The sequence below is a fragment of the Ruegeria sp. CL5 genome, assembly GCF_056536485.1.
In genome coordinates this window covers 1-55,850 of record NZ_JBQFPS010000017.1, presented here as the reverse complement: position 1 = coordinate 55,850, position 55,850 = coordinate 1, and the positions used below count along the sequence as shown (strand labels likewise).

Genomic DNA, 55,850 nt, shown 5'->3' with positions numbered 1-55,850 from the left:
GGGCCTATTTGTGGGTCACCACATTGCAGCCTTGCAGATCGACAAAGCAGCGGGAACCAAGATGGCCTACATCCCGACCAAAGGCGGTGGGGCTGCAGCCATGAAAGCCGTGATCGCAGGTGAAGTGTTGGGCGGTATCAACAACCTGTCGGATGCGTTCCGCGCGCAGGAAGCGGGCAACGTCAAAATTCTGGGTGTTGCTGACCTCGAGCGTAACGCATTCCTGCCCGACGTGCCGACGATGATGGAACAGGGATTGGACGTCGACAACTCGTCGGTCAATTTCCGAGGCGTGATGGTGCCCAAAGGCACGCCACCCGAGGTTATCGAGAAACTCTCAGCAACAGTGCCCGAGATGTTTGCCAATTCCCGCGTTGCCAAAAAGATGGAGGCCGGCGGTTCACCTATGCACATCATGACACGTGACGAAGTGATCGAGATGTGGGCGCAGCGTCAGCAGACACTGAACGAGTTGCTGGCCGGCCTCTAATCCGGACGGACGCAGCGGGGCGGAGCTGTTCCGCCCCGAACAACATATCGAGGACCAAAATGAACGCTCAGGACGGGATTTCGCCGGAAATAGCCGAAGTAGATCGTATCGTAGATCGTATCGTTGCTCAGGCGCGCAAGGCACAGAGGGATTTCGAAGCTGGTGGAAGTCAGTTGCTTTACGACAAAGCGGCACTTGCTGCGGGATGGGCCATCATGGAACCAACGCGCAATCGAACGCTGGCGGAAACTGCGGTTGAAACCACCGGTCTGGGCAACGTGCCGGACAAGATCACCAAGAACCATCGGAAGACACTCGGCCTGCTGCGCGATATTGCCGACGTGAAAACCCACGGCGTCATCAGTGACGACCCGAAATCAGGTATTACCGAAATTGCGCGCCCAATCGGCGTGATCGGCGCGGTTGTACCCTCGACCAACCCTGCCGCAACGCCCGCGAACAACATCATCAATGCGCTCAAAGGCGGTAATTCTATCGTGGTGGCTCCGTCGCCCAAAGGCGTGGCGTCCTGCGAAATGTTGGTTGACTACATCCATTCCGAATTCGACAAGCTGGGGCTGGATCGCAATTTGGTTCAGATGATCCCCGCGCCCGGATCCAAGGCCAAGACACAACGGTTGATGGAAACTGTTGATCGCGTGATTTGCACTGGCAGCCAGAACAATGTCCACCGCGCGCAGTCCTGTGGCACGCCGGCTGTGGCCGTTGGCGCAGGCAATGTGACCGTGATTGTGGACGAGACCGCTGATTTGCAGGCAGCGGCAGCCAAAATCACGGCTTCAAAATGTTTCGACAACGCGACGTCTTGTTCTTCTGAGAACGCGCTGGTCGTAGTGGACGCAGTCTATGACGCGTTCGTGGCCGCAATGGCTGCCGAGGGCGGCGCTTTGGTGCCGTCCTCTGAGGCAAGTGATATCGTGGCGCGACTTTGGCCCGATGGCCATCTCAACCGATCGGCTATAGCGCAGGACGCCGACAAAATGCTCGAAGCCTTGGGGATGGCGGGCAAAGTACCTGAGTGGACTAGATATCTGGCGGTGGAGACTGACGGAATCGGCCCGGATCATCCTTTGTCAGGCGAAAAGCTCAGTCGGGTTCTGGCTCTCTATCGTGCTAAAGATTTTGAGGCGGCCAAGGCCATTGCGTCGCGCATTTTGGCACATCAGGGGGCCGGGCATTCGGTTGGTATACATACTGGCGACGACAAGCGTGCGATTGGACTGGGGCATGATTTGCCGACCTGTCGGGTCATCGTAAATCAGCCGCACACCTTTGCCACTGGCGGCAGTTTCACCAATGGAATGCCTTTTTCCCTTTCGATGGGCTGCGGTAGCTGGGGTGGCAATTCCATCGACACCAACCTGCATTGGCGGCATTTCGTGCAGACTACCAAGATCGTTCGGGAAACATCCCCGCGTGAACCCGAGCTGGAAGAGATCTTCGGTGACTACTGGTCGGAGACCGGACAATGATGGATCCGCCCAAGGGAACTGTTCGCGACTGGTTAGACTACAGGGCAAGCCAGGGAGGAACCGGTTTTGTTTTCCCGGATGGAGCACCGGAGCTGAGTTGGAGTGAGTTGCGCGAAACGGCCCACCGCATCGCAGTTATGTTAACCGGCATGGGTGTGGAGAAAGGAGAAAGCGTCGCGATCCTGTACCCTAACTGCCGTGAAGCGCTAGAGATCCTTTTCGGCGTCCTGTATGGCGGGTTCCGGGCGACGATGATTAACCTTGTCGCTGGTAACAGCGCCGTGGCCTATGCGCTGGAACACAGCGGCGCGCGTTATGGCTTCGTCCATCCCGGACAGATGGATTTGTTCGCGCGCACGGCCAATCCTGATGAGGTCACCGCGCTGCGGGTTGAAGATGCCCAGAGTTCCGATGGCAACTTGCATGACATCTCATCCGGCGACCACGCGCTTTTGATGTACACATCCGGCACGACCGGGCGTCCAAAGGGCGTGGTCCACACGCATTCCAGCCTGCTCGCCGGAGGCTGGACAACCACCGTGGCGCATGATTTGACCGAAGCCGACCGTGGGTTCTGCGTTCTGCCGATCTATCACATCAACGGTCTTTGTGTGACGGTCATGGGAACACTGGTCTCGGGCGGATCGCTGGCCATGTGCGATCGGTTTTCGGCCAGTCGGTTCTGGGGCAATATTGGAAAGTCCCAAGCGACATGGTTCTCTGTGGTTCCAACCATCATTTCCCACCTGCTGCACTCGGATACCTGCCCGGACACCCAAACACGCCAGAATGTGCGTTTCGGTCGTTCTGCGTCGTCAGCATTGGCCCCGGATGTGCAGCGCGCCTTTGAGGACCGCTTCAAAATCCCCATCGTGGAAACTATGGGTCTCACCGAAACAGCAGCGCAAATTCTATCCAACCCATTGCCTCCAGCCGTTCGCAAGATCGGCTCTCCCGGCATCCCATACGGGAACGAGGCGGCAATCGTTGATGCCGACCTGCGACCTGTTCCACACGGATCAGAAGGCGAACTGGTTATTCGCGGACCAAATGTAATGCTGGAGTACCTCAACGACCAAGACGCAACCAGGGGCACGTTTACGTCTGACGGATGGTTGCGAACCGGTGATCTTGCCCGCATGGATAAGGATGGTTACGTTTTTGTGACTGGCCGGCTTAAGGAGCTGATCATCAAGGGTGGCGAAAACATTGCACCGCGCGAGATTGACGAAGCACTTTATTCGCATCCCGATGTTGTTGAAGCCGCCGCATTTGCGCGTCCCTGCAAAAGCTATGGCGAAACCGTCGAGGCAGCGGTCAAAATTCGTGAAGGGTCCCAGGTGACGTCGCTGGGCCTTTCGAAACTTTGTGAAGCTCAATTGGGTCGTTTTAAGTCCCCCGACGAAGTTCATATCTTGCCGGAACTTCCAAAAGGGCCGTCGGGAAAGATTCAAAGAAACAGAATACTCGAGATCGTTGGCGAGAAGGCCAACGACTTGAAGAAATAAACATCTGTGATGCTGTGTGTTTGAATAGGCGCTGAAAAGTGTCGATACAGTACTGCTCCCCGGTGTCGACATAAAGCCCATTGCGGCAAATGCTGCGGTCGCCCTAGATGACAGCAATGATTCGTATTGCGGACCGGGTGAATATTGAAGGCGGCCTGAGTTGATTACCCCTACCAATGCGTCAGCTTCGTAGCGGTTTTTTTGGTATAGTCACTGTTCCATGCCTAAGGTTCTACAGATTTACACATCTAACTCGTGCGCGTCCTAACCCATCTCAAGTACTTTACGCGCAATGCGGAAGCACTCCAACGCCTGCGGTACGCCACAATAAACCCCGATCACATGAATGATCGCGCGGATCTCGTCTTTGGTGACGCCATTGTTGATGGCCCCGCGGCAGTGGATTTCCCATTCATGCATCTTGCCCAAAGCACCAATCATCGACAGGTTCATCATTGATCGGGTCTTGGCGTCGATTACCTCATCGCCCCAACCAAACCCCCAGCACCACGCGGTCATGGCTTCCTGAAACGGGCGGGTAAGATCGTCTGCGGCGGCCAGATTCTTTTCCACATATTCCGCGCCCAGCGTGGATTTACGCTGTTCCAATCCTTTGAGAAACAGATCTTCGTCGAATGCGCTCATCCCTTACTCCCATAACTTGATTGCTTCATTTTTCGTCTACACATATTTTAAAGCGCTTCGCGCCCCTTCTCGCGGCCATAACCGGAATTGTCATATCCGCCAACGGGCGCCTCAATCCTATCTGCGTAACATTTATCGACCAACACCTGACCCGCGCATTTGGTCACGCTAACTGCTTCGGCCTTAACGGCGCGGTCCACTTCACCTGTGTCGGCCAGCGCTTGTTCAGTGGGGTTCTGGTCGATTCCAGTGTTGATCACTTTGATCGCCCCCGCATCGTCGTCATAAGGGCCGACAGCGTAGTTTTGCCAATAGCTCTTGATCATCAATTATTTCGCATGTTCGCGCATCGCGCTTTAATCATAAGGGCCATCCACAGCCGCGCGCATCCAGCGGTGCAGTGCGGCGATTGAGTGCTCAGAACTGACACCACAGGCCGGATCCAACACCAGCGGGCCGGGACGATAGCCGCGCGATTTAAGCCCGCGCTGCACACTTTCCACTAGCCGGATATCCTCTTCAACCGTGGTTTCGCGATCTTGCAGCGCAAGCCCGCAGATCACGTCACTTTCCGCGCCTTCCGGCGTGAACCAGCCGCGCCAGACCGTGCAGGTCTCGGGTCCATCAGCGCGCCAGTGATAGGTGTTCAGGATGTTGCCAGGATAGCATTGGAATGAGAACATGGGCCATAGGAACCAGCTCTGATAATCCCCTGCATGGGGCACCGACATGTCCACGGGATAGGTCATCTTTTCCATTGGCTGACATTCGGTCGTATGGCGCAGAACATATCCGCCGTCCGCATCCGGTTGGATGTCATAGGTTTCCGGCTTAATGACACCCTCGGCGAAGGTCGCATGGTTAATGGGACAGTGGTAGCACTCTGAGTAATTCTCGACCGAGACCTTCCAGTTGCAGTTCTCAGGCACCTCGACCCATTCCAGAGGGGCAAGCCTGACGACATTGGGAACGAATTCGGCGATCTCTTTACGGACACCGGGGAACCAATCGTCCATCGGCGCCGCATCGTCATCGAGGTTGACGAAAAGAAAGCCATGGAAATCTTCGGTCCGGACTTCGGTCAGGCAGATCTCAGAGCGGTCAAAGCCCGGAACGGATTTGATGTTTGGACCCGCGCGCAAATGTCCAGTCAGTTCGTAGGTCCAGGCGTGATAGGGGCAGACCACCACACGAGTGTTACCAGTCCCGGTGACCATTTCGTGGGCACGGTGTTGGCAGACGTTATAGAAGGTGCGGATCACCTCGTCCCGGCCACGGATCGAGAACAGGCTTTGGCCCGCAATTTCAAAAGTGAAATAGTCACCGACATTGGGAAGCTGGCTGACATGGCCCGCGAATTGCCATGTCCGGGCAAGCAGGCCGGACATTTCTTGCGCATAAATATCGGGATCGGTGTAATAACGCGCGGCCAAAGACCTGATGGGTTCGGTCATGTCTTCTCCTCGTGATACAGTCCCAGCTGGTGGCGACGGTTGTGGAATTTCTCGACCCGTTCGACGATCTCGTCGCTGGCAACGGCGATGACGAATGACAAAAGCGTCTCGAGCAGCGCGATGATGCTGACCGAGGACGGGAAGAATTGCGGTGTATCGACCGATACCACGAAGTCATGATCGGCCAGACGCAGGATCGGGCTGGCGGGACTGTCGGACAGAGCGACGATGATCATGCCCTGTTCGCGCGCTATCTCGACGGCTTTGACCACCTCAGACCGGTAGGGTTTGCAGGTGATCGCGATCAGCACGTCACTTTCATCTGCCCACGCCAGATCATCTACAGGGGTCGAGCCCGGACGCGGGATGGCGTGAAACTCCTTCATACCGGTCGAGGCCAGATAGGTGAAATTGCGCGCGATCGAGTTGTTGACGCCCACGCCAAGGGTAAACACATTGCGCGAGGCCCAGATCGCCTCGGCCGCCGTCTTCAGGTCGTCGGTCAAGATACCCGCAAAGGTCTCTTCGACGTTGCGCAGCACGTCCTGCACTATGTCGGCATACAGCCCGCCCAGATCGTCCGATTTGCGAATGTCCTGAAGCCAGCGCGCGCGGTCCGGGAAGTCGGCGGCGCCGCGTCGGATGGCATCGCGGAAGGGCGCGCGGAAATCTTCGTAGCCTTCGAACCCGACCTGACGGGCCATGCGCACGACGGTGTTGGGTTTGACATTCGCAGCCTCTGCGATTTCGCGCACCGTCGACACCCCCACATCACGGGGGTTTTCCAAGACATAGGTTGCTGCCTTGCGTGCCTCGGGCGTCAGCTCGGAAAGCTCATCGGCCAGACGCTCGAGAATCGTATTTGATACATTTGTCCCATTCATGATTGACGATGGTATTTTTGTTTGCTTAGCCTGTCGAGAGGAAAACGACTCGAAAAGGATGTTGTCGTGGCAAGTGAGTTTCCATCCCACGCACGCGTGGTCATCGTCGGCGGAGGCATCATGGGCGTCGGGCTGGCCTATCATCTTGGGCATGAAGGCTGGGGTGAGGAAACGGTGTTGCTTGAAAAGGCGGAGCTGACCTCGGGCAGCACATGGCACGCCGCCGGACAGATCACACATTCGACCTCGTCCTTTGGGTTGGGGAAGTGCGTGGACTACAATATCGGCCTCTATTCCGGTGGATTGGAAGCGGAAACAGGCCAGCCGGTGACATGGCACGGCTGCGGGTCGTTTCGCCTAGCCTATACGGAAGACGAAATGGACTGGTTGCGCCATACGCTATCGGTGGGTCGTTCGCTGGGTTTCAACATCGAACTGGTTGGGCCGGAAAAGGTGGCCGAGTTGCACCCGTTCTATAACCTCAGTGGTGTTCTGGGCGCACTTCACACGCCGGATGACGGTCACGTGGACCCGACGAATGTCACGATGGCGATGGCCGCCGGGGCCCGTCAAAAGGGCGTGCGGATCATCCGCCAATGCCGGGCCACCAACATCACGCAAGCTGACAATGGCGAATGGGTGGTTGAGACCGGGAAGGGCACATTCACCTGCGAGCATGTCGTCAATGCCGGCGGCACCTATGCGCGGCAGATGGGCGAATGGTCGGGGCTGCAATTGCCCATGACCTCGATGACGCACCATTACTTCGTGACCGACGAGGTGCCCGAATTCCAGGGTCTCGACGCAGAACTGCCCGTCATTCGCGACGACAAGAAAGTTTCGGGCTATATCCGGATGGAGCAAAAGAAGGGCCTGATCGGTATTTACGAGAAAGAAAACCCGAACTCGGTCTGGCACGATGAATGCCCATGGCATTACGAGAATTGGCTGTTTGACGCGGATTATGACCGTGTCATGCCGTATTTGGAAGAAAGCCTGAACCGGATGCCGATCTTTGCCGATCTGGGCATTCAACGCGTGGTGCACGGCGCGATCAGCCATCCCCCAGACGGCAACCCGCTGATCGGCCCGGCACCCGGTGTGCGCAATTACTGGTGCTGCTGCGGCACTCAGATCGGCATTGGATGGGGGCCCGGCCTGACCCGCGAGCTGGCGCGCTGGATGGTGCATGGGGCAGCTGACATCTCGATGCGCGAATTCGACCCGCGCCGGTTTGGCAGTTATGCCAAGAAGGACTGGCAGGTAGTGAAGGCCGAAGAGGATTACTGTCTGCGCCACGAAATCCCCTTCCCACATTTCAATCGTCTGGCCGGACGCCCGATCAAGCCGTCCCCTTTGCACGATCTGCTGAAAAGCAAAGGTGCCGTGCATGAAGAGGTCTATGGCTTTGAACGCCCACGCTTTTTCGCCAAGGGGATCGAACAGTGCGACCACTATTCCTTCAACCGTTCCCCCGTCGACGATATGGTCGCGGCCGAGGTGAAAGCGGTGCGCACCGGCGTTGGTATCATGGATGTGACCGCCTTCGCAAAGGTGCTGGTCGAAGGGCCGGATGCATACGCATTGCTGGACCGGCTGACCGCCAACCGAATGCCGCAGAAGATCGGCTCGATCACCCTGACCCACATGCTGAACCGCGCTGGCCGGATCGAGCTGGAAACGACGATTGTGCGGATGGCTGAAGACAGCTTCTATCTGGTCTGCGCCGCTTTCTTCGAACAACGCCTGCTGGACCACTTGAACTGTCAACGTGCGGAGGAAGATGTGACGATAACGGCACTGTCGTCCGAGTGGAGTGCCCTGTCCCTGAACGGTCCCAAGTCGCGTGACGTATTGGCCGCCTGCACTGACGCCGACTTGTCCAACGCCGGGTTCCGCTGGCTGTCTGCGCGGGAAATCACGGTTGCAGGTCACAATATCTGGGCATTCCGTATGTCTTACGCGGGCGAGCTCGGTTGGGAATTCCACATGCCCAATGACGCCAGCCTTGATGTCTATACTACGCTGTGGGCTGCGGGTGAGATACACGGCATTGCCGATTGCGGCAGCTTCGCGATGAATGCGATGCGTATGGAGAAGGGCTTCAAGGGCGCTGGCGAATTGACCAACGAGGTCACACTGGCCGAGGCCGACGTGCTGCGCTTTGCCCAGACGGACAAGGAATTTCTGGGCCGGGACAAGACGCTGAACACAGACTTGCCGTGGGTCTGCGCCTATCTGGAAATCGAGCCCGACGGTAATGCGGACGGCCACGGCGGTGAGGCGGTGGTTTTGAACGGGCAGGTGGTCGGATCCACAGCGTCCGTGGCCTTTGGCCCAACAGTCGGGAAGATTTTGGCCTTTGCCTATGTCAAACCTCACGCCGCTACTCCCGGCACGGCGCTTGAAGTGGTGATCCACGGCATCCGCCGCGCAGCCCGCGTGCTGGGCGATCCCGCCTACGATCCCAAATCCGAAAAGCCCAGAACCGACGCAAGGGAGATCGCGTGACACAAGCACAGGTCTGGACGCACGCAGCAGCCGAGCTTGTCCGCTGCTTTCGTACCCACCCCTCTCTTGCGGAGTTCAGTTCATTTCCGACTGATCTTGTGCCACAAAAGGTCACGGCGCGGGCCTTGCCTCCGCTTGATTTGCTGGCAACTGACCAAGCGTTGCGGTCTGGGACAGTCTCGACCTTGCGTGACGCTGTGCTTGCGCTTGCCTGCGATGCGCACTGGCTCGAGCATTATCGAAATAGCGGGATAGGCGATCATTTCATGGATCGGTTTGGCTGCTTCTGTCTGGTCGGCGATCAGGGCGGCTTTGCATCAGACCAACTCCGTGTCTGGCTGGTTTATATGCCGCCACATCTGCACTATCCGTGGCATCATCACCCCGCGGAAGAGCTTTATCTAGTGCTTGCCGGGCAGGCAGAGTTCCTTCGCGCCGGACAAGCTAGGCGCTGGCTGAGCTCTGGCGACACTGCGTTCCACGCCTCTAACCAGCCTCACGCGATGACGACGGGCGCAGACTCGGTTCTATGTCTGGTATTCTGGCGCAATCAGTTCGAGTCCGGGCCGCAACTGACTGATGGAAATGACATATCATGAAAATCTCTCGCATTTCGTTGTGGTCTGTCGATCTGACCAGCCATGAGACCTACTACATGGCCGAGGGCAAGACCTGCGACACGGTCAAAAGCCATGTCCTGTGTCTGGAGACCGATAACGGAAAGAAAGGCTGGGGCGAGGTCTGCCCCATCCCGCATTACCTGCCCGCCTTCGCCAATGGTGTCCCCGGTGCGATCGAGGAAATGGCACCCGAAATCCTCGGAGTCGAACCGTTCGGCATTGATGCCCCAATGCGCAAACTGGATGCGTTCCTGCAAGGACATTTCTATGCGAAATCTATCGTCGACATGGCGTTGTGGGATCTGTTCGGCAGAGCGAGCGGGCAGCCCCTTTACGCGCTGCTTGGTGGCCGCACCCAAGCTGACATGCCGCTCTATCACTCGATCACCTGCATCGCGCCCGACGACATGGCGCGGATCGCGCGTCATGCTTATGCGACGGGTATCCGACAGATTCAGGTCAAGCTTGGGGCCGACGCCGACTGGCAAGCAGATGCCGAACGGTTGGCCAAGGTACGCGAGGCCGTGGGCGACGGCCCACTGGTCTATGGCGACTGGAACTGCGGGGCGACAAAACTTCAGGCCACGCGGACGGGACGCGCTGTGGCACATCTGGATGTTATGCTGGAGCAGCCCTGCAAAACGCTGGAAGATTGTGCAGCTGTCAGACAGGCAACTGGCCTGCCTATGAAAATCGACGAAAATGCCTATGATCAGGCGTCGCTCATGCACGCGCATGAACTGGGCGTGCTGGACGCAGTCGCCTTGAAACTGTCGAAATTCGGCGGGCTGTCCGCGATGCGCCGCGCGCGTGATCTGACTGTTCATCTGGGGGCCGAGATCTGCGCGGAATGCACTTGGGGATCAGACATAGTCACCGCCGCATCGCTGCATTTCGCCGCCTCGACACCGCGAGATGCCCTACTGAACACCTGCGATCTGTCGTCCTATGTAGGGCCACGCATTGCGCCGGATTGTCCGTCCCGCAAGGATGGGCGTATTGCACCACCAGAAGGCCCCGGGCTTGGGGTGAGGCCCGATCCGGACATCCTTGGTACCCCAATTCTTGAACTGGACTGACCTATGCATAAACTGACCTCTCAAGCCGATTGGATCGCCCGTGCCCGCACCGTGTTGCCTGCCGGAGGCTTCGGCAATTTCGATCCCGGCATAGTCATCGCGCGCGGTGAAGGCAGCCGTGTCTGGGACGAGGATGGGAACGAATATATCGACTATCTGATCGGCTCTGGCCCGATGCTTCTGGGGCATGGCCATCCTGAAGTCATAGAGGCCGTTCTTGAGCAACTCCCCAAGGGCATGACCTTCTTTGCTAACAATGCCAAGGGCATCGAACTGGCCGAGGCGATTGTTGAGGCGGTGCCGTGCTGCGAACAGGTCCGGTTTGTGGCCTCGGGTGGCGAGGCCGACATGTACGCCATCCGTCTTGCCCGCGCCTATACCGGCCGCGACAAGGTCCTGAAGTTTGAAGGCGGATACCACGGGATGAGCGCCGAAGCACAGATGAGCCTTGCGCCCGAAGTCCGCATCAACTTCCCCCAAGCTATTCCCGACAGCGCGGGCATCCCGCAAGGGGTCGCTGATCAGATGCTGATCGCCCCGTTTAACGATCTGACCGCGGTCGAGGCGCTGCTGGCCGAAAACAAGGACGTTGCCGCGATTATCGTAGAGCCCCTGCAGCGGATAATTCCCGCCTTGCCCGGCTATTTGCAAGGGCTGCGCGACCTGTGTGACAAATACAGTGTCCTCTTGATCTTTGACGAAATCGTCACGGGATTCCGGCTGGCCTATGGCGGCGCACAGGAACGCTATGGAGTGACTCCAGACATCTGCACCTTGGGCAAGATCATCGGCGGCGGTTTTCCTCTCGCTGCCATTGGGGCCAATACCGAGATCATGCAGCATTTCGACAAATCTATTGTCGGCGCGAACAAATGGCTAATGCAGCTTGGCACACTGTCAGGCAATCCGATCGCTGCCGCAGCCGGCCTTAAGACGATGGACATCCTACGCCGCGAGGGCAGCTATGACCGCCTGCGCGCCATCGGAAAAGAGCTGCAAGACATGCAAAGTGAGGAGTTGAGCAAGGCTGATATTCCCCATCTAATCTGTGGTGATGAGACCTTGTTTGACATTTTTTTTACAGCCAGTGTTTGCAGAGACTATCGGACCGCCAAGCATGACGACCCAAAGCGTAACGAAGCCTATAATGCGACGCTGCGACACCACGGCATCTTCAAGTCGCCCGGTAAGCTTTATCCGTCACTGGCGATATCCGAGATGGACCTTGAGCTGACAAAAAGAGCGGTCTATGCGGCGGTGCGATCCATTAACGCCAAGTAGCATTATCTTTGATAGACCTTTTTTGAACGGTGATCAGATGTAGCGGCCCAACAGCTGATTGGCTATTCTGTCCGCGGACTGTGAGTTCGAACTACACCAGATTTTGCGGCTGCAGCGAATAGCATGTGTGAATGGCTCCTGCATAGCAAGATGTTTTGATCTGAATTGTGCACCAATCAGAAGCAGTCATGTGTCCGACCTGTTTGCGCGGTTTTGACCGCTGGCCCTGATGAGTTCCGCAAACCAAGTTCCTGTCAGCAATGCAAGCTATTATGCCCGCGCCATTTGGCGGGGAGTCCAGGTTTTGGCGGCTGACTTATGCACCATCATCTCGCAGGTCTTAGCAGGAACAGGTAGCTTCGCTGTCTAACCTGCAAATCACTCCTGATTTTCCGAAGAGGAAGTCAGAGCAAATGAAACTGTCTGCGGGAGTATGAAATGGGAGAATTGGGTCAGTTTCTGACGCAAACGTCAAATTCAACTGATTTCCAACATCGGGGGTGCCTTCCAACGTCGAACGTTCACTGCTTTATGTCCCAACTGTGACGGTTGGGTCAGGTTCGTGTGACGTTCAACAATCTGTGGAACGTCGCAAACCTTTGACTCAACCGGCAGCTAAAACCTCAGCAAATGAGTGAATCCCATCATTCAATTTTGACCCAAACGTCAAGCATTTCTGGCCCAAGGCGATTAATGGCATTTCATCGATGCTGAAGTTGATGTCTCATTTCTTGCCTGCTCCACCCAGCGACTGACAAACGCGGATTTCACCATCAAGGAGTTGAGAAGTTTGCTAAGTTCGAGGAAACTACGTCACGACTGAACGCCCGCGTTAGGTGTCTTAGCCGGTGTCTCCAAGCCTTGCCGATGTATCCTCCTTGGCATTGCCATCAGCCATTCGGCTAAAAGCTTGTCGCCAACCTTCAGCAAGTTCTTCCATCTGAGACAAAACCTCGGCATCTTCCGGCAGGATGCGACGAGTCAGCCGTGCGCGTGTAACAGCCAATACAGACCAATTGGGATTTGGCCTTTCAGCCAAGGTGATCCGATCACCGGCGCCGACTTCGCCAGGTTCGAGCACGCGGTAATACCATCCGGTCCGGCCCGTCTTCTGGAACTGGTAAGGCATTTCCTTTCGCCCCGTATGGAGCCCAAGTTTCCAGCACGGCTGCCGCCCCTGGCTAATTTGAACTACCGCCGTCCCGAGTAACAGGATGTCGCCGATGCAGAGGTTTTCCTCGTTCAGTCCCGTGGTAGAAATGTTCTCGCCAAACGCCGCGGGCATCGTGCCGGGTGCCACTAGGTCCTCTGCTTGCCAAGCCGAATAGTGACCAAAATCATAATGATGGATGGCTTTGTCTTTGCCGCCATGCACGGTCAGGTCCGCCTGAGCGTCCCCGGAAAATCCAAGCGAGGTAATGGCTTGCCGCCCGTCCACCCGGTCTTTCTGAATGGCAGATGGCGGCTTTCCTTCCCAGCGATCTCTGATGGCTCCAAAGAAGAGGCCGTCGATGATTGCCGACAGTTCTGGACGGTTCATTTAGCTTCCTCGTGCTCAATGCAAATCTTGTCTTTTTCGCCGGGCTCCAATGCAACACTCAACAACTTGCAAAAACCGTTTTCCGTCGTGGCATCATGGTGAGAGCAGGATTTACATTGGCCGAATGATCGACCTCCATTTGCGGCTAAAGCCAGACTGAGGCTTTGCATCAACCCCTGCTCAAGCAAGGCTTGGTTTTCTAAGGGCATATACCCAATCGCCTGAGCAACAGGGTTTGGCTGCCGTGCGATCTCGCCCCCTTCTGCGGTGAGTTCGTAGGAAATCGACCGCTGATCATGTTCCTTGCGATGCTCTTCTACATAGCCTTTGCGCGCCAAAGCTTTGAGCGTCTGTGACATCGTTCCACGGGTTGTTCCGATGTATTCTGCGACATGCGACGGCGAGCGCGAGAACATGTTCGCCTCAGCGAGGTACTCGAGCGCCATCCTCTGAGTTGGGTTCAAATCCCCCGTCCATCCTTCGGAAGCATCAATCCGTGCCAGACGGTTGATCAGTGTGCGTATGCGGTGATCTGTGTTCATAACGCTTTTAGTAGCGACTCGAAATTATAGTTGCAATATATTTCTCTCTATAGTAGCGACTCGCTATCTTATATTTGGAGGCAACCATGAAACTCTCAATACTCACTTCCACTCTGGCCTTGTTCATCGGCAACACAGCACTTGCTGATGGGAACCATGCCATTCATCAAGGGGGCGCCATCATATCTTCGGCAGACGCCAGCAAAGTCGCGGACTTTGACATTCTGGCTGCGCACGCGCACCGCAATGGAAACACCGTCACTTTTCACATGACAACGAATGGAGCGGCTGGCGCCTCGGTTCCGGTGGCAACCGGAGAGGTCGGTGGATCAGACGTCTGGTCATATGTCTGGCCTACGTCTTTGGACCCTTCGGCCGTTGGGTTCGAAGGCGGCACAGGCATCCTTGCAATGGCCGCGACCAGTCATCCAGATTTCGATGACACACCGCTTTTTGACGAAAACGGCGACGGCGATCCGTCAAATGACGGCATCGAATGGCACAGCCACTGGGTTGTGTTGACCCCGACCGAAGCGTGCGGACCCGACGCACTTGCCGTTCGTGATATCCCCGAAGGTTCCACTCCCAAGCTACCTGCGACATGGCCTGGGTTCCCGATCTTTCTGGACAGCCCTGGGTTTACGCCACTGTTTGACGGCCCGGAAATTTCAGTGAATGTCGGTTTTGCAAGCGACGTAAAACTGGATGCTATCGCTTACGATGGCGTCACTTCAGCCTTACGCGTGAACGCGAATATCCATGCGCCCTTGCTATGCGTCACAGATGTTTTCGACGTCGCATCTGGCGATCTGAGCCTGCCGGGCAAGCTTCACTGAATTGCGAAAGTGCAGCCGCCGATCCCAAGGCGGCTGCCTGCTAAATAGGACGAGGAAAATGCAATCGCCAGAACTAGACGTATCGGAATGGTTTAACACAGACACACCCCTGACTTTAGACGGCTTAAAAGGACGGGTTGTCCTTATTGAGGCATTTCAAATGTTGTGCCCAGGATGCGTCCTGCACGGCATTCCCTTGGCACAGTCGGTTCAGAGGACCTTTCCCGAAGAGAAGGTAACCGTAATTGGCCTGCACACTGTGTTCGAGCATCACAGTGCTATGACACCGGTATCTCTGAAGGCTTTCTTACATGAATATCGCATCACTTTCCCTGTTGGCGTGGACAAACAGGGCGCAGGACCATTGCCAAACACAATGTCTCGCTTCGGCATGCGCGGAACACCAAGCCTTCTCCTGATCGATCAGGCAGGACGGATCGTTGTGCATCACCTTGGACAGGTTTCTGAGCTGCAATTGGGGTCTGAGATTGGAAGTCTTCTGACACAGCGGGCCGTGTCGGCCAAAGGCGGCCCCGTCTCTGTCGGTCAACGTGAAGATACAGCAGGTCGCTGCAATGTGTGAACGGGCCGTGGCGCCCGGACACGGAAAGAAAAGTTGCCATTGGCGATCACAAGAACCCGATTTTACCGACCACAGCGACAGGAAACCCAATTCCGCGCTACGTTGCTCGTCCTCGAACGCCACACGGCATCGCGCAAGTTCCCGAAGGTCGGGAACTTGCCAATTGATTTCACTCAGGAGGGTCACGCTCGATGCTCATACCAAGAGCCTTTGCGACGCCGGCGCCATACGCGGGATCTGCCTCGAGGCAATTCGATATGTGGCGGATCTGGATTTCCTTCCTTGCAGCTCCAATCGCGCGCGCGGTGTTTTCGAACAGCACTTTTTGCTGCTCCGGTGTCATCAGGCGGAACAAATCACCGGGCTGCGAGAAATAGTCATCATCCTCGCGGTGGTTCCAGTGATCCGCAGCACCTTCGATGGACAAAGGTGGTTCAGAGAAATCCGTTTGCTCGGACCATTCTCCATGCATGTTGGGTTCATAGCCAATCCGAGATCCGGCATTGCCGTCGACCCTCATCGCGCCATCACGGTGGTAGGAATGATACGGGCATCGCGGCGCATTCACCGGGATCTGGGAATGGTTGACACCCAACCGATACCGCTGAGTGTCGCCATAGGAAAACAGACGTCCCTGCAACATCTTGTCCGGCGAAAAGCTGATACCAGGAACAATTGTGGAAGGCGCGAAGGCAGCCTGTTCCACCTCGGCAAAGTAGTTCTCGGGGTTCCGGTTCAATGCCAGTTCGCCAACCTCAATCAGCGGATAGTCCCCATGCGGCCAAACCTTGGTCAGATCAAACGGGTTGAGGTGATACGTACTCGCATCCTTCTCTGGCATGACTTGGACATAGAGCGTCCATTTGGGAAAATCACCGTTTTCGATAGCGTCGTAAAGATCACGCTGATGGCTTTCGCGATCGCTGGAAATGATCTGCGCAGCTTCCTCGTCGGTAAGGTTTTTGACCCCCTGCTGGGTTATAAAATGGAACTTGACCCAGAAACGCTCGTTATCCGAATTGATAAAGCTGAATGTGTGGCTGCCAAAGCCGTGCATGTGCCGGTAGGTTGCGGGAATCCCGCGATCAGACATGACAATCGTCACTTGAAGCAAAGCTTCGGGAAGGCTGGTCCAGAAGTCCCAGTTGTTATCCGCACTGCGCATGTTGGTCCGCGGATCGCGTTTGACGGCGTGGTTAAGATCGGGAAACTTCAGCGGATCGCGAAGGAAAAACACTGGGGTGTTGTTGCCCACCAGATCCCAGTTGCCTTCCTCGGTGTAAAACTTGATCGCAAAGCCTCGGATATCCCGTTCCGCATCCGCTGCGCCACGTTCTCCTGCAACGGTCGAGAAGCGCAGGAAGAGATCAGTTTTCTTGCCAACATCAGAGAACAATTTGGCGCGTGTATAGCGGGTGATGTCGTGAGTCACTGTGAATGTACCGTAAGCACCGGACCCTTTGGCATGCATCCGGCGTTCGGGGATCACTTCGCGATCGAAATGAGCCATCTTCTCGAGAAACCAAACATCCTGAAGCAGCGCAGGGCCGCGCGGCCCCGCAGTCAGAGTGTTTTGATTGTTGGGTACTGGCGCGCCAAATGCGGTGGTCAGCCTCGGTTTGCTCGTCATGTCAATCTCCTGAGTTGGTATTGGCAGGACAAAACCGAAAACCGCCAAATTACTCCAACTTATATAAATTATCCGATCGATAATCAGAGGTGATGCATGGTCAGAAGAACCTCTGTAGCCGGTCTTTCACTCAGAGATCTTGAGTACATTCAAAGCATTGCCGAAGAAGGCCATTTTGGCCGGGCGGCTGATATCTGTGGGGTTTCACAACCTGCAATCAGCCAACAGGTATTGAAGCTGGAGGCCCGACTTGGGTTCTCAATTTTCGAACGACAGGGACGGCATATCTCTTTGACGCAAAATGGCCGGATAGTTCTGCAAAAAGCAGAAACCCTTCTGACAGAGGCCCGTGAACTGTTGGAATTGTCACTGAGCCTAAGTGACAATCTGGAAGGTGAGTTAAAATTCGGAGTGCTTCCAACGCTTGGACCATACCTGCTCCCGCTCATCCTGAAGTCTCTCAAATCGGCTTATCCCAAGTTAAGGTTGTCACTGTTCGAAGAACCCACCCATGTTCTTGAAGAGATGCTCGCCAAACGAGCGCTGGACGCTGCGCTGATCGCAACCGACCCGAAACAGCCTGCACTAAGTGCACTTGAGCTGTTTCATGAACCATTTGTTTTTGCCTGTCCCAAGGATCTGGATCTCCAACCCAATGAGAAGGTTCGCTGGTCCAAGGTTTTATCCTCACAGCTCATTCTGCTTTCTCAGGAACACTGTCTACGGGATCAGACCGTTGCGTTTTGCGACCGGATTGACCGACCAAGACAAAGAGTGGCCAGCAGTCTTGAGATGCTCCGACAAATGGTCGCGTTGGGAGAGGGTTGCGCGCTTTTTCCAGCATTGTCGGTCAGTGGCCCCGACCGTTTCGGCGGCCTGGCAACAACACATCCCATTGCGGATGGGGTATTTGGCCGTTCCATCAGACTGGCATGGCGCGACAGTGATCCGCGCTCGGGGTCGCTTGAACACTTCGGGACTTTCATTCAGACCCTTATGGCTGCCCCGGAAATGACGCGGTATTTGAACGGAAAAGCTTAGAGCCTGACCAACCACGGAGAAGGCAAATTAGCGTTTCTTTGAGGGCAAGCGTGCAAGATGCCATCAAAGAAATGCCGTCAGTCTGTCACTGCAGGGATTCCAGATAAGCCAGCAGGTCTGAGATTTGATCCGGCTTCTTTATTCCGGGGAAGGACATTTTCGTACCCGGCAGATACGTTTTGGGAGACGCTAGGAACCCGGATAAGTGTTCTTCATCCCAAACAAACCCGGCTTCCCCCATCACTGTTGAGTATTTGTAGCCTTCCACGGCGCCAGCTTCTCGGCCCCAAACGCCAAACATCGTTGGACCTACCTTTTTCTTACCTTCGTCAACTGCATGACATGCGGCACATTTTTTAAAGACTTTTTCGCCTGCCGCCGCGTCGCCTTCTGCGGTAGCGCTCTGGGCACTCGCCAGCACTATAGTGGTAGCCACAACAATACCTCTCATGAGATCGTTCCTTTCTTTTGATGACAGACATTTGAGAACTCAGAGTTGGACCGAAACTGCAGTCCGTTTTGTTTTTCGGAACAGGCTGCGCATTTCCCGATTGCCAGCCCAGAAAAGAAAGCCGATCTTCAGAAATTCAGCCGCGACGTAGAGCAAATGCATTGAGCTGTCCTCGACCGGTTGACCCGCGATGATCAATAGCGTTCGCGTATTCAGCAAAGGTAGGAGCCAAAGCCTTTGAAATCCGAATACGCAGAGCGCGGCAATTAATGGCAACGACGGTTTCTGCCGGAACCACATAAGAAGAACTATAATCAAAAGCGCGCAATACGCTTCGAATACGCCAATCCACAAGAATTGCATCCGCCCAACGTCCAAGGCGACCGGCAATGTCAATGAGGGGGCTTGGAACTTGGCCGGAGCCGCGATCAAGTTACCGCTAATTGCAGCGCCCATCCAAACAGAGATAGTTGCAATCAGTGCAATGCGGGCGGCCTCAAAAAGAGGCTCGGCTTCGGACTGTCGGTTTTCAGAGACAGCGATTTTGACAGGTTGTGTCACGCTCATGATCGCGCCCTCACTAGACAGGATGTTTGGTTGACGCGGGCCTCGCGACATCCTTAACCGTGGGTTTCGACGCCGCTCGCCAGTAGCCGTAGCCCATGATCCCGGCACCGGCGAATGCGTTGCCCAAAGTGACATACGTCAAATTGTGGGCGGCTCCGGCCAGAGTTATGCTGTCGGGGTGATCTGAGATCAGCGCTAGTGAAAAAACAGTCATATTCGCAATGCTGTGTTCAAACCCGGCAGCGATAAATGCATACAGGCACCAGAAGATGACGATGCATTTGGTAACGTCGTCTTTTGCGCGCGCCGAACACCACAAGGCGAGACAAACCAGCCAATTGCAGAGGATCGCTTTGGCGAACAACTCCAACTCGGTGCCGTGCATCTTCTTGGTGGCCACCTTGTAGAGCAAAGCGTCTTCGCCTGCTCCCAAGATAAGTCCACCACCGCCTGCGACGAACAGAAATGCCAGCAACATAGCCCCTATCAGATTTCCTGCCCAACTGACGAACCAGCACCACAGCACATCCGACCACACAGTACTTTTGGCAAGCAATCCGTGCGTCATGTACATGGTGTGACCAGTGAACAGCTCGGCTCCGGCAAAGACCACAAGGGTCAGGGCTATACCGAAGCTGGCCCCCATGACGATGGGACGGATGGACGGATCCACTCCCTGCCCAACAGAAAAGATCAGCAAGATACCAGCACCAACAAAGGCCCCAGCTTTCAAGGCGAGGATCAGGAAAGCAATTGGATCAGAACGCAGGCTGGCGCCTTTCTTTTGCGCCAGTTCCGCAAATCCGATGACTGAATCAGCATAGGTCATTGCGCTTTACACCCCACAGCTTGCGTAGCCGGTCGAATTCGACCTATGGCCACAAGAATTTCCAAACAGGATCGGGATGGCCCAGAGACAGGCGAGACCAGCAGCGAGGTAGAGAAAGGCCATGCCCAGATCTTGCTGAGCGGAAACCAGATAAGAATTGCAGATCCTGATCGACGCGTGCGTGTACAGAAAGCCCAGCACACCCAACATCGACAGCGCATTCGCCTTCAGGAACCCCCGCAGAACCGGACCTAACCAGGGCCAGGACAATCTCAGGGGCACACCCAACAACAGTGGCAAGCTTAGGTATTTGGCAACTTCGCCCGTCGACGTCAGCGCCCAATCGACATTTCGCGGAAGCATCCAGAATAGAAAGACCGTCAAGGCAACAAGCAGCAATGGAACCGCAAAGTCTTGTCGAAATTGCCTGTTCCAGGCCAACAAAACCCCGGCAAGAACCAGCAATGGCATTTGCACCAAGACATGCCGGAACGGGTTTTCAATAACCGCATACCGAAGAGCAATGGCCTCGGCCGCCGCGAGTAATGCAAGGCCAAGCAACTTCATGAGCTGCGCTCCTCCAAATGGGCCAGAACAGCTTCAATCGCATCGGTGTCAAACACCGCCGAAAAGCGTCCTTCGCTGTCAATCACATGGATTGCGGCATTGTGCTGAAACCCGCCCCATTCATCCGGGATGACGGTCACGTCAAACAGCTCCAACAACAACGGCAGGTCTTCTGACGCCGGTCGGGCGACAGTCCACATATTGCCGTCCGCCTCATGGGCTTCTCCGTAAATCGCCATCTGTTCGGGCGTGTCCCGCTCGGGATCAAAGCTGACCGAAATCATCCGGACGGGCACTTCACGCAGTTCCAGGTTATCCCGGATCTCAGCAAAATCCGCCGCTGCAACCTGACAGATATCACCGCACACGGTGTAGATAAACTCGACCAGAACCACTTCGTCGCCTTGCGGCAACAGGGGCATCAGCTGACCTGACATATCTTCCAATTGTAGGGTCGGAATTGGACGTGGTGCGCGCACCACATCCAATCTCCGTGCGGCTTCGCTGGTGAATGCCTTCCCTTCGTCTGTAGCATGCCAGAGAGTTCCCAGGCCGATAGTCGCGACCAGAACCGATGGAAGAGCGCGCGCCATCATCAGCCGTTACTCCGCCCAAGACGCAACACAAAGCGCAAAACAAAAGCCAATGTTGCCAACACGATAAGCACGCTGAACAAAGTGCCTATACGGTCGTGCATCAGCCATTCTTCATAGTGCACTGCCCAGCGACGTGGGATCGAAGCAGCGCCAGAGAAAAGAAACACCGTCACAAACCCGGCCGCACCCGCGAGGTAGGTCACAAAAGCAACACGGTCCAGCCCGCTCATCTGGGCGATGGTTTTGCCACGGACCAGCCAGGCCATGAACCCAAAGGCCATCGCCACTTCGCCCAGCAGCAAGTAGGTGTGGAAATGCCCCGGGACCCACATTGTATTGTGCATCACCTTGTTCACACTGATCATCCCGTCGATCGATGCGGGGATCGACCCTACAGACCAACCCGCCACAGACAAAACCAAGAGCGAGGACGTCAGATCCCAGGTCATTTTCGAGCCGCGCACGTAGAAGAATGTGGAGAACGCCGTGACCGCGATGAGGGGAATGCCGCTGAAGTACGAAACGAGTTGCCCGATCACCAGCATCCAAGCTGGCATGACAACATCTTGCAGCAGATGGTGCCAGTAAACGGCCATCACGAAGATCAGTACCGCATTCCAAGCTATCGCAAACAGACGGTTCGATTTCCAGGGCTTGCCGGTGTATTCCGGCAGGATTTCATAAACCGCAGTCACCGCCATATAGATCGAGGCATTGATGAAAACGTGGCCAAAGAAATAGATCAGATTCTTGGCCAGCAGCGCGTTCACTTCAAAACCCGGCACCAGCAGGTGGACAAGGCTCGCCATCAATACTGCCGCACCAAGTATGATACCGATCGAGTTGAAAATAGTCACCGCAGCCGCTGCGACGATCGTTGGCGGTGGAGGGTTCTTGTCCTCACGCCCAAGGATCAGGTTCCAGCCTAGGGCGCGCGCAAGGCAGCCATAGCGGGCATGAATCTGACGACCGAGCTCCAGATAGTACAACAAAAAACCTACGCCGATCGAAACATATCCGAGCATAAACGCAGCCGCTGCGCCTGCCTCCCACGCTCCGCCGGACATTGCCGGTAACGGATACAGGAATGTCCATGCGCCGCCATATCCGCCGATGAATATCGAGCCCAGGATTAAGGCCACGCCCAACAAAAACAGGGCAAGGAAAGCCCAGAAAATTCCAGCTGTCAGAACTATGTGACGGCCGCAAAAACACCACATGATCGCGGCGCCAGACAGCGCGGCTGTCCCAACCATGCCGGCGCCATGGGCTGTCAGCAACTGGTAAAACAAAGCCGGATCCACTTCGATCCATTGGCCCTGCGCCGCACGCATGAGCAAGCCAAAGACCATCATCAAGGCAAAGACTGCGCCTGAGAGGATCATGGTAAGCTTGACTGCCCCAGCCTGGGGTTCAGTGGCGTTTGAATTTTCCGCGACAAGTTCAGATACAGCGCTCATTTAGTCCTCCACCTCGACGACTTCGAATTCGTTGACCATGTCCTGATGCGCCACCCCGCAGAACTCCATGCACAGGACATGGTAAGTGCCGGGTTCATCGAACGTGTAAGAAACTTCGGTTGTGTAGCCGGGGATCACCTGGACCTGCGTCAGAAGGCGGAGGTCTGAAGTGTAAATGCCCAAACCGTGAGTAACATCTTCGGTCGTGGCGCTAAAATTGATTGGCGTTCCAGCAGGGATCTCAACTGTGTCGATATCCCACCACCACTGCCCACTAGTGATAGAAACGGTGATGGCATCGTCTGTACTGGCCAAAGCATGCGGCCATGGTCGCAATGAGCCGACTGCCACGACTACTCCGACAATCGTCATGGCCCAGATCAAGCCCGCACGCCTCGAGTTAGCATTGGGTCCTGGTTCCGCCCCGTTCGAGGCATGAGCGGCCTTCCAGAAGACGAGTGACAGCGCTGCCATCAGGACCAGCGAGATCAATAGTACAACAGGCTGCATGAGCCATCTCCTTATTAGGCATTTTAAATACCTAATATAAGCGTTAAAAAAAGGTGTCAACAAAATAGGCATTTTCAAAACCTATTTTTTATGGGAGATATAGCCATGCAAATTACAAAGTTCTCCGACTATGCCTTGCGCATCCTGATCCACCTCGCCACCCATGAAGAAGGGTTAATGTCGACCCGTGAAATCGCTGCGATGCAAAACTTGCCCTTCAATCACCTGGCCAAGATCTCCCAGTGGCTTACACACGAGGGCTACGTAGAATCCGTGCGCGGACGCAACGGAGGCATGCGAATGGCCTTGCCTCCCAATGCGATCTCGATTGGCGGCCTGCTGCGAAAATCCGAACGCGGTACCCCTTTGGTTGAGTGTATGAAAGAAGACGGCGGCTGTTGTGTGATGACGCCTGCCTGTGGGTTGCTGCCAATCCTGACTGAAGCTCAGGAGGCGTTTTTTGCCGCCTTGGACAGCAAGACATTGCAGGATGTCTTAGAGGGGAATCGCGGAATGAAGAACTTGATCCGAGCGCTAGAAGTTAGTCATGCACTGGCTTCAGATCATTAATACGCAAATTGAAATCGTATAAATCCACGATTTTCATTTAGCTGCACCAGGCACGGCACCCTCAATCGCCTGCCCTTCCCAGGCCTCGAATGCCATCGACAGGTGCCATGCCTTGAACCCGATGTAGCCAATCAGCAGAAGCAGGATTATCAGATACATTGCCTTGCGGAATCGAGGGTTTTCTTCAGCTTGGTGCATCTTCTGAATTCCAGAGTAGGTAAAGTGTCAGCATTCGGATCTGAGCGTCATTCAAACGTCCATCCCATGCCGGCATCACACCCTGTCGACCAAAATGGATGCTGTTGTAGATAGCCTCGCGGTCGCCCCCATAGATCCAGCTTTCATCCCCCAAATCTGGCGCACCTATTTCATATCCCCCGCGGCCGTCATCACCGTGACACACCGCGCAATTTTCTTCGAAAACCAATCTGCCATTTTCGGCCGCCCTCGCATCATGCTGCCGTCCAGACAGGGACAAGACAAATTCCGTGACCTCCTTGACCTGCTGCTTATCGATCATACCATCCGCACCAAAGGCAAGCATCTGTGCGACCCGTGTATCGTCATGCTGCGCATTGATCCCATATCGAATGGTCGCCTCTATCTCTTCCGGCGAGCCTGACCACAGCCAATGACCATCCACTAGATTGGGGAAGCCAACCTGCCCTTTCAGATCATTCCGGTGACAAGCGGCACAATTGTCAGCGTAAAGCTTGGAAATCGACGCGCTATACCGCGCCTCAAGCGTGAGGTCTGCGGCCAGTTCCTCAATATCCCCGGAAGCGAAAGGCGCGAACGTCATCTCTCGATCTGCATCAGCTTGCAGAAGTGCCGTCGCAACTTCTGCACGCGAGGAATAGCCAAGAACCCCCTTCGCGTAGTCACGCAAACTCGGGAAAGATGGGTAAAACACCCAATACAGCGCTGCTATGATGATACTGATCCAAAGCGCCCAACGGGCAGCCCAGGGAACAGGTGTGTCCAACTCTTTGATGCCGTCCCATTCATGGCCTGTCAGATCGGTGCCGGTGACGGGATCCTTTTCCCTCATCGACATGGCTGATCCTCCCGACTGTCGAGTGGGGATTGGGCGGCATTGTCGTAAACTTTCCGGCGCGAGGGCCAATAAGTCCAAATCGCTGCAGCTAAGAAGACGACCAGCAGGTAGATAGCGCCCCAAGTCTTGGAGAAAACGAGAACTGTATCATGTGTCATCGTTGGACCTCCTCAAGGTTCAACGAGTCCAGATCGGCTAATGTGCCAAGAACCTGAAGATAGGCCACAAGGGCATCCATTTCCGTCAGCTTGCCCGGTTGCCCGTCATAATCCCGAACCTGAACATTTTCTCCGTAACTTGCCTGCAATTCTCCTTCAAAGTACTGCTCAGCATCCGCCTGCCATGCGGCGTCCTTTTCGGCGTTTTCGATTTGGGCGTCCGTATAAGGTACACCAGCCCGGCTGAGCGCTGCCAGCGAGGCAGGTAAATGCCCAGTCGCAAGGCGCGTCTCGGACAAATACGCATAGCCCGGCATGATAGACCCCTCGACCAGCTCTCGCGGCGCTTCCAGATGGGCTACATGCCACGCATCCGAGTATTTGCCGCCAATGCGCGCCAAGTCCGGCCCTGTACGTTTCGAGCCCCATTGAAACGGATGGTCATACATGCTTTCGGCAGCCAGGCTGTAATGCCCATAGCGTTCGATGTCCGACCGTAGGGTACGGATCATTTGGCTGTGGCAGGCGTAGCAGCCTTCGCGCACATAGATATCGCGCCCGGCAAGTTCCAGCGGCGTGTAGGGCCGCATGCCTTCGACCTTTTCCACCGTGTTTTCGATCGTGAACAACGGCGCGATTTCGACAATTCCACCGATCGATGCAACCATCAGTATTGCCATGGCAAACCCAAGTGAATGGCGTTCGAGTTTTTGGTGCTGAATACTCATTGGGACTTACTCCGCCGGCTGCGGGACCAACGGTCCGGCTTCCCGGGTTTGGGCCTTTTTCGGCCCACTAACAGTCATGTAAATGTTGTATGCACCGATGCAGGCTCCGATCAGATACAACAGCCCCCCAATCGCACGGGCAACATAGTAGGGATGCATCGCGATCACACTGTCGAGGAAGGAATAGAGGAAAGCGCCGTCCGCATCATAGGTCTGCCACATCAGCGATTGCGTGATGCCGCTGTTCCACATCGCGCCGACGTAAATCAGCGTTCCGCTCAGGGCGAGCCAGAAGTGCCAGGCTTCCAGCCGCAAGGAATATACGCCTTCGCGCTTCCATATCCAGGGCCCCAATTTGTACAAGGCACCAAAGGTGATGAAGGCAACCCAACCCAAGGCGCCGGCATGAACGTGCCCAACCGTCCAGTCGGTATAGTGGCTTAGCGAGTTTACCGGGCGGATCGCCATAAACGAACCTTCAAATGTCGACAGCCCATAGAACAAAATTGCGACCATCATGAACCGGACCGCCGGGTCCGTCCGGACCTTATCCCAGGCCCCGTTGATCGTGAGGATACCGTTGAAAACTGAGGCCCAACTGGGGACCAGCAGAATGATCGACATGGTCATGCCAAGATACTGAACCCAGTCAGGCAGGGCCGTATAGTGCAGGTGATGCGATCCGGCCCAGAGGTACAGAAAAGTGATCCCCCAGAACCCCACAATCGACATGCGGTACGAATAGATCGGCCGATTCACAGCTTTGGGCAGGAAGTAATAGAGCATCCCCAGGAACCCTGCCGTAAGCAGGAATCCAACTGCGTTGTGCCCGTACCACCACTGCGTCATGGCATCCTGTGTCCCCGAAAAAAGCGAGTAGCTTTTGGGGTAAGCTATGGAGACAGGGACCGAGAGGTTGTTCACCGTATGCAGCATCGCGATGACGACGATAAAAGCCAGATAGTACCAGTTGGCCACATAGATATGCGGCTCTGCCCGGCGCGAGAGGGTCTTTAGATAGAGCGCGAGGTACCCTACCCATACAACCAGCAACAAAAGATCCGCATACCATTCCGGTTCCGCATATTCCTTGGATTGGGTAATCCCCAAGGGGTAGCCGGTCGCCGCAAGGACCATGAAAAGGTTATAGCCCCAAAACACCATCCAAGGCAGTGTTTCACTTGCCAGCCTTGCCCGCGAGGTGCGCTGAACCACGTAGAACGAAGTTGCGATAAGGGCATTGCCGCCAAATCCGAAGATTACCGCAGACGTATGTACCGGACGCAGCCGGCCAAAGTTCGACCAGAACATATCCCCGTTCAATGCCGGAAAGGCCAACTGCCAAGCTAGAATGTCTCCGACGGTAAAACCGACCAAGGCCCAAAATAGCGCAGCTATGACACCGTAACGCGTGACCTTGTCGTTGTACTCAAACGGAATGTCCCGGACTTCTTCGCTCATGCGGGTGATCATCCAGAGCAACCCCCAACCGGCGAAGATGGCGATCATCCAGCCATGCAGCACATAGGCAAGAGGTACACCCCAACCAAGAATGGCCGCTCCGCCGACCAGAACTATGGCAAGGGCACAGAGGACCAAAACGTTTTCGATAGTATTGTTATTCAGCATCTGGCCTCTCCTACCGGTGAAAACGCACTTCGAATGCGACCTCTCCTATGGGGTTCACAGAGTGAGTCTCTTGAGACGCAAAGATCGCCGTTTCACCCGCAGCCAGTACCAAGTCATCTTTGTTGTCCCGGCGCAGCAACAGCTGGCCGGATTGCACTGCCAACTGCCCCCAGACACCGGCTTTCGTGCTGTGATCCTTGCGTAGTTTTTCTGGCAGAGTCTCGTGCGTGAATTGCAAAGTCGCATAGTGCACCACGCCTTCTGGAAGGACTTCTGTCATTCTGCGTCTCCATGGAAAAGCTCGGCATAGGCATGCCAGGTTGAATATCCCAGCAAAGGGAAAACTACGGCCAGCCCTAGCAGACCTGTTAGAAACCCCAACAAAGTCAGCGCGGTAATTGCACTGCCCCAACACAGGCAAAGTCGAAAATTGTGAGTGGTGGCATTAAAACTCAGCCCCATCGCTGAGAAGCCATCGATCTTGCGATCTACGAGCATCGGTAGCGAAAAGGCTGAGACAGCGAACCCCAAAGATGCAAACAATCCGCCGATCAAAGATCCAGAGATCAACAAAGCCCAGCCCGACGGTGTGCTGATCATCAGCAGTTGAGTATCAGCGAATCCAGAGAACGGGCGCAGACCATATACAATGGCGAACATGACTGTCGCGGCACGTATCCAAGTCAGGGCGAACACCATGAGGATTGCGCCGACCAGAGCAATCTGCCCCTTCGCGACGACGGGTCCAGTGTCACCGCTGGCGATCGAATACAAACCAACGGTGGCAATGGGCCCAACAAGCACGCCACCAGCCAATAGTGGCAGCAGAACCCAACCTTGACCACTGAGCACAAGCCCCGCGACACACGCCCATCCCAACAGAACAAGCGCAATGCCGTAACATAGTGAGTACACAAGGTTCGCTTTGAAATCGCGCCACCCGGCTCGCAACCAACGCTTCACGACTTGGATTGGCGGCTCGGGAATGACCTGCGCTTTTGAATACACCGGCATGGTCATGACAACACCGGCGGGGCACCCGCCTCACGACGGAAGTTTTCGATCCCAAAGGTCAAACCTTTACCAATCCGGTTGGCCAAATGAACAAAAGCTTGGGCTGTTTCTGGCTTTAAAACCTGATGCGCGGTTTTTTCAAACAGGTCGAGCCACATGGGGAAATGCTCAGGTAGAACATCCGAATTCGCCAGATGAACCTGCATTGGATTTCCGGAATATCCAGGTTCTCTTAGGATCGCACCGCGCCAAAACGAAGCGATCTTTTCTTCATGCGCCTTCCAATCCTGAATGGCCTCGTTGAACACAGGCCCCAAATCGGGATGTGCCCTTACCTGCACATAAAACCTGCAGACCAATATCCCAATTTCTTCGGCGGAAATTTCAAACATCTGTGGTTTGGCCACCGTTACAGCTGACATCAGAATCTACTCCATTTCAGGCTCCCTTTTTTGCCTTCTATAATAGGTATTGTCAATACCTATTATAGAAGGCGCTAGAACCCCTGACTGACACCAAACCGGCCCCTTAGACGGATCGTCTCGCCGCAGATTCCGCGTAAGCTCCACCTCGCAGGGGAAAAACGTCATCCAGGGGTGCCCGAACTCCTTCAGGCATGCGGGTTGGGTCGAACACCTTTTTGGTGCTTTCTGCACGATCATCCGGTAGCTCAACCTCAATTGCTCCAAGATTAACCGCGGTATGTGCTCCACCCCATGGCACAGTCGGATCAGACACGTTGTCAGAGACGTTCGCGATCACCAACTTCAACGACCAACGAGCGGGGCCGTCGCAGAGCTTTTCCAGGAACCTGTCATGAAGGAAGTCATCGGACAGGGTTTCCATTTCTTCCCCGGTCAATCCCAAGCGCCCGCCCTCCGGCTCCAGCAGAATTCGGGCAAAGATATCCCTTCCACTCAAATCAAACCGATAGGCATGACCGGAGTGGTAGCGTTCGGACGAATAGCAACGACAAGGTGCGACAGACTTTAGATATTGTTGATGCGGCACCGTGTTGGGGTTTGCCTCATTAAAGGCTTCTACCAACTTCGGGTCCGGAGCACCGGTATCCGGATCAGGAATACGCGCAGCAAGAAAAGTCCGGAATTGTATAGCCGAGTTGGCAAAGAAAACCGGGCTCGAAATTAGCGTCAGAACCCAAGCCTCCGATCCATTTCCGATCTCCAGCCCGATCCCACGTACCGTAGGACTTTTGTCACTGATGCCCGGCTTACCGCCCCCAACGGAAAAGCGCGCTGTAACCTTGCATTCACTGCTCAACATCGGGATCTGAACTCTCGGCTCCTCCACTGTAGGACAAAAACGCCCCTGTGCTGTAAACCCCTTTGCGTGTGACGCGCGATAGCCGTTGTGGCGGCCAAACGTTCCATTCAAAGCGTCGATCAGTTTCACTGCCTGTGACATGACGTGCTCCTTTGTCAGTTATCGAGCAGGCCGGGAAAGCCCTCTTACAAGATGGCGTTATTGCCCATGAATATTGCTCATTAAGAATTCGTATTTCCGGTAGCGCAGAGCATCACAGGAAATTCGTTGATCCGCCGGTTTAACGGATCCATAGTTATTCTTTTTCAGACAACCGCTTTCCCACTCCATGTGCGTAGATCAACGATCGCGCTTGCAACATGGGATCATTGGATGGCGCAAAGCCTTCGCTCAAGATCAGCGGGTCAAAGTTGATCTCGTCACACCGACCTTCGACCTCGGTCATCGCATCATTCGCTGTGAAGCGCGCCGCAACGATTTCTGTGTGATCGCCGGTCCACTGAACAGAGGGATCTTCAACATCGTCATCGGTGTTAGCCAGAACGATAACCATATCCCAAGACACGCCCCCGCTGGCGATATTGACTTGCATGTTTTCGATGAAGAAATCGGGGTGTGTGTCAACAACGATGCCCTCCTGCCCCGATGGTCGGAAATAGAACCGCATCGCAGTTTCTTGACCAGCGTCGTTCACAAGAAGGAAAGAATTCACGCTGTAGTAGGTTGTACCCTCATGCGGTCGAAGGGACTTATCCAACGCGCCATGATACTCGCTGTAGGTCTTCAATGAAGGATTGGCCGCTGCAAACGCCTTGGTTGCTTCCGCTCCTGCGGCCTTGGCGCGCAGAAGTTCGATGAACGCTTCGCTCGTCGGCACCGGAAAGAAGTGTTCGGTATTCATGGCAATCACGTGCAGGTCATCATCCGGCGTCGTGATCTCCATCGATAAACCAAGTAGCCCGTATTTGTCGTCGGCCGGGTCTGCCTTACCACCTTTATGAGACACACGTGCAATAATCGAAGATTCAGTCGTGAACAAAGGGCTGTTGGAATATGCCTTGATTGCCTGATCTACCGGCGCAAACGTGCCCTCAACGCAAAATCCTTTGGTGTGGTTGCGGCGTTTACCCTCAGTCACACCAAACAAGTTTTCGAAGGCAGCGAAACCTTTCTCAAAGTCGAAGTCTTCTTCAGCAACAATATTCGTCGCCGCCACACAAAAGCCCATAGCCAATACGCTGCGTCTGATCATTGCATCCTCCTTTAGTTTTATTAGCTAGCTATTACTTAGCTACCTAATTATTTGCAAGTAAAAATTTCACGTGCTAAACTCCACAAGATTAAACCAATGAAAGTGGCCACCTTGTCCAAGACAAAAAAGTCAGACACCGGCGCAGATGTTCGGCTGGACAATCAATTGTGTTTCGCGGTTTACGCCGCTTCGCACAAGATAGAGCAGCATTATCAGATACTTCTAAAGGCCCAGGGGCTAACCTACACCCAGTACTTGGTTTTGATGGCATTGTCCGAAGAAGATGGTGTTTCCATTTCTACTTTGGCGAAACGGCTTGACGTTTCCGGAGCGACAATGACGCCATTATTGCGGCGCCTCGAAGAAAAGGGCCTGTTACGGCGTGAGACTCAGGACGGGAACGAGCGTCAGAAGATTGTCACTCTAACTGAAACGGGGCGCAGCATCTGGATAAAAAGCTGCGGAATTTCATCTGAAGTCTTTTCCCAAATTGGCCTTACTCAACATGAGGCAGACGATATCATCCGAATTTGCAAGAAGATCGCAGGCATGTAATCCGTTGTCGAAATGCGAATGACACCTCAGGCTTTCTCTAAAATTCTCCAAATACTATTCCAGAACCTCCAGGCCAGTGCCCGCTCTTTGCTATGTCCGCTGCAACCCAGACGAAGGCGCTCCTGCTGTATCAAACAATGAACTTCGTTAGGGGGGTGTTATGTGAACCGCATTCACGTTGAGCGCGCCTTATCTTCTGACCAGTCGAACCAGCATTTCAATCCCCCAGATTACAGTCATTGATCCGGTGCGCGGAGAACGTCTGTTTCGAGCCGAGGTTGTGTGAAAACTCCGGCCCACGAGCTCTCTCGTCGCACTCGTTTTCAGCGCTGTGAAAATCCTATCAGACGAGCGCTAGCGGGCGGGTAAATCATCTGGGCCCAAGGATGGTATTGTTCCCCTTTGCATTCCTCACCAAACAGCGTTTCGAATGGCAGGGTCACGCAGCCACTAGATATTTATAGCCGTCATATCATACATTAGACATGTCTGAGGTGTGCTATGCGAACCACCTTAAGGTTGTTTCACCACTCGTCGAAATCCTTATCGTTCGCATCGCCGGCTTCATGAATCTCTTGCTTTTTATATGCCGAATAGATGCGATGCGATTAATGACGCGATCGATCTCATCCGCCTCGCCTGCGGTTTGACCGGCTGCAATCAGTTTGAACTGCGGTTCAAAGTCTTCAGCGAGTTCCGCGTCACAGATGCCCAGACTATCATTGGCCTATCCAATCGCGACAGGCTCCGCAAAATCTTCTTCCCACATCTCATTGAGACAGGCCATCGTATCAAACTCGGGATCGTTCTCACCGAACTATTCCGCTGCTTCCTCTGGCCATTTGAGCCTCTCAAAAATGACTTTATTACTGTTAGCTATTACTCCGTGCCTACCATTTGAGCGCTCCGCTGTGCTCGTCCTAGACAGTTAAGGCGGCGTTCAACGGCGCTCAGTCCGGCGTCGCTCGTTGTTAGTGGCCGGTCTAGGCTGAGTGAAGGTCGTCAAGCCCCACCCAATTGTTCGGTTTCTGCGCTGCACCTGAGATCCGAAAGAAGCCCAATTTGACGGAAGCTGCATCTTGAAGGAGTGACTGCGAAGCTATGATTACTGCCATTGGTCTGCGCAAGGCGGACTATGGCTGACCTTCATCTGCAGGTTTCGATGCTGCGTTGCAGCAGGTTGGAGCCGCCATTGGCTGCTATCAAATCGTTCTCGGACAATCGATGTCGAGCAACACGGGCGCCCGCATTAGAGCCGGTGATAGCGGCACATTGAACCCGGACTCATTGAAAACCAGCAGCATCGTAGCGCCGCATTTGCGACCAGCTTGCTAGAAAACCGGTGGGGCCGACTTTCCAATCCAAGCCGGACTTAAAATTCGGCCTTTCAATTTCCCTGATTCCGAGCTTCCAGCCGTTCTAGATTTACAACCGTCGAAAGCATAAGACGATCATGGCTCCAATCCTGGGTTTGACGAACCGAGGCAGACCCAATGGCAAGCACAACAACCAGAGAAAGCGTCAGCCCAAAGTAATTTGCTGACAATTGTGTGGTCGTTACGGGCGCATCGGTCAGGGCGATCACACGCTGGCGCAGAACATGCTTTGCTTTCGGCCCGTTAACCAGGGCCACACGAAGAATGCGAGGGTTTTTCAGATTAATAGATCGTGTGCAGTAGTCCAGTAGACAGGTGGTATAGTCGGTCGCGTCAATGCCTTTACGCGAGACGACAGACTGGTCGCAGGCCAATTCGCGAAGCCGATCAAACTGATGTTTCATGGCCAGATAGGCCGGGTTCCAAAACAGCAGAGGACGCATAAGCTCGAAACCCAGTTCCCATTCCACGTCCAGCGCGCGGATGTGCTGGAATTCATGCGCCAGAGCAAAGCGCAAATCGCGTGGCGAGTTTAGCAAATGGCTGGGCAAAACGACGTGACGGCGACGAAGGCCGCGCACTGCAAAAGGCACAGTTACGCGATCTGAAAGGCGAATGTCCACCTTTGCCGACTGTCGCCAAAGAAAGCTGGACCGTACGGCCTTGCGAATTGTAAGCGCGTTGCGGACAACCCGAATTGCCAGAACAGCCGATAGAAGAACCAGCGTAATCAGCGCGCAAGTTACGAAAACAGAGCCGCCTGACAAGACATAGTCGAGCCAGCGTTCGCGCGTATTCAAAAGGGTTTCGAACTGCGCAGCGGGCATGGCGATTTCGCCGCGCAAATAGGCCGCCACTGCGATATCCCCCAGCGCGACAACACGTCCGGGCCACACCTGAGCGACAAAGCCCGAAACACCGATCGCCAGAACCGGGCTGAGCATAACGCCGATGCAAAGTATCTTGAGCGAACGAAGCTGAGCAACAAAGCCGTACCGCATGGGCGTCAGCGCAAGGCCTCCGCGCAAGGCCAGCCAGATCAGCGCCGACAATCCAAGCACAATGTTGAACTCGAGAAACGCATCGAGAACCGGTTTAACCGCTGTCATTTTGCAGTCTCCTATCTACCAGTGCTCGAATCTCCTCTAGATCATCTTCTGTCAGCCCCTCATCGTCGACCAGCCTTGCAACCAGAGTTGCGGGTGTGTCGTCAAACAGGGTCCGGGACAGATTCTGCAACGACCGCGACTGATACCTGTCCTTCTCGAGAAGGGGTCTGTAGATCAGCGACTTGCCATTCTTCTCACTTTCGACAAAGCCCTTCTCATCAAGGATCCGCAAAATTGTGGCCCCGGAAGTGTAGGCCAGATTGCGATCAGGTGGCAGGCGATCAAGGACTTCACGGACCGTGCCCTGACCAAGCGCCCAGAGTTCGTTCATGAACTCAAGTTCCACTTCGGTCAGAAGATTTGTTGTCTTTTTCTTTCGCATCAATCTCGGTGTCGCCATTATTAGTATGTCTGACAGACAAGCATCCTTTCGCTGTTTCGCAAAGCCTAAACTTTCCAAAAGACGAAGACGCCCCAACCGATGGACAGGAAAAGCGGCGTCCAGACCGGTTGTCCGACCAGCCCGAGCCAGGCCAGGAAGATATAGGTCGAGCCCAGCAGGGTGATGAACAACCGATCCCCCAGCGTGGTGGTCAGTCCCAGCACGCCGCGCCGCTCGATCCCGTCTCGGAATTTGAACCCTTCCAGCAAACCAATTAGGGCGATGGCCGAAAAGATACCGATGAACACCGCCAGTGTTGCCGGAGTCCATGCCATCCAGAAATCCGGCCACAAAGGAGCGGTCCACGAGAAACCTTTTTCCTCTTGCTGGCCGACACTGCCCCAACCGGCCTGTTGGGCATAGGCCACTGAAGGCAGGAAGGGCAGAGCGACAAGAAGTTTACGCATATCGAACCTCACACACGTCCCATCGCGAAACCGCGCGCGATGTAGTTGCGGACAAACCAGATGACGATGGCGCCGGGGATGATGGTCAGCGTGCCGGCGGCGGCCAGCAGGCCCAATTCGTACCCCGCGCTGGAAGCGGTACGGGTCATCACGGCGGCAATTGGTTTGGCTTCGACCGCGGTCAGGGTTTTGGCCAGCAGCATCTCGACCCATGAGAACATGAAGCAGAAGAAAGCAGCGACACCGACGCCCGCTTTGATGTTCGGTAAGAAGATCGTCACGAAGAAACGCGGGAACGAGTAACCGTCTACATAGGCGGTTTCATCCAGTTCCTTCGGGATGCCGCGCATGAAGCCTTCCAGTATCCACACCGCCAGAGGCACGTTGAACAGCGTGTGTGCCAGCGCCACAGCCAGATAGGTGTCGAACAGGTGGATCGACGAATACAGCTGAAAGAACGGCAGCGCGAACACAGCCGCAGGGGCCATCCGATTGGTCAGCAGCCAGAAGAACAGCTGTTTGTCCCCCAGGAACCGGTAGCGCGAGAACGCGTAGGCCGCAGGCAGCGCCACGCAGACCGAGAGCACCGTGTTGATCGTCACGTAGATGATCGAGTTGATATACCCCCAGTACCACGTCGGGTCGGTGAAGATGGTGATGTAGTTCTCCAGCGTGAAGGTCTGGGGGAACAGGGAAAAGCCCGACAAGATCTCGTTCGTTGTCTTGAAGGACATCGCCACCAGCCAATAGATCGGTAGCATCAGAAACGCGATATAGAGGATCGGGATAAGGGACCGCTTCTTCATTGCGCGTCATCCTTTGTCATCAGAGTGTAGAAGACCCACGACACAAGCAGCGTGATGGCGAAGTAGATCAGGCTCATCGCGGCTGCAGGGCCAAGGTCGAACTGTCCCAGCGCGATCTTCACAAGATCGATCGACAGCAAGGTGGTTGAGTTGCCGGGGCCGCCGCCGGTCAACACGAAGGGCTCGGTGTAGATGTTGAAACTGTCCATGAAGCGTAGCAAAACGGCGATGGTCAGGACGGTTTTCATCTTGGGCAGCTGGATGTAGCGGAACACTGACCACGGGCTGGCACCGTCAATCTTGGCAGCCTGATAATAGGCGTCAGGGATCGAAACGAGGCCCGCATAGCACAGCAACACCACAAGCGAAGTCCAGTGCCAGACATCCATAACAATGACGGTGATCCAGGCCGAAAGCGGCTGTTGAGTCATGTCATAGTTGACGCCCAGAACGTCATTCAGGAAGTATCCCAGCAGGCCAATCTTGGGCAGGGTGAAGATGTTCCACATTGACCCAACCACGTTCCACGGGATCAGCATCGGCAGGGCCATCAGCACCAAACAGACCGGCACCCAGAACCCTTTGCGGGGCATCGACAGGGCCACGATGATGCCCAACGGCACCTCGATCAGCAGGATCAGGAAAGTGAACAGGAATTGCCGACCCAGCGCGGCTTGGAAGCGGTCGGATCGCAGGATCTGTTCGAACCAGCCCAGACCTTCCCAGAAGAACTGGTTGTTGCCGAAGGTTTCCTGCACCGAGTAGTTGACCACTGTCATCATCGGCACCAGCGCGTTAAACGCGACCAGCGCCAACACCGGTAGGACAAAGAACCATGCCTTTTGGTTTTCCGTTCTCATAGCGCCCGCTCCTCGGTTGCGATCCAGCCGTCGCGATAGACACGGGATTGTTCAGGTTTGAATTGCAGGAAGACCTGTGATCCGGGCTCGGGCACGCTGTGTTCAGTCACGGCCTTGAGCGCCGTGTCGCCGACCATCGCGCTGACAACGTAGTGGCGGCCGATGTCCGAAACTTTGGCTACATGTGCCGGGATGCCGGTGTCGCCGAAGCCTACATATTCAGGGCGGATGCCCAGATCGGTTCGGCCTCCGTCGCCATGGGTCGGGCCTTCCAGCACAACCTCGTGACCTTCGAACACCGCGCGGTCGCCCTTGGCCTCACACGGCAACACGTTCATGCCGGGGGAGCCGATGAAGTGGCCGACAAAGGTGTGTTGGGGCCGCTCGAATAGCTCAACGGGCGTGCCGATCTGCACCACTTCACCTTCCTGCATCACTACGACCTCGTCCGCAAAGGTCAGGGCCTCAGTCTGGTCGTGGGTCACGTAAATCATCGTGGCTTTGACGCGTTGGTGCAGCTCTTTCAGCTTGGAGCGCAGTTTCCACTTCAGATGCGGGTCGATCACGGTCAGGGGTTCATCGAACATCACGGCGTTCACGTCGTCTCGCACTAGACCGCGACCCATCGAGATTTTCTGTTTGTTATCCGGACTCAGACCCGATGCGCGCGTGCCCAGCATATCCGTGACGTCAAGCATTTCGGCGATCTCATCGACGCGGCGCTTGATTGTCGCCGGGTCAACACCTCGGTTTTTCAGCGGGAAAGCCAAGTTCTCGCCGACGGTCATCGTGTCGTAGATCACCGGGAACTGGAACACCTGTGCGATGTTGCGCTGGTCGGGGGGTAAGGCGGTCACGTCACGGTCGTCAAACAGGATCTGTCCTTCGGACGGCGTCAAAAGACCCGAGATAATGTTTAGCAACGTGGACTTGCCACAACCGGACGGTCCTAGCAGCGCATAGGCACCGCCATCGCGCCAGGTCACGTCGATTTCCTTCAGCGCATAATCTTCCGGGCCTTTCGGCGCAGGCATGTAGCTGTGTCGCAGGTTTGAAAGCTTGATCTGTGCCATGTCAGGCCACCCTTTTGCCGTCTTGGCCGAAATACCGGCAGTTGGCCGGGTTCATGTAGAAGCTGTGATCTTCGCCAACCTGATAGGGGTGGACGCCCGAGGCGAGTGACACCCAAGCATCCTCCCCGTGCTGGAAATGTGCGCTGGAATCCGAGCCCGACAGCTCGGTCACGATCACGCGGCCCGTTAACTCCACATCTTCATCCGACGTTCGGAAAGGCGTCACTCGATGCGGCCGCACGGCGACCATGTAATCTCCATCCGCAATGCCCGAGACCGCCCATCCGCCGCCTCCTGCCAACTGGGCCTGCGCGCCGGACACAGTGATGCGCGCGACATTGATCGGTGGATCCGAAAAAACTCGCGCGGCGGCGATGTTCTCAGGGTTGCGATAAATATCAGCGGTCGGCCCGAACTGGGTCACGCGGCCATCTTCCATCAGGGCCGTGTATCCACCCAGTAGAAGTGCTTCTTCGGGCTCTGACGTGGCATAAACCACCACAGCACCACGACCTGCGAACAGATCGGGCAGCTGCTCGCGCAATTCTTCACGCAGTTTGTAATCAAGGTTGGCCAACGGTTCGTCGAGAAAGACGGCGCGGCTCTCTTTCGCAATGGCGCGCGCCAGTGCCGTGCGTTGCTGTTGCCCGCCCGACAGCTCATGCGGGCGGCGGTGTAACATCGGGCGTAGTTGAAGCAGATCCGCGGCTTCTTCCACGCGGCCCACAATCTCGGACTTTGCCATGCCCGCAACGCGCAATGGAGAGGCGATGTTGTCGAACACGGTCATATGCGGGTAGTTCACAAAGAACTGGTGCACCAGGCTGATCTGCCTCTTCTGCGTGTTCAGTTTAGTCACATCCTGCCCATCCATACAGACCTTGCCCGAGGCAATCGGGTCCAGCCCGGCCATCATCTTGATCAGAGAGGTCTTGCCCGATCCTGTCGCGCCCAGCAGCACATTGAAATGGCCGGTCTGCAGCGTCAGGTTTGTTGGTTTGATATGGATGACGTTGCCGACCCGCTTGGTCGCGTCCTGTAGTTCGATCATTTTCGCGAATTCCGATCCCGCAGCGCCCGCGCTGTCTTGGTCTTGGTGTGGGGGTGCCGCGAACGGCACCCCGGGTTGCTTTGGCTTACTGTGACTGCCAGCGCTGAACCAGCTCGTCATAGTTGACAGTCTGGCCTTGCGGCTTTTCGTTCTCAAGCTTGGCCTTGGGCGAACCTTCTTTCTCGAGCCAGAATGACGCATCCTGCGGCTCGTTCAGGCGCGGTCCGCATCCACCGTAAACACCTGCGCTTTCATCCGCGGCCTGCATACGGGCCATGGTGATGTCCATCTCTTCTGCCAGACGGTCCATCGCCTGTTGCGGAGTAAACGCGCCCGAATTCACGTCACCGATCTGCTGCCACCAGATCTGGGCCAGCTTCGGATAATCCGGAACGTTGATGCCGGTCGGAGACCATGCCACGCGGTCAGGCGAGCGATAGAACTCGACCAGACCACCCAGTTTGGGCGCGCGTTCGGTGAAGCTCTCGTGGTTGACCGAACTGTCGCGGATGAAAGTCAGACCCACATGGGATTTTTTCACATCGACAGTCTTGGACGTCACGAACTGAGCGTACAGCCATGCTGCCTGAGCACGATCCGCAGGGGTCGATTTCAGGAAGGTCCAGGAACCCACATCCTGATAACCAACCTTCTGGCCTTCTTCCCAGTAGGGGCCATGCGGGCTGGGCGCCATCCGCCACAGCGGCGTGCCTTCGTCGTCGACGGTGTTGTTGCCTTCGGATTTGGGCTTGACCATGTCGGCGGTAAAGGCGGTGTACCAGAATATCTGCTGGGCCACATTGCCTTGGCTGAGCGCCGGTAGCGACTGATAAAAGTCATAGCTTGCGGCACCCGGAGGCGCATAGTTCCGCAGCCATTCATCCCACTTGCGGATCGCATAGACCGCAGCCGGACCGTTTGCAGCACCACCGCGCGAAACGGAAGCACCGACCGGGTTACATGTGCCCGCTTCCATGCGAATGCCCCATTCGTCGACGGGAACACCGTTCGGCTCGCCCACGTCACCAGCACCAGCCATCGACAGCCAGGCGTCGGTCATGCGCCATCCGAGGTCAGGCGCGCGCTTGCCATAGTCCATGTGGCCATATATCGCGACGCCATCGACTTCTTTCACGTCATTTGTGAAGAATTCAGCGATGTCTTCGTAGGCAGACCAGTTGACCGGAACGCCCAGATCATAGCCGTATTTCTCTTTAAACGCGGCTTTGTTGTCCTCGTCATCGAACCAGTCCTTGCGGAACCAGTAGAGGTTCGCGAACTGCTGGTCAGGCAGCTGATACAACTTGCCGTCCGGTCCGGTTGTGAACTGAATGCCCATGAAGTCATCTAGATCCAGGGTCGGCGAAGTTGTCGCCGCCCAATCGCCACCCATCATATCTGTCAGCGGATAGGCCAACTGCAGGCGCGAATGTGTTCCGATCAGGTCGCTGTCGTTGACATAACCATCATATAGGTTCCGCCCGGTTTGCAGCTGAGTCTGAACGGCCTGAACCACTTCACCTTCGCCGAGAATCTGGTGATTGACTTTGATCCCTGTGATTTCCTCGAACGCCTTTGTCAGAACCTCGGATTCATAGGAATGCGTCGGGATACCCTCGGAAAGGACATTGATTTCCATGCCCGAGTACGGTTGTGCAGCTTCGATGAACCACTTCATTTCGGACAACTGTTCGTCCTTCGACAAGGTCGATGGCTGGAATTCGTCGTCAATCCAACGTTGTGCTGCGGCTTCGTCGGCCCAAACAGGACCATGCCCCGCAATGACGGCCGCTGCCGCCACGGCGGAAAGTAGATGTCTCCGCATCTGTCTCCTCCCAAGATTATGTGATCCGGCGCAGACCGGATGGCAATCAGCATCGGTGATATTCGGCGCAGCTGTCAAACTAAAATTTTAGTAATGGCGATATTATCTGTTAAATATATGATAATAATAACTATTATTACAGTCGAAGTATTTAAGACTAAAAGTTTGTTAAATCAACTCGTATTCGTAGGTGCGGAAAACATCGCAAAATCTAGTTCTTGAGTTGGCAAAACACCCGCTGCTCAAATGCGAATTAGTTGAAACATAAGGCTGACGTCCGCTAACTTCAAAGTTCAACTAGCCTGGTCGCAATTGCCGCGAAACTTAACTATCCCGCCCGACCTGCAGGAGGCCGCAGTCGCGATCCACCTGCAACTGCCGTTCGAGCGACCGCAGCGAACTCACCCTTCGTCCACGCTCCTGAGCTTTGGCAATACACCGATCTAGCAGTGGCAGCGTTCGTCCGGTTCGGTGGCGTTGCACTGCGGCGGCGCTTGGCAGGATAAATGTCTGGATTGGGCCGCGAGTAACAGCTAATCGATACTCAAAAAAGTTGGACCTTAATTCCAGCTACAGCAGCTGATAAGCAGCTAAGGATCTGTTTTCGTTTCTGATAGGATTATTTTTGGGGTGTCTTCCAAGGTCGAAAATTCACCGCTTTGCTGGTCCAACTATGACGGTTGGGTTAGGTTCGTGTGACGCTCAAAAAAATCTGTGGAACATCACGAATCTCTGACTCAATGAACAGCCAAAACCTCAATTAATCAGTCAAGCGCGCCGCTCAATTCCGACCCAAACATCAAGCATTTCTGACCCAACACACCTATCGACCATACGTAAGCACTGCTGCCAATATTTCAAACTCCCTCAAATCGTCGGAAGGCCAATGCTAACAATCCGGCGATGACCATGTAAACCAATGCCAGCAATAGCAGGGGCTCATAGACAATAAAGGTGTCAGCTCGAACCCGGGACGAAACCGCATATATCTCGACCACCGTGATCGTTGCTACGAGTGGCGTTGCTTTGAGTTGCAAGATGGTTTCTCCGCCTAAAGTTGGCAGAACATTACGTATGGCTTGGGGTAGCCAGATCCGGCGGAACATTGTGAAACGTGGCATCCCGAAGGACTTCGCTGCCTCCAACTGGCCTTTTGCCACACCGGAAAACGCGCCCCGCATAACTTCGCCTTCATACCCCGCAAAGGACAGTGTCAGTGCAAGGACAGCGTAAGGCCAAGCCTGACGCAGGTAAGGCCACAGTTCCGACGACCGTATCCAGGGAAACTGCGGGAACAACGAACCAAGTCCGTAGTATAGCAACCAAATCTGCAACAGCAGCGGTGTGCCTCGAATTATCGTGCAGAACAATCGGGCGGGCGTGGCTAAGTACCATGGGCCAACCGCCTGCGCCAATCCCAGCGGCACAGCCATCAGAAAGCCCAAAACGGTTGTGACAACCAATAGCCAGATTGTGGTCCAGAGACCCTGCAACGCCAAAGGCGCATATTTTGGGATCCAATCCCAACGCAGCGAAAAAGCAAACCAGGTCACCAATGCTGCAAACAGCAGCATCATCACGATACGATGTGGTTGCATAAGGGCTTTTACGGTGGTCATGCGGAGCCCCCCTTCAACGAAGGTTGACCACGCCGCGCCCATTTCTCAATGCGAGCAAAAACGACCCCCGAGAAAAGGGTCACCATCAGGTATAAGAAGCCTGCAGCCAAAAAGAAGGTGAAGTAGGCACGGGTACTGCTTGCCGCCTGCCGTGTTTCCAGCGTCAACTCGCTAAACCCGACGACTGCTAGCAAGGCTGTGTCTTTGGTGGCTATAAGCCATAGATTGGCTAGCCCTGGCACCGCAAATCCCATCATTGCCGGTATGGTTACCCGACGCATGATCATGAAAGCGGGCATTCCGTAGGACTTTGCTGCCTCGATCTGCCCGACAGGCACCGCTTTTATGGCTCCTCGCAGAACCTCGGTGGCATAGGCCCCTTGTACAACACCCAGCACCCAAATACCGGCGGCTACACCGTTGATCTCAACCCGACCGCCTCCGACCGCCTCAGAGATTTTGTTGATGATATCACTGCCGACATAATACAGGATCAGGATCAGCACCAGTTCAGGCACCGCCCTGATCACTGTTGTGTAGATGGCAAGAAGGTCACGCGTGACCTTCCCGCCGTAGAGTTTTCCGTAGGCACCGAACAGCCCGATAACCAGCCCCATTCCAAATGCGCCGAAGGCGATTTGCAGGGAATTGGCAAGCCCGCGTAACAGGTTGCCACCCCAGCTTGACAGCGACAGCAACTCCATGCTGGTGCCAAGGCCCAGTGTCTCTAACAGTCCGGTCACAGCAACGCCTTAGTAGATGCTGGTGGTGAAATAACCCGCGGTGATTTTCTCGTGGGTCCCATCGGCCAGGATCGCTGCGATCCCTTTGTTAAGCGCCTCAAGAAGTTCAGTGTCGCCCTTGCGCACTCCGGCACCGACCCCACGGCCCAAGATTGCCGGATCATCCGCGACAGCACCTTTGATTTCGCAACAGCTGCCATTGTCCGAATTCACAAAATCCGCCATGGCAATGCTGTCCGCCTGAGTAGCATCGATGCGACCCGCGAAAAGGTCTTGGTTGGCCTCATCCTGAGTCTGATAGACTTTCAGCTCTGAATCTTTGAAGTATTCCTGGGCATAGGCCTGGTGGATGGTCGAGGCTTGGATCCCGATGATCTTACCAGCAAGGGACTCTGCAGTGGGCTCGATATCCATCGACTGGTCAGCCACGATCACTGCGGGTGTGTTGTAATACGCGTCGCTGAAGTCGATAGTTTTCAGCCGCTCTTCGGTGATCGACATCGAAGCCATGATCGCGTCGATCTGCTGGCCTGTCAGCGACGGAATGATACCGTCCCAGGCAACAGGGGTGATTACGCAGTCAAGCTCGGCTGCGGCGCAGACGGCATTGATCACCTCGATCTCCCATCCGACCCAATTGCCCGAGCTGTCCGGTGACGCAAATGGAGGATAAGGTTCGGCGGCGATGCCGATCTTAACTTGTTCAGCTGCGGCCGCGCTTGCAGTTAGGACGGCGACCGCAGTCGCTGCAGTCAGAAGTGCTTTCAATTTCATTAGGGTTCTCCCGGTTGGTTTTATTTAGTTTATTGGTGCTATCCGACTGATCTGAGGAATTGCTTCAGTCGTTCTGATTGCGGATTTCCAAAGAGGTCTGCAGGTGGTCCCTGCTCTTCAATGCGCCCTTGGTAGAGGTAGACGACATGGTTCGCCACTTCGCGCGCGAACTTCATCTCATGGGTGACCAATAGCATAGTACGCCCTTCGGCAGCCAGATCGCGGATCACCGTCAGCACTTCGCCCACAAGTTCTGGATCCAGAGCGGATGTTGGTTCGTCAAAGAGCATTGCGGAAGGATCAACTGCCAGTGCCCGAGCAATTGCGGCCCTCTGCTGTTGACCACCGGACAGATAAGCTGGGAAGGTGTCCTCTTTGCCGCCCAGGCCTACCCTGACCAGCAATTCACGCGCGCGTTCGTTCGCCTCTGATTTTGGCACCTTCAACACATGTACCGGAACCTCGATCACATTCTCCAGAAGAGTTCGGTGGGTCCACAGGTTGAACTGCTGGAACACCATCGCCAGCTTTGTCCGAATGCGCTCTATCTGCTTCTGGCTGGCCGGGCTGCCATCTGCCCGCATTGCCACTTCCTCGCTTCCGATTATGATTTTACCGGAGGTCGGCGTTTCGAGGAAATTGATGCATCGTAGCATGGTCGACTTGCCAGAGCCCGAGCCACCAATGATCGCCACGACATCGCCCTGATGTGCAGTGAGATCCACGCCTTTTAGTACCTCGAGATTTCCAAAAGACTTATGCAAGTCCTCAACGCGGATCGCCTCTCGGCGCGTATCCGTTTGTTGAACAACTGCGTCATCGGCGGCTGTGTCCATTTTTCTTTGACCCCAACTTTCTGATTGCAGTAAGCCGCGAGCACAGTAATTATGCAAGTGTATAATTATGGCATCCACAAAAAAAGGACCGATCGTGAGCGAAGACCGCAAGAAATTTAAGCGTGAGTCGGCCGAATCCCGGCAGCATGCACTGATTCTCGCGACGCTTGATTTGGTGGCCGAACAAGGCGTGCGTGGTGCCACTGTCCGGGGAATCGCAGACCGCGCAGATGTTACGCAGGGGCTGATCCGACATTATTTCAACTCCAAGGAGGAGCTGGTCGTCGCCGCGTATGAGTACCACATGAACACGATGACCGATCAAACATTCGCACTTGCAAACGATGCTGCGGCCAGTGCCCAAGCCAGATTAGCAACTTTCGTGAAGGCGTCGTTGACGCCCCCGGTTGTCGACCCCCGCGCTATCGCTCTTTGGGCCAGTTTTCTGAACAAGGTGCAGCAGGACCAGCAGATGAAGGCGACGCACGAACGGACATACGCTTACTTTCGGGATCAGCTTGAAGGGCTGATCGCTGCCTCGCTGAAAGAAGCGAACCGCTCGGCAGCCCCTGTCCAGTTGCGGCAATTGGCTATTGCTTGCAACGCGGTCATCGACGGCCTGTGGCTGGAGGGCGGCGCATTACCCGATGCTTTTGAGCAAGGTGAACTGGTGGAAATAGGGCTGCAATCCGTTTCCGCCATTATCGATGTGGATCTAACACAGGAGAGTGAGCCCCAATGAGGCTGACAGCGATTACCGAACGGCTGGCCGGATTGGGCGGCGGCAAGTGGGAAGTACACCTGAAGGCGCGCGCAATGGTCGAGGCAGGCGCAGATCTGGTGGAAATGACGATCGGCGAGCCAGACGTACGAACGCCGTCAGAACTCTGCGACGCTGCAGCATTGGCGATGCAATCGGGCCGTACAGGATATTCCAACGGTCGCGGAGAGGCCAGGCTTTGCGAAGCCTTAGCCGAATCGTACACCCAAAGCCGCGGGCGGCAGTTTTTGCCTGAGAACATTCTCTGTTTTCCCGGCACGCAGACCGCGCTTTTTGCGGTGATGCAAGGCGTTGCCGAAGCAGGTTCCGAAGTGTTGGTCGGTGACCCGATGTATGCCACATACGAGGGCGTGATCCGCGCATCAGGAGCCGAACCGGTGCCGGTGCCGCTCCGCCCAGAAAGCGGATTTCGGTTGCAGGCCGCAGACATCGCCGCGCGCATCACCTCACGCAGCCGCGCTATACTTCTGACGACTCCTCATAATCCTACAGGCGCGATCCTGACCGTAGAAGATGTGCGGAAAATTGGCGAACTTGGGATCAAGCACGACCTCTGGATCATCTCGGACGAAGTGTACGAGCATCTGGTGTTTGAAGGGGCAGAGTTTGTATCTCCGCTTTCGGACCGGGAACTGGCCGATAGGGTCATCGCAGTTTCATCGATTTCCAAATCTCACGCAGCCCCTGGCTTCCGCAGCGGTTGGTGCGTTGGTCCAGCCGCGTTCTGTACAGCGTTGCTACCGGTCTCGGAAACGATGCTGTTTGGCAACCAGCCCTTTATTGCAGACATGACTGAAAAAGCTGTGCGAGACGGATCTTCGGTCGCCGCTGGTATGGCTTCTCGTTTTTTAGCCCGCGCCTGTCTTCTGGAACGCCGCCTTCACAATGAAACGCCTCTGACCGTCCACCAACCGGATGCGGGTATGTTTGCGCTGGTCAACGTGTCGGGCATTGGAATGGATGGTGACGCCTATGCCTGGGACCTACTGGAATACGGCGTTTCGGTGATGCCTGGCTCTGCCTTTGGTGAAAGCCTCAAGGATTGGGTTCGGGTCGCCCTCACCATCGACGACAACGATTTCGCGACTGCGCTAGACCGTATCGTCGCCCATGCAAACCTCAACAAACGGAATGTCGCATGACCAACCAAACAGTGGGCGAGGCACTGGTCGCCGAGTTGAAGCAAAGGGGCGTGTCTTGTGTGTTTGGCATTCCCGGCGTGCACACCGTTGAGCTCTACCGCGGTCTTGCTGCCTCGGGCATTCAGCATGTGACCCCAAGGCACGAGCAAGGTGCAGGTTTTATGGCTGACGGCTATGCGCGTGTCTCAGGCAAGCCGGGCGTTGCCTTTGTGATTACAGGACCCGGCCTTACAAATACACTGACGCCGATGGCGCAGGCCCGGGCGGATTCCGTTCCGATGCTGGTGGTTTCCGGCGTTAACGAGAAGAGCACGCTAAACAAGGGTCTTGGACACTTGCATGAACTGCCCAACCAACATACGCTCGCCAAGACTGTTGCGCTGGTGTCCGAACATGTGGACCAGCCCGGTGATCTGACCGCTGCATTGGATCGCTCGTTTGCGCCCTATTCCGCTGGACGCCCGGGCCCCACCCATATCCAAATCCCACTGGATGTAGCAGGGTTGGCTGCGGAAAGCGCCCTGACCCCGAACAACCCTTCCCGCCAGGCGCTCGACAGAGGCTTGATCCAACAGGCGGTCGACCGGCTGTCGGCCGCGCGAAAAGTCGTCATCTTGGCGGGTGGTGGAGCGAAAACGACCGGAGAAGATCTACAAACTTTGGCAGAGCGCCTCGATGCACCTGTCGTACAAACCGTAAATGCGCGCGGTTTGATGCATGGGCACCCACTGACCGTTCCCGCTAGTCCGAGCTTAAGAGCCGTCCGGGCATTGATCGAAGATGCCGATTGCGTCCTCGCTTTGGGAACCGAGTTGGGCCCAACGGACTATGACATGTATTCAACGGGAGATATAGCATCCATGCCGGGGCTCATACGAGTTGATATTTGCCCGGATCAATTAGCCCGTCATCACGCCGCACTCGTCATTGAGGGCCGCACCGATGAGGTCATATCGTCTTTGCTTGCAGCATTGCCAGGAAAGTCCAACCAACGAGATGGAATGGACCGTGCTGAAAGAACCCGCGCCGCAGCCTTCGAAGAGATTGGCCCGGACTACCGCACCCAAGTCAGAATTCTGACGGCAATGCGCGCTGCAGTCCCGGATGCGCTTATGATCGGAGATTCCGCTCAGCCGGTTTATGCAGGCAACCTCTACTATGACCACGACCGTCCCGGTGGTTGGTTTAATGCGGCCACCGGATATGGAGCCCTTGGTTATGGTATTCCGGCCGCCATCGGTGCTGCGATTGCCGACCCTGAGGCGCCCGTGATTTGCATCGCCGGTGACGGAGGCGCCCAGTTCTCACTGCCCGAGATCATGGCCGCAGTGGACCAAAACCTGCGCATCACCTTTGTCCTTTGGAACAATCATGGCTATGGCGAAATCGCTACTTCTATGGAGGGCGTGGGCGTCGAGGTGATCGGTTGCGACCCGACCCCACCTGATTTTGCCGCCACGGCTGCCTCTTTTGGCGCACCTTACAAACGTGTTCGGCAAGACCCGACAGCTGTTGCCGCTGCATTGGCAGAAGCCAATGCACTAATCGGCCCCTCTATTCTGGAAATTGATATTACCGGGCACTATCCGGATCAGGAGTGACTCATGAGAAATCCGACCTTTGAATTTACACGTGCCATTACTCGCAAGCCCGCCTCGACCATTGCAGACGGATTGCGGGCCGAGGATATCGGCAATCCCAGCCTTGAGGGTATGCTGATTGCACATTCGGCCTATGTCAGCGCGCTGCGCAGTACTGGTGCAGAAGTGATCGAGCTTGAACCGCTTGAAGCGTACCCGGACGCTCAGTTTGTTGAGGACACCGCGTTGTGCCTGCCCCAAGGAGCTATCCTGATGCGACCTGGCGCGCCTTCCCGTCTTGGCGAAGTAGCAGAAATATCGTCGACGATCCGTGCCTGCTATGACGACGTCCGAGAGATTATTGGCCCTGGCCATGTCGAAGGAGGCGACATCCTGGTGACCGGAAAGGAAATCCTCGTAGGCCGCTCGGATCGGACAGACGCCGCCGGAGTAGCGGAGCTGACTGAAATCACCAATGAGTGGGGCCATTCTTTGCGTGAGGTGTTCACGCCTGAGGGCGTATTGCATTTCAAGACCGATTGCTCGCTGATGGATGCAGAGACGATCCTTTCGACCGAGCGCCTGTATGCATCCGGGTGTTTTGAAGGCTACCGGGTTCTGCATGTTGCCGACGGTGAAGAAGCGGCCGCCAATGCAATTCGCTTCAACAATCTGGTGCTCATGGCGGCCGGCTTCCCGCGCACTGCGGAAGTTTTGGACAAGGCTGGGTATGAGGTCGTCCAAATCGACAACACCGATTGCGCCAAGTTGGATGGCGGCATGTCATGTCTGTCTCTGAGGTTTTGATGGTAACGAAGGATCATCAAGATAAGAACCGAGTTCAGCTGGAGTACTAGGCTATACTGGCAAATTGAAATAAGCGCTGTCGAGAAAACGTGAATTCGTAGCTGCATGTGAGCCCGTTGGTGCCGACGTCAGAAAATGGCTGTCATTCAAAAATCTAGGAAGTTACGAAAGGAACATTTTCGTTTTCGTTTACAAGAAGAGCCTTGGCCTTTAGGTCTTAGAGACAAAATACGTATCCTTTGTAAGTAAATGACGGGTTCAAAGGTGCCGTCGTCGCCACCTCTGGGCCGTTGGGCAACACAATTGCCACCCGGTCGCCGCGACCTACTCCGATCTGAGGCAAATCCATTTAGATCTTTGCACAAAGCTCGCACAATCCAAGGTAGTTTAAACGAGGCCGGCCAGGGGCTAGTTTACGTAGTAGGATAGACCGCTATGAGCCCTTGGCCCTTAGAAGGCGTAGCTCCAATGAAGGCATCCATTGCCCATAAATGCGTTCATTGGCAGTTTCACAAGTCGAGGTGCTTGGCTTCAGACTCAGCGACAGCTGCGAGTGCAAAAGGCGGATTTGTTGCGCGTCACTGCCATCTGTGAACCACCTGCGCTGTGTTCGGTTTCAGCAGCTTGCCGACTTGCCCCAACGGCATGATGCCGAAACCCGACTAGTGTCAGAAAAAGGGCTTTTACGCTATTCAATGCGGGCCGCAGGCAACGGCTAAAATGAGCCCTTATTTCGTTCGGTTGGCCTTCGTTGAATGTCCGCTTCAGAAACACGGGAAAAGCGCCCCAAAATCTAGCAGGCTTGGCGCAACCAATGTGCAGTGATTATTTTCCAACTGCGCACCAGAGTGTGATCGCAGAAAACAAACGTTGTTTTTGCGATATCCGCCTTAGTAATCTCCGACGGAATGCACTGGTTTTTCTCGGCAGGTACGATTGGTGTTTGGCCCCAAAAACATGTACAAATCACTGATGTGGGATGCAATACGGAAACGACAGCAGAAAAGGCGCCATTTGTTCTAGAAGATGGAGGCATTAGTGAAGTATCGTCCAGAGATAGATGGCTTACGCACTTTCGCTATCATCCCAGTGATTGTGTATCACCTTAAGATCCCTGTTTGGTCCGGTGAACTGCTACCTGGGGGCTTTCTAGGCGTCGACATCTTTTTCGTAATCTCGGGCTATCTGATCACGTTGATCTTGTTCCGCGAGCAAGCTGTAACAAGCAAAATCTCGATCTTACGCTTCTACCAACGACGGGCGCGACGCATTCTGCCGGCGCTATTTTTAGTAATCTTCGCCTCCCTGCTGGTGGGCTGGTTTGTAATGCTACCATCCGAGCTCGAACGCCTCGCATTTTCAACTGTGGCCGCGCTTTCCTTCTTCAGTAACGTCTATTGGTTCTTTGAACTTGGCGAGTACGGGGCGCAATCGGGCTTGCTACAACCCATGCTACACACATGGAGTCTCTCCATCGAGGAGCAATTCTACCTAGTCTTCCCCGTACTAATATTATTGCTTAAGCCGGCGACATCGGCCCGCCGTGGCCTCTTGGTCGTGGTCGCCCTTTTATTGGTGAGCCTCGTCATATCGCAGGTAACGACACTTTTGGAGTCAGAGCTATCGTTCTTTTCACCAGTAAGCCGTGCATGGGAACTACTCTTTGGCTCTTTATTGGCACTCGTAGCATTTCATTGGCCCGAGCGCCTTCGCATGGGGCCATGTCTTTTCTGGTGGGCCCCAAAATTAGCTGTACTGACGCTCGTTCTTTCCATTTGGTTTGTCGACTTGCCAAACAAATACCATCCAGGCCTAATTACGTTGCCTACAGTTTTGGCAACAGGCGTGCTCATTTGCTGTGTTGATTCAAAGGAGGCTGTGGCACGATTTCTTTCATGGAGACCTATCGTCTTCACCGGCAAGCTGTCCTATTCGCTTTACCTCTGGCATTTTCCCGTCTTTTCTTTTGGACGTCTCTTGAATGTTGGAGCGCCCGACGCTTTGACTATTGTGGCTTGGTTGGGCCTAACAGTAATTCTGTCTGTCGCCAGCTACTACTTGGTAGAGCGCCCGTTCAGGTTCCGCTCCTCTGGTCTAATGTCTGCTTTGGCCCTTGGGGCTAGCCTCACAGTTTTTATAAGTTGTATGCTCTTCATTGCCACAACCGACCTAACACTACGTGATCGGATGGATGATCTTGCAGCCGCCTACGGGGCTAATGAGATCGACAACGAAGTACTTCGCGGGCACTCGTGGCAGCTTCTTGATGATTTGGCTGGACCAAATGAGAAAGTCTCCGCGGAAAACGCCAGATCTCCATCCCGCGACGAACGTGAACGCCTCTGGTTTACGCCCGACGAGCGCACTAACATATTAATCATAGGGAATTCTCATTCCAAAGACCTATTCAATGCGCTCTATTCTTCCGACTCGCTGCAGCGCAAATTCGGCATCGCTCGTTTCGGCATCGCGGCGAGATTTCCGGAAGAGCAATTGAATCTCCTTTACGCGTCGCCGAATTTCGAGGAAGCAGATTGGATTCTCATCTCAACAAGATACCACCGCAATTACGAATCGGACTTACCGAGAGTCATCAAAGCTATAACGTCGAAAGGCAGACAGGTGGCGCTTGTTGGCAACACCCCGGAGTTTGACTGGCCCGGGACGCTGCCAATTTTTGACTGGTTTGTGCGCACCTATGGATCTGCAACAGAGCACAAAGAGATGAACACTATTGCCTGGAACGCTTTGTCGCATCATGTGGAGGCGACAAATGATCAATTGCAGCTGATCGCCGATCGCGCCGCGATTCCATATCTCTCGCGCCGCGATCTCATGTGTGACTCTGCGACAGAGAGCTGTGCGATTGCTACACCAGATGGCATTAAAACGATGTACGATTACGGGCATTGGACGCTCGAAGGCGCGACCCATTTTGGCAATCGTGCCGCTGAGGTCGAGTGGTTGGATCCACTTTACGCTGGACCGGCTGACTAACACTTTGATTCGGATAAAGTCCATTTAGCTGGAAACGGCCTTTGCAAAAGCGCATCTACCGAACAGTCAGAGTTGGGTTTACTTTTCAGGTAAACCCTTTCAGATCGCCTTTGAATATCCGGCCCGGAGCTCAAACATCTTACCCTGCGAGGAAATGCTGCCCAGCGTCTGCAACTCTTCAATGGAATAATCCCTGTTAAGGGAGCCACGGTCGTGCCAGTACAACTGCATCATCGCGCTCTTCGACATGGTGCAATACTAAATGCACGTTCATGACATGACGTCGGGAGCTATCCGGAGGCCAGCCCAACTCAACGTATTTGCGGAATTCACCTTCGCCATCAAACCATTCGACCGCAGTCGAAGACCCGTTTGCATCACTCACAAGACCAAATGCATAGATTTGAACGGGGATGGAGCCGACACCGCCTAAACGAAATCCAGCGTCGGGGATGGGGAGCGCAGAGATTAATAGAAACGAGTAGTCTTAAACTAATAAGATAGATCATGCTTGATCATCCTCAAACCCCACGGAACCGTCTAATGCGCCTAATTAGGATTGCACTGGAAACACCCAGACCTCGATTGAGAAAGCTGTTCTCTTGATTTTTCACGGCTTAATAGGCTAACGAAGAAAACTCACTCATCCAGCTGTTAGATGCTCCTAGGTGCTTGCTTCCTTCAACACTTAAGTGACGACGATCTCTAAAAACGAAATGACCTTCGCGCATCGCATCACAGACGCCTTCGAGGCAGATATCATCATGAAGCCAATACACTGGAACGGTTTCGTTTATATCTCGAAGAAAGTTTTGGGTAACTGTCTCAGTTTCGAACAGAAAATCACAACTATTTTCATTAAGTTCAAAAAAGACGCTGCGCAACAAGCAATGTCCGACATCCCAACCACTGTCTGGCGTTGGTGAAACAATAACAACCCGAGCACCCTTTTCTCGGATTTTCTCAACTGTTTCTAGCAAGTAACTGGCCAGACGCTTGACGTTACCTTCTCGCGAAGTACTGCCATCCTCGAGCAGAAGTTGATCGTTCTCAAGAATTTGAAACATCGAAGAAATCACCACTAATTCAACGTGATCTTGCGCGCTTAACCAATCAAAGACTTCATTGTTGAATTCGATACATCGGTTAGCCCTTTCTTCTGATCTTCCAACTCTCATGAAGGTCACGCCAAGAATTGGTGCGCAAGAAGTTATCGTGTGCTGCTGTAAGGCGACGTTGGGATCACTTGCAACAATCCCTTGCGCTAGGTGCATTGCAAAACTGTCCCCCCACAGCAGAACTCTTGGCGCGTCCGACGTCCGGCAGCTTCTGGAGTCATCCACCACTGTTTTGCAATCTGTACTCAGACCCCAATTGATAACCATTCTATCTTCCAATTTGGAGAAAGTGACTGAATCTCGGTTGCTCAATTCAAACCCCTTGCCAAGATAGCCCGCCGACCCAAAAGCAAAAAAAAGAACCCCAAGCACACCACTTGTGTAAAAAACACCACTTCTTGTTTTGACAATTCGGTTACTTCTATTTCTGAATGGTTTCTCAATCCAGTGCCAAGTTCCCCATGCTAGCAATAATGCGGCAGCAGCCAATGCTGCCATCAGTTGGGAGCTTGGTTCCGTCAAACTCCGCAGACGCGCAAAAGCAAACAAAGGTTGGTGCCAAAGGTAAGCACTGTAAGATATCAACCCAACTCCCACAAATACGCGCGTCGAAAGAAAAGAAGTGGCGAAAGTACCCTGCCCGCCAAACAAGATGATTAACACCGTGCCCAAAACCGGCACCAAAGTGTAAACACTTGGGAAAGGAGTTTGATTATCGAAATAGAGTATGGCAAAAACTATCGCAGCCAGTCCGATTGCGCTAAGTAGATTGCTTTGCTTAATTGAGCGACCAACTGTCAAGAAAGCACATAAGGAACCAGCCAACAGTTCCCACGCGCGCGTCGGTGCTAGATAGAAATTGGCACTTGGCGCATTGCGCCAGCCCCATTCGGCCAAAAGAAGGCTTAGAACAGCGATTGTAGCTATGCTCCAAAACACCGTGTTGCGACCGAATCGCCAAGCAAGCAACAAAAAAATTGGAAAAAGCAAATAGTACTGTTCTTCTACGGCAAGGCTCCATGTATGCAATAAGGGCATTAATTCTGCGTTAGGAGCGAAGTAACCACTCTCACGCCAGAAGAGAAAATTTGAAGTAAACAATACAACTGAAACCAGACTTAGCTCAAAATCTCTTAGTTGATGTGGCAGCATCCACATGTAAGCAAACGGAATACACGCAAACATTACAAAAAACAGTGCCGGCAAAATGCGTCGCGCCCTACGCTCGTAAAAGCCAGCAATCGAAAACCGATCTTTTTCGAGGTCTGAAATAAGAATGCTGGTGATTAGGAAGCCGCTGATGACAAAAAAAACATCGACCCCGACATAACCGCCGCGAAAAACGGAAAACCCTGCATGAAAAAGTATGACTGGAATCACCGCTACAGCGCGTAGTCCGTCGATGTCTCTTCTATACTTCAACAAAACCTCCAGCTCAGACAGCCTGACCCATTGCAATATCGCAAAAAATTAGGAAATTACCGTACTGCTTTCAGTTGCCGAAGCAAACCAAAACATTACGTGGTCCTGAGAAAATCTGTTCTGGCGCAAGTGCGTAGAGGGCGGAACTTCAGTGAGGCAAAAGCCCGGGGCAATCTCTACTCGGATGAACTACGTTACAACTACTTTAAGGTTGCCGGATGTAATGCCAATTCCCATCGGCAGTACAGTAAGAACAGACGCTCGCAAGCGGACAAAGACTTGGCTGATTGAGTATCTAGTTCTATCTGCACAGATCTTGGACCAAGTGAGTTATGTGAATCTAATGGATGGCTGTACCCATCATAAGTCAAGCCGTTGAAAGCCGACGTTGATACCAGACACGATCCGGCTAAAGCGTAAAGCAAATTACTTTAAAGAGGTTTTAAAGCCGGTTGCAAGGAAGCTATTAGCGCGGCCATTGATAAAGACACGTGTTGGTTGTTCAAAATAACGGTATGAAACGATCGAAAGCGCAATGGCAAGCGCGACGTAGACTGGGAAAAGGTAATACATATTCTGTTGATTAGTGAATGGAATTACCGCCTGCAGCGCAAAAAGATGCAAAAGGTACAACGAGTAGGAACGGTCTCCGAAAAATTTACCCAAGCGATTGAACATCCATTTTCCTTCATCGGAGCAATGGAACACAAGTATATAGAAAATGAAACCAACCAAGACCAACCAGAGGAACCTGTCAGTCAATGATCCAGTCCCCGAAGTGCCTCCGACAGCAAAATAAAGTGCGCACGACAACGAAGCACTTATCAGCACTACTTGCATACCATTTAGCCGAAAACGAATTCGGGTGGTTGGAAAATAGCAAGAAAAAAGAGTGCCCAACAGAAAGTATGGTAGATAGGTGGGGAGTCTAAACGCAATAGAAATTCCGTGAACTGAAATTTCCGACAACCTTGGATCATATGTAAGAGTGACAATCAGTAACGCAATCAAAGGCCACTTAGGGTCACAGTTTAGTTTGGCTAGAAAAATCCAGATGGCTACAAATGCGACGTAGAAGTGTATTTCAGTAGGGATGGTCCAAAGAATGCTGCTGCCCCTCAGCGTAATTGCATGGAGAAACAAATTTGCCTCGGACTGTATGGGAAATGGAGTATAGGGATCGAGCACAGAATTCTTACCAATGTAACATATCACGAGTACAAGCAGGAACAGAGGATAAACTCTTGCGAATCTAGAAACTGCAAAACGAAGGATTGAACTCAATTGAGGAGCCAAACGAAGATAAAGGTAGCCCATCAAAAAACCGCTCAAAACGAAAAAAAGCAGTACGCCCAGATGACCGATGAAAGGAGCCCAATCAAGTTTAACAATGTCCTCGTCATAAAAGAAATGATCCACAACAACTAACAAGGCGGCGAACCCTCGAAGCGTGGTTAGTCGTTTGATTTGATCATCTTTGGAAAGCTTAACATTCATCGAAATCAACCATATAATTTCCAAAATACTCACTTAACGTTGCTGCGAAACCTATCAAATTGCAAGATTCGTCAATGGTATTGATGTCGGATGATTTTGAGCTGCTCCCTCCTAGATTATGTTGACAATTGACGCAGCCAGAGTCGGATCGATGTGATGTCAATGAAGCGGAGGTAGCTTTCTGCAGTCTTGTCATATCGGGTGGCGACACGTCTGGCATT

Annotated in this window: 56 protein-coding genes and 1 pseudogene (1 of these 57 running past the window's edge); 17 read left to right on the top strand and 40 right to left on the bottom strand. The window is 54.4% G+C overall.

The window, feature by feature from the left end; translation table 11 throughout:
• The 3 genes in view from ACR0IU_RS20990 to ACR0IU_RS20980 are tightly spaced (at most 59 nt apart) and all read left to right on the top strand, a layout consistent with a single transcriptional unit that may run on beyond the window.
• Positions 1-490, top strand: the 3' portion of a protein-coding gene (locus tag ACR0IU_RS20990) for a Bug family tripartite tricarboxylate transporter substrate binding protein (protein ID WP_480717629.1). It extends 470 nt beyond the left edge of the window; 490 of the gene's 960 nt are visible here — the last part of the coding sequence; its start codon lies beyond the left edge, outside the window; the stop codon is at positions 488-490.
• Between the two features lie 59 nt (positions 491-549).
• Positions 550-1,983 carry an acylating sulfoacetaldehyde dehydrogenase gene (sauS, locus tag ACR0IU_RS20985; RefSeq protein ID WP_480717628.1) on the top strand — a complete coding sequence of 478 codons (1,434 nt, stop codon included), beginning with the start codon at positions 550-552 and terminating at the stop codon, positions 1,981-1,983.
• On the top strand, positions 1,980-3,491 hold the full coding sequence (locus tag ACR0IU_RS20980; RefSeq protein ID WP_480717627.1) for a class I adenylate-forming enzyme family protein: 1,512 nt from the start codon (positions 1,980-1,982) through the stop codon (positions 3,489-3,491). Before sauS ends, ACR0IU_RS20980 begins: the two co-directional genes overlap by 4 nt.
• Before the next feature lie 264 nt (positions 3,492-3,755).
• On the opposite strand, the gene ACR0IU_RS20975 is transcribed toward ACR0IU_RS20980, so the two are convergent.
• The 4 genes from ACR0IU_RS20975 to ACR0IU_RS20960 are packed head-to-tail and all read right to left on the bottom strand — an operon-like array spanning position 3,756 to position 6,474.
• Positions 3,756-4,136, bottom strand: a complete 381-nt coding sequence (locus ACR0IU_RS20975) for a carboxymuconolactone decarboxylase family protein (protein WP_480717626.1) — start codon at positions 4,134-4,136, stop codon at positions 3,756-3,758.
• Between the two features lie 47 nt (positions 4,137-4,183).
• The gene (locus ACR0IU_RS20970) at positions 4,184-4,462 is read right to left on the bottom strand and encodes a hypothetical protein (RefSeq protein WP_480717625.1); all 279 of its coding nucleotides are present in this window, start codon (positions 4,460-4,462) and stop codon (positions 4,184-4,186) included.
• Between the two features lie 30 nt (positions 4,463-4,492).
• Positions 4,493-5,590 carry an aromatic ring-hydroxylating oxygenase subunit alpha gene (locus tag ACR0IU_RS20965; protein WP_480717624.1) on the bottom strand — a complete coding sequence of 366 codons (1,098 nt, stop codon included), beginning with the start codon at positions 5,588-5,590 and terminating at the stop codon, positions 4,493-4,495.
• Positions 5,587-6,474 (bottom strand): MurR/RpiR family transcriptional regulator, encoded by an 888-nt coding sequence (locus ACR0IU_RS20960; RefSeq protein WP_480653044.1) that lies wholly within the window; start codon positions 6,472-6,474, stop codon positions 5,587-5,589. Before ACR0IU_RS20960 ends, ACR0IU_RS20965 begins: the two co-directional genes overlap by 4 nt.
• A gap of 66 nt (positions 6,475-6,540) precedes the next feature.
• On the opposite strand from ACR0IU_RS20960, the gene ACR0IU_RS20955 reads away from it, so the two are divergent.
• The 4 genes from ACR0IU_RS20955 to ACR0IU_RS20940 are packed head-to-tail and all read left to right on the top strand — an operon-like array spanning position 6,541 to position 11,965.
• Complete coding sequence (locus tag ACR0IU_RS20955; protein WP_480717623.1) at positions 6,541-8,985, top strand: FAD-dependent oxidoreductase; 2,445 nt, start codon at positions 6,541-6,543, stop codon at positions 8,983-8,985.
• The gene (locus ACR0IU_RS20950; RefSeq protein ID WP_480717622.1) at positions 8,982-9,584 is read left to right on the top strand and encodes a dimethylsulfonioproprionate lyase family protein; all 603 of its coding nucleotides are present in this window, start codon (positions 8,982-8,984) and stop codon (positions 9,582-9,584) included. The genes ACR0IU_RS20955 and ACR0IU_RS20950 overlap by 4 nt, the downstream gene beginning before the upstream one ends.
• Positions 9,581-10,684 (top strand): mandelate racemase/muconate lactonizing enzyme family protein, encoded by a 1,104-nt coding sequence (locus ACR0IU_RS20945; protein ID WP_480717621.1) that lies wholly within the window; start codon positions 9,581-9,583, stop codon positions 10,682-10,684. Before ACR0IU_RS20950 ends, ACR0IU_RS20945 begins: the two co-directional genes overlap by 4 nt.
• A gap of 3 nt (positions 10,685-10,687) precedes the next feature.
• Positions 10,688-11,965, top strand: coding sequence for an aspartate aminotransferase family protein (locus tag ACR0IU_RS20940; RefSeq protein WP_480717620.1), 1,278 nt, complete (start codon positions 10,688-10,690; stop codon positions 11,963-11,965).
• Positions 11,966-12,806: 841 nt separating this feature from the next.
• Here the strand turns inward: ACR0IU_RS20940 and ACR0IU_RS20935 are convergent.
• Together ACR0IU_RS20935 and ACR0IU_RS20930 are read right to left on the bottom strand one after the other, a co-directional pair.
• Positions 12,807-13,505, bottom strand: coding sequence for an MOSC domain-containing protein (locus ACR0IU_RS20935; RefSeq protein ID WP_480717619.1), 699 nt, complete (start codon positions 13,503-13,505; stop codon positions 12,807-12,809).
• Positions 13,502-14,047, bottom strand: coding sequence for a MarR family winged helix-turn-helix transcriptional regulator (locus ACR0IU_RS20930; protein WP_480717618.1), 546 nt, complete (start codon positions 14,045-14,047; stop codon positions 13,502-13,504). The genes ACR0IU_RS20935 and ACR0IU_RS20930 overlap by 4 nt, the downstream gene beginning before the upstream one ends.
• Positions 14,048-14,133: 86 nt before the next feature.
• Here ACR0IU_RS20930 and ACR0IU_RS20925 point away from each other — a divergent pair, with 86 nt between their 5' ends.
• Together ACR0IU_RS20925 and ACR0IU_RS20920 are read left to right on the top strand one after the other, a co-directional pair.
• Positions 14,134-14,883 (top strand): hypothetical protein, encoded by a 750-nt coding sequence (locus tag ACR0IU_RS20925; protein ID WP_480717617.1) that lies wholly within the window; start codon positions 14,134-14,136, stop codon positions 14,881-14,883.
• Positions 14,884-14,941: 58 nt separating this feature from the next.
• Positions 14,942-15,466 carry a redoxin domain-containing protein gene (locus ACR0IU_RS20920; RefSeq protein ID WP_480717616.1) on the top strand — a complete coding sequence of 175 codons (525 nt, stop codon included), beginning with the start codon at positions 14,942-14,944 and terminating at the stop codon, positions 15,464-15,466.
• 169 nt (positions 15,467-15,635) lie between these two features.
• Here ACR0IU_RS20920 and ACR0IU_RS20915 read toward each other — a convergent pair whose 3' ends face one another.
• Positions 15,636-17,096: a catalase gene (locus ACR0IU_RS20915; protein WP_480717615.1), complete on the bottom strand. Its 1,461-nt coding sequence runs from the start codon at positions 17,094-17,096 to the stop codon at positions 15,636-15,638.
• Between the two features lie 96 nt (positions 17,097-17,192).
• Between ACR0IU_RS20915 and ACR0IU_RS20910 the strand changes: the two genes are divergently transcribed.
• Positions 17,193-18,137: a hydrogen peroxide-inducible genes activator gene (locus tag ACR0IU_RS20910; protein WP_480717614.1), complete on the top strand. Its 945-nt coding sequence runs from the start codon at positions 17,193-17,195 to the stop codon at positions 18,135-18,137.
• An 85-nt stretch (positions 18,138-18,222) separates the two neighbouring features.
• On the opposite strand, the gene ACR0IU_RS20905 is transcribed toward ACR0IU_RS20910, so the two are convergent.
• Genes ACR0IU_RS20905 through ACR0IU_RS20875 form a run of 7 tightly spaced genes read right to left on the bottom strand, consistent with a single transcriptional unit; the run spans position 18,223 to position 23,117 of the window.
• Positions 18,223-18,588 carry a c-type cytochrome gene (locus ACR0IU_RS20905; protein WP_480717613.1) on the bottom strand — a complete coding sequence of 122 codons (366 nt, stop codon included), beginning with the start codon at positions 18,586-18,588 and terminating at the stop codon, positions 18,223-18,225.
• Between the two features lie 39 nt (positions 18,589-18,627).
• A complete protein-coding gene (locus tag ACR0IU_RS20900; RefSeq protein WP_480717612.1) occupies positions 18,628-19,155 on the bottom strand; it encodes a hypothetical protein in 528 nt (175 codons plus the stop codon).
• 13 nt (positions 19,156-19,168) lie between these two features.
• On the bottom strand, positions 19,169-19,984 hold the full coding sequence (locus ACR0IU_RS20895; RefSeq protein WP_480717611.1) for a formate/nitrite transporter family protein: 816 nt from the start codon (positions 19,982-19,984) through the stop codon (positions 19,169-19,171).
• Between the two features lie 6 nt (positions 19,985-19,990).
• The gene (locus ACR0IU_RS20890) at positions 19,991-20,551 is read right to left on the bottom strand and encodes a hypothetical protein (RefSeq protein WP_480717610.1); all 561 of its coding nucleotides are present in this window, start codon (positions 20,549-20,551) and stop codon (positions 19,991-19,993) included.
• A complete protein-coding gene (locus ACR0IU_RS20885; RefSeq protein ID WP_480717609.1) occupies positions 20,548-21,147 on the bottom strand; it encodes an SCO family protein in 600 nt (199 codons plus the stop codon). The genes ACR0IU_RS20890 and ACR0IU_RS20885 overlap by 4 nt, the downstream gene beginning before the upstream one ends.
• Positions 21,147-22,607 carry a cbb3-type cytochrome c oxidase subunit I gene (locus tag ACR0IU_RS20880; protein WP_480717608.1) on the bottom strand — a complete coding sequence of 487 codons (1,461 nt, stop codon included), beginning with the start codon at positions 22,605-22,607 and terminating at the stop codon, positions 21,147-21,149. The genes ACR0IU_RS20885 and ACR0IU_RS20880 overlap by 1 nt, the downstream gene beginning before the upstream one ends.
• Positions 22,608-23,117 (bottom strand): cupredoxin domain-containing protein, encoded by a 510-nt coding sequence (locus ACR0IU_RS20875; protein WP_480717607.1) that lies wholly within the window; start codon positions 23,115-23,117, stop codon positions 22,608-22,610.
• Positions 23,118-23,222: 105 nt separating this feature from the next.
• Here ACR0IU_RS20875 and ACR0IU_RS20870 point away from each other — a divergent pair, with 105 nt between their 5' ends.
• Positions 23,223-23,687: an Rrf2 family transcriptional regulator gene (locus ACR0IU_RS20870; protein ID WP_170781369.1), complete on the top strand. Its 465-nt coding sequence runs from the start codon at positions 23,223-23,225 to the stop codon at positions 23,685-23,687.
• A 33-nt stretch (positions 23,688-23,720) separates the two neighbouring features.
• Here ACR0IU_RS20870 and ACR0IU_RS20865 read toward each other — a convergent pair whose 3' ends face one another.
• From ACR0IU_RS20865 to ACR0IU_RS20820, 10 genes are all read right to left on the bottom strand, one after another.
• Complete coding sequence (locus tag ACR0IU_RS20865) at positions 23,721-23,885, bottom strand: hypothetical protein (protein WP_170781370.1); 165 nt, start codon at positions 23,883-23,885, stop codon at positions 23,721-23,723.
• Positions 23,872-24,744: a cytochrome-c oxidase, cbb3-type subunit III gene (gene ccoP, locus ACR0IU_RS20860; protein ID WP_480717606.1), complete on the bottom strand. Its 873-nt coding sequence runs from the start codon at positions 24,742-24,744 to the stop codon at positions 23,872-23,874. The genes ACR0IU_RS20865 and ccoP overlap by 14 nt, the downstream gene beginning before the upstream one ends.
• Complete coding sequence (locus ACR0IU_RS20855) at positions 24,735-24,902, bottom strand: cbb3-type cytochrome c oxidase subunit 3 (protein WP_480717605.1); 168 nt, start codon at positions 24,900-24,902, stop codon at positions 24,735-24,737. Before ACR0IU_RS20855 ends, ccoP begins: the two co-directional genes overlap by 10 nt.
• Positions 24,899-25,630 (bottom strand): cytochrome-c oxidase, cbb3-type subunit II, encoded by a 732-nt coding sequence (ccoO, locus tag ACR0IU_RS20850; RefSeq protein WP_480717604.1) that lies wholly within the window; start codon positions 25,628-25,630, stop codon positions 24,899-24,901. Before ccoO ends, ACR0IU_RS20855 begins: the two co-directional genes overlap by 4 nt.
• Before the next feature lie 6 nt (positions 25,631-25,636).
• Positions 25,637-27,259 carry a cytochrome-c oxidase, cbb3-type subunit I gene (gene ccoN / locus ACR0IU_RS20845; protein WP_480717603.1) on the bottom strand — a complete coding sequence of 541 codons (1,623 nt, stop codon included), beginning with the start codon at positions 27,257-27,259 and terminating at the stop codon, positions 25,637-25,639.
• A gap of 10 nt (positions 27,260-27,269) precedes the next feature.
• On the bottom strand, positions 27,270-27,539 hold the full coding sequence (locus ACR0IU_RS20840; protein WP_480717602.1) for a TehB-like domain-containing protein: 270 nt from the start codon (positions 27,537-27,539) through the stop codon (positions 27,270-27,272).
• Entirely contained in the window at positions 27,536-28,279 is a 744-nt protein-coding gene (locus ACR0IU_RS20835; RefSeq protein ID WP_480717601.1) for a DUF2189 domain-containing protein, read from the bottom strand. The genes ACR0IU_RS20840 and ACR0IU_RS20835 overlap by 4 nt, the downstream gene beginning before the upstream one ends.
• Positions 28,276-28,695 (bottom strand): group III truncated hemoglobin, encoded by a 420-nt coding sequence (locus tag ACR0IU_RS20830; RefSeq protein WP_480717600.1) that lies wholly within the window; start codon positions 28,693-28,695, stop codon positions 28,276-28,278. The genes ACR0IU_RS20835 and ACR0IU_RS20830 overlap by 4 nt, the downstream gene beginning before the upstream one ends.
• Positions 28,696-28,801: 106 nt before the next feature.
• The gene (locus ACR0IU_RS20825; protein ID WP_480717599.1) at positions 28,802-29,698 is read right to left on the bottom strand and encodes a catalase; all 897 of its coding nucleotides are present in this window, start codon (positions 29,696-29,698) and stop codon (positions 28,802-28,804) included.
• A 154-nt stretch (positions 29,699-29,852) separates the two neighbouring features.
• Positions 29,853-30,809 (bottom strand): catalase, encoded by a 957-nt coding sequence (locus ACR0IU_RS20820; RefSeq protein ID WP_480717598.1) that lies wholly within the window; start codon positions 30,807-30,809, stop codon positions 29,853-29,855.
• Positions 30,810-30,905: 96 nt separating this feature from the next.
• Here ACR0IU_RS20820 and ACR0IU_RS20815 point away from each other — a divergent pair, with 96 nt between their 5' ends.
• Positions 30,906-31,364, top strand: coding sequence for a MarR family winged helix-turn-helix transcriptional regulator (locus ACR0IU_RS20815; RefSeq protein WP_480717597.1), 459 nt, complete (start codon positions 30,906-30,908; stop codon positions 31,362-31,364).
• A gap of 1,387 nt (positions 31,365-32,751) precedes the next feature.
• On the opposite strand, the gene ACR0IU_RS20810 is transcribed toward ACR0IU_RS20815, so the two are convergent.
• The 12 genes from ACR0IU_RS20810 to ACR0IU_RS20755 all read right to left on the bottom strand — a co-directional run bounded on the left by ACR0IU_RS20810 (position 32,752) and on the right by ACR0IU_RS20755 (position 44,285).
• Positions 32,752-33,849 (bottom strand): M56 family metallopeptidase, encoded by a 1,098-nt coding sequence (locus tag ACR0IU_RS20810; RefSeq protein WP_480717596.1) that lies wholly within the window; start codon positions 33,847-33,849, stop codon positions 32,752-32,754.
• Positions 33,836-34,231, bottom strand: a complete 396-nt coding sequence (locus ACR0IU_RS20805) for a BlaI/MecI/CopY family transcriptional regulator (protein ID WP_480717595.1) — start codon at positions 34,229-34,231, stop codon at positions 33,836-33,838. The genes ACR0IU_RS20810 and ACR0IU_RS20805 overlap by 14 nt, the downstream gene beginning before the upstream one ends.
• A 65-nt stretch (positions 34,232-34,296) precedes the next feature.
• Complete coding sequence (locus tag ACR0IU_RS20800) at positions 34,297-34,698, bottom strand: DUF2160 domain-containing protein (protein WP_170474755.1); 402 nt, start codon at positions 34,696-34,698, stop codon at positions 34,297-34,299.
• Between the two features lie 8 nt (positions 34,699-34,706).
• Complete coding sequence (locus ACR0IU_RS20795; RefSeq protein ID WP_058280831.1) at positions 34,707-35,504, bottom strand: carbohydrate ABC transporter permease; 798 nt, start codon at positions 35,502-35,504, stop codon at positions 34,707-34,709.
• Complete coding sequence (locus tag ACR0IU_RS20790) at positions 35,501-36,364, bottom strand: carbohydrate ABC transporter permease (RefSeq protein WP_260027296.1); 864 nt, start codon at positions 36,362-36,364, stop codon at positions 35,501-35,503. The genes ACR0IU_RS20795 and ACR0IU_RS20790 overlap by 4 nt, the downstream gene beginning before the upstream one ends.
• On the bottom strand, positions 36,361-37,437 hold the full coding sequence (locus ACR0IU_RS20785) for an ABC transporter ATP-binding protein (protein WP_480717594.1): 1,077 nt from the start codon (positions 37,435-37,437) through the stop codon (positions 36,361-36,363). Before ACR0IU_RS20785 ends, ACR0IU_RS20790 begins: the two co-directional genes overlap by 4 nt.
• A 1-nt stretch (position 37,438) precedes the next feature.
• Entirely contained in the window at positions 37,439-38,488 is a 1,050-nt protein-coding gene (locus tag ACR0IU_RS20780) for an ABC transporter ATP-binding protein (protein WP_480717593.1), read from the bottom strand.
• An 85-nt stretch (positions 38,489-38,573) separates the two neighbouring features.
• Positions 38,574-40,313 (bottom strand): ABC transporter substrate-binding protein, encoded by a 1,740-nt coding sequence (locus ACR0IU_RS20775; protein ID WP_480717592.1) that lies wholly within the window; start codon positions 40,311-40,313, stop codon positions 38,574-38,576.
• A gap of 857 nt (positions 40,314-41,170) precedes the next feature.
• On the bottom strand, positions 41,171-41,932 hold the full coding sequence (locus ACR0IU_RS20770) for an ABC transporter permease (protein ID WP_480717591.1): 762 nt from the start codon (positions 41,930-41,932) through the stop codon (positions 41,171-41,173).
• Positions 41,929-42,675 (bottom strand): ABC transporter permease subunit, encoded by a 747-nt coding sequence (locus ACR0IU_RS20765; RefSeq protein ID WP_170552217.1) that lies wholly within the window; start codon positions 42,673-42,675, stop codon positions 41,929-41,931. The genes ACR0IU_RS20770 and ACR0IU_RS20765 overlap by 4 nt, the downstream gene beginning before the upstream one ends.
• Before the next feature lie 9 nt (positions 42,676-42,684).
• Entirely contained in the window at positions 42,685-43,449 is a 765-nt protein-coding gene (locus tag ACR0IU_RS20760; RefSeq protein WP_480717590.1) for a transporter substrate-binding domain-containing protein, read from the bottom strand.
• Between the two features lie 38 nt (positions 43,450-43,487).
• Positions 43,488-44,285 carry an ABC transporter ATP-binding protein gene (locus ACR0IU_RS20755; protein WP_480717589.1) on the bottom strand — a complete coding sequence of 266 codons (798 nt, stop codon included), beginning with the start codon at positions 44,283-44,285 and terminating at the stop codon, positions 43,488-43,490.
• Between the two features lie 94 nt (positions 44,286-44,379).
• Here ACR0IU_RS20755 and ACR0IU_RS20750 point away from each other — a divergent pair, with 94 nt between their 5' ends.
• From ACR0IU_RS20750 to ACR0IU_RS20730, 5 genes are all read left to right on the top strand, one after another.
• Positions 44,380-45,027, top strand: coding sequence for a TetR/AcrR family transcriptional regulator (locus ACR0IU_RS20750; protein ID WP_480717588.1), 648 nt, complete (start codon positions 44,380-44,382; stop codon positions 45,025-45,027).
• On the top strand, positions 45,024-46,208 hold the full coding sequence (locus ACR0IU_RS20745; protein ID WP_480717587.1) for a pyridoxal phosphate-dependent aminotransferase: 1,185 nt from the start codon (positions 45,024-45,026) through the stop codon (positions 46,206-46,208). Before ACR0IU_RS20750 ends, ACR0IU_RS20745 begins: the two co-directional genes overlap by 4 nt.
• Entirely contained in the window at positions 46,205-47,809 is a 1,605-nt protein-coding gene (locus ACR0IU_RS20740; protein WP_480717586.1) for a 5-guanidino-2-oxopentanoate decarboxylase, read from the top strand. The genes ACR0IU_RS20745 and ACR0IU_RS20740 overlap by 4 nt, the downstream gene beginning before the upstream one ends.
• 3 nt (positions 47,810-47,812) lie before the next feature.
• Complete coding sequence (locus tag ACR0IU_RS20735; protein WP_480717585.1) at positions 47,813-48,595, top strand: arginine deiminase family protein; 783 nt, start codon at positions 47,813-47,815, stop codon at positions 48,593-48,595.
• Between the two features lie 1,038 nt (positions 48,596-49,633).
• Positions 49,634-51,592 carry an acyltransferase family protein gene (locus ACR0IU_RS20730; protein WP_480717584.1) on the top strand — a complete coding sequence of 653 codons (1,959 nt, stop codon included), beginning with the start codon at positions 49,634-49,636 and terminating at the stop codon, positions 51,590-51,592.
• A 196-nt stretch (positions 51,593-51,788) separates the two neighbouring features.
• On the opposite strand, the gene ACR0IU_RS20725 is transcribed toward ACR0IU_RS20730, so the two are convergent.
• The 4 genes and pseudogenes from ACR0IU_RS20725 to ACR0IU_RS20710 form a co-directional block, all read right to left on the bottom strand.
• Complete coding sequence (locus tag ACR0IU_RS20725; RefSeq protein ID WP_480717583.1) at positions 51,789-51,977, bottom strand: hypothetical protein; 189 nt, start codon at positions 51,975-51,977, stop codon at positions 51,789-51,791.
• Positions 51,978-52,209: 232 nt separating this feature from the next.
• Positions 52,210-54,132, bottom strand: coding sequence for an acyltransferase family protein (locus tag ACR0IU_RS20720; protein WP_480717582.1), 1,923 nt, complete (start codon positions 54,130-54,132; stop codon positions 52,210-52,212).
• Between the two features lie 426 nt (positions 54,133-54,558).
• Positions 54,559-55,629 carry an acyltransferase family protein gene (locus ACR0IU_RS20715; RefSeq protein ID WP_480717581.1) on the bottom strand — a complete coding sequence of 357 codons (1,071 nt, stop codon included), beginning with the start codon at positions 55,627-55,629 and terminating at the stop codon, positions 54,559-54,561.
• A gap of 116 nt (positions 55,630-55,745) precedes the next feature.
• Positions 55,746-55,850 (bottom strand): annotated as a pseudogene (locus tag ACR0IU_RS20710) (IS5/IS1182 family transposase); the annotation flags it as partial.

What these genes read in the sequence shown, in the direction of transcription:
- ACR0IU_RS20715 (WP_480717581.1), bottom strand. Translation starts at nt 55,629, where the DNA reads ATGAATGTTAAGCTTTCCAAAGATGATCAAATCAAACGACTAACCACG.
- ccoN (WP_480717603.1), bottom strand. Translation starts at nt 27,259, where the DNA reads ATGCTGAATAACAATACTATCGAAAACGTTTTGGTCCTCTGTGCCCTT.
- ACR0IU_RS20780 (WP_480717593.1), bottom strand. Translation starts at nt 38,488, where the DNA reads ATGATCGAACTACAGGACGCGACCAAGCGGGTCGGCAACGTCATCCAT.
- ACR0IU_RS20855 (WP_480717605.1), bottom strand. Translation starts at nt 24,902, where the DNA reads ATGACACATGATACAGTTCTCGTTTTCTCCAAGACTTGGGGCGCTATC.
- ACR0IU_RS20835 (WP_480717601.1), bottom strand. Translation starts at nt 28,279, where the DNA reads ATGACCATGCCGGTGTATTCAAAAGCGCAGGTCATTCCCGAGCCGCCA.
- ACR0IU_RS20840 (WP_480717602.1), bottom strand. Translation starts at nt 27,539, where the DNA reads ATGACAGAAGTCCTTCCAGAAGGCGTGGTGCACTATGCGACTTTGCAA.
- ACR0IU_RS20810 (WP_480717596.1), bottom strand. Translation starts at nt 33,849, where the DNA reads ATGACAGCGGTTAAACCGGTTCTCGATGCGTTTCTCGAGTTCAACATT.
- ACR0IU_RS20795 (WP_058280831.1), bottom strand. Translation starts at nt 35,504, where the DNA reads ATGAAGAAGCGGTCCCTTATCCCGATCCTCTATATCGCGTTTCTGATG.
- ACR0IU_RS20805 (WP_480717595.1), bottom strand. Translation starts at nt 34,231, where the DNA reads ATGCGAAAGAAAAAGACAACAAATCTTCTGACCGAAGTGGAACTTGAG.
- ACR0IU_RS20980 (WP_480717627.1), top strand. Translation starts at nt 1,980, where the DNA reads ATGATGGATCCGCCCAAGGGAACTGTTCGCGACTGGTTAGACTACAGG.
- ccoO (WP_480717604.1), bottom strand. Translation starts at nt 25,630, where the DNA reads ATGAGTATTCAGCACCAAAAACTCGAACGCCATTCACTTGGGTTTGCC.
- sauS (WP_480717628.1), top strand. Translation starts at nt 550, where the DNA reads ATGAACGCTCAGGACGGGATTTCGCCGGAAATAGCCGAAGTAGATCGT.
- ACR0IU_RS20915 (WP_480717615.1), bottom strand. Translation starts at nt 17,096, where the DNA reads ATGACGAGCAAACCGAGGCTGACCACCGCATTTGGCGCGCCAGTACCC.
- ACR0IU_RS20930 (WP_480717618.1), bottom strand. Translation starts at nt 14,047, where the DNA reads ATGAACACAGATCACCGCATACGCACACTGATCAACCGTCTGGCACGG.
- ACR0IU_RS20815 (WP_480717597.1), top strand. Translation starts at nt 30,906, where the DNA reads ATGAAAGTGGCCACCTTGTCCAAGACAAAAAAGTCAGACACCGGCGCA.
- ACR0IU_RS20975 (WP_480717626.1), bottom strand. Translation starts at nt 4,136, where the DNA reads ATGAGCGCATTCGACGAAGATCTGTTTCTCAAAGGATTGGAACAGCGT.
- ACR0IU_RS20740 (WP_480717586.1), top strand. Translation starts at nt 46,205, where the DNA reads ATGACCAACCAAACAGTGGGCGAGGCACTGGTCGCCGAGTTGAAGCAA.
- ACR0IU_RS20760 (WP_480717590.1), bottom strand. Translation starts at nt 43,449, where the DNA reads ATGAAATTGAAAGCACTTCTGACTGCAGCGACTGCGGTCGCCGTCCTA.
- ACR0IU_RS20770 (WP_480717591.1), bottom strand. Translation starts at nt 41,932, where the DNA reads ATGACCACCGTAAAAGCCCTTATGCAACCACATCGTATCGTGATGATG.
- ACR0IU_RS20945 (WP_480717621.1), top strand. Translation starts at nt 9,581, where the DNA reads ATGAAAATCTCTCGCATTTCGTTGTGGTCTGTCGATCTGACCAGCCAT.
- ACR0IU_RS20910 (WP_480717614.1), top strand. Translation starts at nt 17,193, where the DNA reads ATGGTCAGAAGAACCTCTGTAGCCGGTCTTTCACTCAGAGATCTTGAG.
- ACR0IU_RS20830 (WP_480717600.1), bottom strand. Translation starts at nt 28,695, where the DNA reads ATGTCAGCTGTAACGGTGGCCAAACCACAGATGTTTGAAATTTCCGCC.
- ACR0IU_RS20920 (WP_480717616.1), top strand. Translation starts at nt 14,942, where the DNA reads ATGCAATCGCCAGAACTAGACGTATCGGAATGGTTTAACACAGACACA.
- ACR0IU_RS20960 (WP_480653044.1), bottom strand. Translation starts at nt 6,474, where the DNA reads ATGAATGGGACAAATGTATCAAATACGATTCTCGAGCGTCTGGCCGAT.
- ACR0IU_RS20785 (WP_480717594.1), bottom strand. Translation starts at nt 37,437, where the DNA reads ATGGCACAGATCAAGCTTTCAAACCTGCGACACAGCTACATGCCTGCG.
- ACR0IU_RS20825 (WP_480717599.1), bottom strand. Translation starts at nt 29,698, where the DNA reads ATGTCACAGGCAGTGAAACTGATCGACGCTTTGAATGGAACGTTTGGC.
- ACR0IU_RS20880 (WP_480717608.1), bottom strand. Translation starts at nt 22,607, where the DNA reads ATGAGCGCTGTATCTGAACTTGTCGCGGAAAATTCAAACGCCACTGAA.
- ACR0IU_RS20895 (WP_480717611.1), bottom strand. Translation starts at nt 19,984, where the DNA reads ATGACCTATGCTGATTCAGTCATCGGATTTGCGGAACTGGCGCAAAAG.
- ACR0IU_RS20935 (WP_480717619.1), bottom strand. Translation starts at nt 13,505, where the DNA reads ATGAACCGTCCAGAACTGTCGGCAATCATCGACGGCCTCTTCTTTGGA.
- ACR0IU_RS20970 (WP_480717625.1), bottom strand. Translation starts at nt 4,462, where the DNA reads ATGATCAAGAGCTATTGGCAAAACTACGCTGTCGGCCCTTATGACGAC.
- ACR0IU_RS20865 (WP_170781370.1), bottom strand. Translation starts at nt 23,885, where the DNA reads ATGCACCAAGCTGAAGAAAACCCTCGATTCCGCAAGGCAATGTATCTG.
- ACR0IU_RS20775 (WP_480717592.1), bottom strand. Translation starts at nt 40,313, where the DNA reads ATGCGGAGACATCTACTTTCCGCCGTGGCGGCAGCGGCCGTCATTGCG.
- ACR0IU_RS20870 (WP_170781369.1), top strand. Translation starts at nt 23,223, where the DNA reads ATGCAAATTACAAAGTTCTCCGACTATGCCTTGCGCATCCTGATCCAC.
- ACR0IU_RS20885 (WP_480717609.1), bottom strand. Translation starts at nt 21,147, where the DNA reads ATGATGGCGCGCGCTCTTCCATCGGTTCTGGTCGCGACTATCGGCCTG.
- ACR0IU_RS20925 (WP_480717617.1), top strand. Translation starts at nt 14,134, where the DNA reads ATGAAACTCTCAATACTCACTTCCACTCTGGCCTTGTTCATCGGCAAC.
- ACR0IU_RS20905 (WP_480717613.1), bottom strand. Translation starts at nt 18,588, where the DNA reads ATGAGAGGTATTGTTGTGGCTACCACTATAGTGCTGGCGAGTGCCCAG.
- ACR0IU_RS20800 (WP_170474755.1), bottom strand. Translation starts at nt 34,698, where the DNA reads ATGCGTAAACTTCTTGTCGCTCTGCCCTTCCTGCCTTCAGTGGCCTAT.
- ACR0IU_RS20875 (WP_480717607.1), bottom strand. Translation starts at nt 23,117, where the DNA reads ATGCAGCCTGTTGTACTATTGATCTCGCTGGTCCTGATGGCAGCGCTG.
- ACR0IU_RS20755 (WP_480717589.1), bottom strand. Translation starts at nt 44,285, where the DNA reads ATGGACACAGCCGCCGATGACGCAGTTGTTCAACAAACGGATACGCGC.
- ACR0IU_RS20790 (WP_260027296.1), bottom strand. Translation starts at nt 36,364, where the DNA reads ATGAGAACGGAAAACCAAAAGGCATGGTTCTTTGTCCTACCGGTGTTG.
- ACR0IU_RS20890 (WP_480717610.1), bottom strand. Translation starts at nt 20,551, where the DNA reads ATGAAGTTGCTTGGCCTTGCATTACTCGCGGCGGCCGAGGCCATTGCT.
- ACR0IU_RS20940 (WP_480717620.1), top strand. Translation starts at nt 10,688, where the DNA reads ATGCATAAACTGACCTCTCAAGCCGATTGGATCGCCCGTGCCCGCACC.
- ACR0IU_RS20820 (WP_480717598.1), bottom strand. Translation starts at nt 30,809, where the DNA reads ATGATCAGACGCAGCGTATTGGCTATGGGCTTTTGTGTGGCGGCGACG.
- ccoP (WP_480717606.1), bottom strand. Translation starts at nt 24,744, where the DNA reads ATGTCGATGAGGGAAAAGGATCCCGTCACCGGCACCGATCTGACAGGC.
- ACR0IU_RS20965 (WP_480717624.1), bottom strand. Translation starts at nt 5,590, where the DNA reads ATGACCGAACCCATCAGGTCTTTGGCCGCGCGTTATTACACCGATCCC.
- ACR0IU_RS20900 (WP_480717612.1), bottom strand. Translation starts at nt 19,155, where the DNA reads ATGAGCGTGACACAACCTGTCAAAATCGCTGTCTCTGAAAACCGACAG.
- ACR0IU_RS20735 (WP_480717585.1), top strand. Translation starts at nt 47,813, where the DNA reads ATGAGAAATCCGACCTTTGAATTTACACGTGCCATTACTCGCAAGCCC.
- ACR0IU_RS20745 (WP_480717587.1), top strand. Translation starts at nt 45,024, where the DNA reads ATGAGGCTGACAGCGATTACCGAACGGCTGGCCGGATTGGGCGGCGGC.